54 protein-coding genes, 1 pseudogene and 1 riboswitch (1 of these 56 running past the window's edge) are annotated in these 55,331 nt (G+C 72.8%); of the genes and pseudogenes, 32 read left to right on the forward strand and 23 right to left on the reverse strand.

Features of this window, described 5'->3' with window-relative positions; translation table 11 throughout:
* From JHAT_RS34975 to JHAT_RS11305, 3 genes and pseudogenes are all read right to left on the reverse strand, one after another.
* Positions 1-215, reverse strand: a pseudogene (locus tag JHAT_RS34975) (hypothetical protein); the annotation flags it as partial.
* Between the two features lie 155 nt (positions 216-370).
* Entirely contained in the window at positions 371-1,873 is a 1,503-nt protein-coding gene (locus JHAT_RS11300) for an MFS transporter (protein ID WP_077797966.1), read from the reverse strand.
* A 175-nt stretch (positions 1,874-2,048) separates the two neighbouring features.
* Positions 2,049-2,549, reverse strand: coding sequence for a hypothetical protein (locus JHAT_RS11305; RefSeq protein ID WP_077797967.1), 501 nt, complete (start codon positions 2,547-2,549; stop codon positions 2,049-2,051).
* Positions 2,550-2,607: 58 nt separating this feature from the next.
* Between JHAT_RS11305 and JHAT_RS11310 the strand changes: the two genes are divergently transcribed.
* Positions 2,608-3,573, forward strand: coding sequence for a bifunctional GNAT family N-acetyltransferase/NUDIX hydrolase (locus tag JHAT_RS11310; RefSeq protein ID WP_077797968.1), 966 nt, complete (start codon positions 2,608-2,610; stop codon positions 3,571-3,573).
* Positions 3,574-3,594: 21 nt separating this feature from the next.
* On the opposite strand, the gene JHAT_RS11315 is transcribed toward JHAT_RS11310, so the two are convergent.
* Complete coding sequence (locus JHAT_RS11315) at positions 3,595-5,001, reverse strand: M1 family metallopeptidase (RefSeq protein WP_077797969.1); 1,407 nt, start codon at positions 4,999-5,001, stop codon at positions 3,595-3,597.
* Positions 5,002-5,217: 216 nt separating this feature from the next.
* Positions 5,218-5,793, reverse strand: coding sequence for a TerD family protein (locus tag JHAT_RS11320; RefSeq protein ID WP_077797970.1), 576 nt, complete (start codon positions 5,791-5,793; stop codon positions 5,218-5,220).
* A gap of 195 nt (positions 5,794-5,988) precedes the next feature.
* Between JHAT_RS11320 and arfB the strand changes: the two genes are divergently transcribed.
* A complete protein-coding gene (gene arfB, locus JHAT_RS11325; RefSeq protein ID WP_077798084.1) occupies positions 5,989-6,426 on the forward strand; it encodes an alternative ribosome rescue aminoacyl-tRNA hydrolase ArfB in 438 nt (145 codons plus the stop codon).
* Between the two features lie 17 nt (positions 6,427-6,443).
* Here the strand turns inward: arfB and JHAT_RS11330 are convergent, their stop codons facing one another.
* The gene (locus JHAT_RS11330) at positions 6,444-6,914 is read right to left on the reverse strand and encodes a GNAT family N-acetyltransferase (protein ID WP_077797971.1); all 471 of its coding nucleotides are present in this window, start codon (positions 6,912-6,914) and stop codon (positions 6,444-6,446) included.
* 48 nt (positions 6,915-6,962) lie between these two features.
* On the reverse strand, positions 6,963-7,562 hold the full coding sequence (locus JHAT_RS11335) for a flavin reductase family protein (protein ID WP_077797972.1): 600 nt from the start codon (positions 7,560-7,562) through the stop codon (positions 6,963-6,965).
* A gap of 326 nt (positions 7,563-7,888) precedes the next feature.
* On the opposite strand from JHAT_RS11335, the gene cdgB reads away from it, so the two are divergent.
* Positions 7,889-9,550: a diguanylate cyclase CdgB gene (cdgB, locus tag JHAT_RS11340; RefSeq protein ID WP_077797973.1), complete on the forward strand. Its 1,662-nt coding sequence runs from the start codon at positions 7,889-7,891 to the stop codon at positions 9,548-9,550.
* A gap of 119 nt (positions 9,551-9,669) precedes the next feature.
* Positions 9,670-10,644 (forward strand): carbohydrate-binding protein, encoded by a 975-nt coding sequence (locus JHAT_RS11345; protein ID WP_077797974.1) that lies wholly within the window; start codon positions 9,670-9,672, stop codon positions 10,642-10,644.
* 44 nt (positions 10,645-10,688) lie between these two features.
* Here JHAT_RS11345 and JHAT_RS11350 read toward each other — a convergent pair whose 3' ends face one another.
* The 3 genes from JHAT_RS11350 to JHAT_RS11360 all read right to left on the reverse strand — a co-directional run bounded on the left by JHAT_RS11350 (position 10,689) and on the right by JHAT_RS11360 (position 13,878).
* Positions 10,689-11,621, reverse strand: a complete 933-nt coding sequence (locus JHAT_RS11350; RefSeq protein WP_077797975.1) for a 1-phosphofructokinase family hexose kinase — start codon at positions 11,619-11,621, stop codon at positions 10,689-10,691.
* 156 nt (positions 11,622-11,777) lie between these two features.
* Positions 11,778-12,923, reverse strand: a complete 1,146-nt coding sequence (gene nagA / locus JHAT_RS11355; RefSeq protein WP_077797976.1) for an N-acetylglucosamine-6-phosphate deacetylase — start codon at positions 12,921-12,923, stop codon at positions 11,778-11,780.
* A gap of 7 nt (positions 12,924-12,930) precedes the next feature.
* On the reverse strand, positions 12,931-13,878 hold the full coding sequence (locus JHAT_RS11360) for an ROK family protein (RefSeq protein ID WP_077797977.1): 948 nt from the start codon (positions 13,876-13,878) through the stop codon (positions 12,931-12,933).
* Positions 13,879-13,995: 117 nt separating this feature from the next.
* Between JHAT_RS11360 and JHAT_RS11365 the strand changes: the two genes are divergently transcribed.
* The 3 genes from JHAT_RS11365 to otsB are packed head-to-tail and all read left to right on the forward strand — an operon-like array spanning position 13,996 to position 16,432.
* Positions 13,996-15,261 carry an ABC transporter substrate-binding protein gene (locus JHAT_RS11365; RefSeq protein WP_077797978.1) on the forward strand — a complete coding sequence of 422 codons (1,266 nt, stop codon included), beginning with the start codon at positions 13,996-13,998 and terminating at the stop codon, positions 15,259-15,261.
* A 35-nt stretch (positions 15,262-15,296) separates the two neighbouring features.
* The gene (locus JHAT_RS11370) at positions 15,297-15,521 is read left to right on the forward strand and encodes a DUF3263 domain-containing protein (protein WP_077797979.1); all 225 of its coding nucleotides are present in this window, start codon (positions 15,297-15,299) and stop codon (positions 15,519-15,521) included.
* 35 nt (positions 15,522-15,556) lie between these two features.
* On the forward strand, positions 15,557-16,432 hold the full coding sequence (gene otsB, locus JHAT_RS11375) for a trehalose-phosphatase (protein ID WP_077797980.1): 876 nt from the start codon (positions 15,557-15,559) through the stop codon (positions 16,430-16,432).
* Positions 16,433-16,590: 158 nt separating this feature from the next.
* Here the strand turns inward: otsB and JHAT_RS11380 are convergent, their stop codons facing one another.
* On the reverse strand, positions 16,591-17,979 hold the full coding sequence (locus JHAT_RS11380) for a trehalose-6-phosphate synthase (RefSeq protein ID WP_077797981.1): 1,389 nt from the start codon (positions 17,977-17,979) through the stop codon (positions 16,591-16,593).
* A 143-nt stretch (positions 17,980-18,122) separates the two neighbouring features.
* Between JHAT_RS11380 and JHAT_RS11385 the strand changes: the two genes are divergently transcribed.
* A complete protein-coding gene (locus tag JHAT_RS11385; protein ID WP_077797982.1) occupies positions 18,123-18,833 on the forward strand; it encodes a hypothetical protein in 711 nt (236 codons plus the stop codon).
* 36 nt (positions 18,834-18,869) lie between these two features.
* Here the strand turns inward: JHAT_RS11385 and JHAT_RS11390 are convergent, their stop codons facing one another.
* Positions 18,870-19,841, reverse strand: a complete 972-nt coding sequence (locus JHAT_RS11390; protein ID WP_077797983.1) for a glucosyl-3-phosphoglycerate synthase — start codon at positions 19,839-19,841, stop codon at positions 18,870-18,872.
* Between the two features lie 141 nt (positions 19,842-19,982).
* A riboswitch (SAM riboswitch) is annotated at positions 19,983-20,138 on the forward strand.
* 18 nt (positions 20,139-20,156) lie between these two features.
* Between JHAT_RS11390 and thrC the strand changes: the two genes are divergently transcribed.
* The 7 genes from thrC (at position 20,157) to JHAT_RS11425 (ending at position 27,859) form a co-directional block, all read left to right on the forward strand.
* Positions 20,157-21,458, forward strand: coding sequence for a threonine synthase (gene thrC, locus JHAT_RS11395; protein ID WP_171990842.1), 1,302 nt, complete (start codon positions 20,157-20,159; stop codon positions 21,456-21,458).
* Entirely contained in the window at positions 21,455-21,730 is a 276-nt protein-coding gene (locus JHAT_RS11400) for a MoaD/ThiS family protein (protein ID WP_055625113.1), read from the forward strand. The genes thrC and JHAT_RS11400 overlap by 4 nt, the downstream gene beginning before the upstream one ends.
* 440 nt (positions 21,731-22,170) lie before the next feature.
* On the forward strand, positions 22,171-22,374 hold the full coding sequence (locus JHAT_RS11405) for a cold-shock protein (RefSeq protein WP_004929928.1): 204 nt from the start codon (positions 22,171-22,173) through the stop codon (positions 22,372-22,374).
* Between the two features lie 326 nt (positions 22,375-22,700).
* Positions 22,701-24,323 carry a chaperonin GroEL gene (gene groL, locus JHAT_RS11410; RefSeq protein WP_077797985.1) on the forward strand — a complete coding sequence of 541 codons (1,623 nt, stop codon included), beginning with the start codon at positions 22,701-22,703 and terminating at the stop codon, positions 24,321-24,323.
* Positions 24,324-24,558: 235 nt separating this feature from the next.
* Positions 24,559-25,689 (forward strand): NADH:flavin oxidoreductase, encoded by a 1,131-nt coding sequence (locus JHAT_RS11415; RefSeq protein ID WP_077798085.1) that lies wholly within the window; start codon positions 24,559-24,561, stop codon positions 25,687-25,689.
* Between the two features lie 33 nt (positions 25,690-25,722).
* Positions 25,723-27,264 (forward strand): carboxylesterase/lipase family protein, encoded by a 1,542-nt coding sequence (locus JHAT_RS11420; RefSeq protein ID WP_077797986.1) that lies wholly within the window; start codon positions 25,723-25,725, stop codon positions 27,262-27,264.
* A 58-nt stretch (positions 27,265-27,322) separates the two neighbouring features.
* Positions 27,323-27,859: a hypothetical protein gene (locus tag JHAT_RS11425; protein ID WP_077797987.1), complete on the forward strand. Its 537-nt coding sequence runs from the start codon at positions 27,323-27,325 to the stop codon at positions 27,857-27,859.
* A 62-nt stretch (positions 27,860-27,921) separates the two neighbouring features.
* Here the strand turns inward: JHAT_RS11425 and JHAT_RS11430 are convergent, their stop codons facing one another.
* From JHAT_RS11430 to JHAT_RS11440, 3 genes are all read right to left on the reverse strand, one after another.
* Positions 27,922-28,491 carry a hypothetical protein gene (locus JHAT_RS11430; protein ID WP_077797988.1) on the reverse strand — a complete coding sequence of 190 codons (570 nt, stop codon included), beginning with the start codon at positions 28,489-28,491 and terminating at the stop codon, positions 27,922-27,924.
* 174 nt (positions 28,492-28,665) lie between these two features.
* Positions 28,666-29,601, reverse strand: a complete 936-nt coding sequence (gene murQ, locus JHAT_RS11435; protein WP_077797989.1) for an N-acetylmuramic acid 6-phosphate etherase — start codon at positions 29,599-29,601, stop codon at positions 28,666-28,668.
* 98 nt (positions 29,602-29,699) lie between these two features.
* Complete coding sequence (locus tag JHAT_RS11440; protein ID WP_077797990.1) at positions 29,700-30,716, reverse strand: MurR/RpiR family transcriptional regulator; 1,017 nt, start codon at positions 30,714-30,716, stop codon at positions 29,700-29,702.
* A gap of 55 nt (positions 30,717-30,771) precedes the next feature.
* Between JHAT_RS11440 and JHAT_RS11445 the strand changes: the two genes are divergently transcribed.
* Positions 30,772-31,155, forward strand: coding sequence for a hypothetical protein (locus JHAT_RS11445; protein ID WP_077797991.1), 384 nt, complete (start codon positions 30,772-30,774; stop codon positions 31,153-31,155).
* 10 nt (positions 31,156-31,165) lie between these two features.
* Entirely contained in the window at positions 31,166-31,447 is a 282-nt protein-coding gene (locus JHAT_RS11450) for a DUF4031 domain-containing protein (protein ID WP_077797992.1), read from the forward strand.
* On the opposite strand, the gene JHAT_RS11455 is transcribed toward JHAT_RS11450, so the two are convergent.
* Positions 31,429-32,517: a GNAT family N-acetyltransferase gene (locus tag JHAT_RS11455; RefSeq protein WP_077797993.1), complete on the reverse strand. Its 1,089-nt coding sequence runs from the start codon at positions 32,515-32,517 to the stop codon at positions 31,429-31,431. The two genes, JHAT_RS11450 and JHAT_RS11455, sit on opposite strands and share 19 nt — an antisense overlap.
* A gap of 10 nt (positions 32,518-32,527) precedes the next feature.
* Entirely contained in the window at positions 32,528-33,190 is a 663-nt protein-coding gene (locus JHAT_RS11460) for a hypothetical protein (RefSeq protein WP_107481901.1), read from the reverse strand.
* A 157-nt stretch (positions 33,191-33,347) separates the two neighbouring features.
* Between JHAT_RS11460 and JHAT_RS11465 the strand changes: the two genes are divergently transcribed.
* The 4 genes from JHAT_RS11465 (at position 33,348) to JHAT_RS11480 (ending at position 35,656) form a co-directional block, all read left to right on the forward strand.
* Positions 33,348-33,860, forward strand: a complete 513-nt coding sequence (locus JHAT_RS11465) for a Scr1 family TA system antitoxin-like transcriptional regulator (protein ID WP_253195462.1) — start codon at positions 33,348-33,350, stop codon at positions 33,858-33,860.
* Positions 33,853-34,185 (forward strand): hypothetical protein, encoded by a 333-nt coding sequence (locus JHAT_RS35945; RefSeq protein ID WP_375603560.1) that lies wholly within the window; start codon positions 33,853-33,855, stop codon positions 34,183-34,185. Before JHAT_RS11465 ends, JHAT_RS35945 begins: the two co-directional genes overlap by 8 nt.
* On the forward strand, positions 34,182-34,865 hold the full coding sequence (locus JHAT_RS11475; protein WP_077797995.1) for a maleylpyruvate isomerase family mycothiol-dependent enzyme: 684 nt from the start codon (positions 34,182-34,184) through the stop codon (positions 34,863-34,865). Before JHAT_RS35945 ends, JHAT_RS11475 begins: the two co-directional genes overlap by 4 nt.
* A gap of 101 nt (positions 34,866-34,966) precedes the next feature.
* Complete coding sequence (locus JHAT_RS11480; protein ID WP_077797996.1) at positions 34,967-35,656, forward strand: copper homeostasis protein CutC; 690 nt, start codon at positions 34,967-34,969, stop codon at positions 35,654-35,656.
* A gap of 205 nt (positions 35,657-35,861) precedes the next feature.
* On the opposite strand, the gene JHAT_RS11485 is transcribed toward JHAT_RS11480, so the two are convergent.
* Together JHAT_RS11485 and JHAT_RS11490 are read right to left on the reverse strand one after the other, a co-directional pair.
* Complete coding sequence (locus JHAT_RS11485) at positions 35,862-37,922, reverse strand: AAA family ATPase (RefSeq protein WP_077797997.1); 2,061 nt, start codon at positions 37,920-37,922, stop codon at positions 35,862-35,864.
* A 269-nt stretch (positions 37,923-38,191) separates the two neighbouring features.
* Positions 38,192-39,079, reverse strand: coding sequence for a helix-turn-helix domain-containing protein (locus JHAT_RS11490; RefSeq protein WP_077797998.1), 888 nt, complete (start codon positions 39,077-39,079; stop codon positions 38,192-38,194).
* A gap of 93 nt (positions 39,080-39,172) precedes the next feature.
* Here JHAT_RS11490 and JHAT_RS11495 point away from each other — a divergent pair, with 93 nt between their 5' ends.
* Together JHAT_RS11495 and JHAT_RS11500 are read left to right on the forward strand one after the other, a co-directional pair.
* The gene (locus JHAT_RS11495) at positions 39,173-40,069 is read left to right on the forward strand and encodes an aldo/keto reductase family oxidoreductase (RefSeq protein ID WP_077797999.1); all 897 of its coding nucleotides are present in this window, start codon (positions 39,173-39,175) and stop codon (positions 40,067-40,069) included.
* Between the two features lie 116 nt (positions 40,070-40,185).
* The gene (locus tag JHAT_RS11500) at positions 40,186-40,371 is read left to right on the forward strand and encodes a hypothetical protein (RefSeq protein WP_077798000.1); all 186 of its coding nucleotides are present in this window, start codon (positions 40,186-40,188) and stop codon (positions 40,369-40,371) included.
* A gap of 85 nt (positions 40,372-40,456) precedes the next feature.
* Here JHAT_RS11500 and JHAT_RS11505 read toward each other — a convergent pair whose 3' ends face one another.
* Positions 40,457-41,212, reverse strand: coding sequence for a helix-turn-helix domain-containing protein (locus JHAT_RS11505; RefSeq protein WP_077798086.1), 756 nt, complete (start codon positions 41,210-41,212; stop codon positions 40,457-40,459).
* Between the two features lie 221 nt (positions 41,213-41,433).
* Between JHAT_RS11505 and JHAT_RS11510 the strand changes: the two genes are divergently transcribed.
* From JHAT_RS11510 to JHAT_RS11525, 4 genes are all read left to right on the forward strand, one after another.
* Positions 41,434-42,102, forward strand: coding sequence for a DUF4097 family beta strand repeat-containing protein (locus tag JHAT_RS11510; RefSeq protein WP_077798001.1), 669 nt, complete (start codon positions 41,434-41,436; stop codon positions 42,100-42,102).
* A gap of 29 nt (positions 42,103-42,131) precedes the next feature.
* Positions 42,132-43,088: an ATP-binding cassette domain-containing protein gene (locus JHAT_RS11515; RefSeq protein ID WP_077798002.1), complete on the forward strand. Its 957-nt coding sequence runs from the start codon at positions 42,132-42,134 to the stop codon at positions 43,086-43,088.
* Positions 43,085-43,885, forward strand: a complete 801-nt coding sequence (locus JHAT_RS11520; protein WP_077798003.1) for an ABC transporter permease — start codon at positions 43,085-43,087, stop codon at positions 43,883-43,885. The genes JHAT_RS11515 and JHAT_RS11520 overlap by 4 nt, the downstream gene beginning before the upstream one ends.
* Positions 43,886-44,041: 156 nt before the next feature.
* Positions 44,042-44,428, forward strand: a complete 387-nt coding sequence (locus JHAT_RS11525) for a hypothetical protein (protein ID WP_077798004.1) — start codon at positions 44,042-44,044, stop codon at positions 44,426-44,428.
* Positions 44,429-44,432: 4 nt separating this feature from the next.
* Here JHAT_RS11525 and JHAT_RS11530 read toward each other — a convergent pair whose 3' ends face one another.
* The 3 genes from JHAT_RS11530 to JHAT_RS11540 all read right to left on the reverse strand — a co-directional run bounded on the left by JHAT_RS11530 (position 44,433) and on the right by JHAT_RS11540 (position 50,852).
* Positions 44,433-46,073 carry a DNA repair helicase XPB gene (locus JHAT_RS11530; protein WP_077798005.1) on the reverse strand — a complete coding sequence of 547 codons (1,641 nt, stop codon included), beginning with the start codon at positions 46,071-46,073 and terminating at the stop codon, positions 44,433-44,435.
* Between the two features lie 73 nt (positions 46,074-46,146).
* Positions 46,147-46,335: a hypothetical protein gene (locus JHAT_RS11535; RefSeq protein ID WP_077798006.1), complete on the reverse strand. Its 189-nt coding sequence runs from the start codon at positions 46,333-46,335 to the stop codon at positions 46,147-46,149.
* Positions 46,336-46,433: 98 nt separating this feature from the next.
* Complete coding sequence (locus JHAT_RS11540; RefSeq protein ID WP_375603559.1) at positions 46,434-50,852, reverse strand: Tat pathway signal protein; 4,419 nt, start codon at positions 50,850-50,852, stop codon at positions 46,434-46,436.
* Between the two features lie 264 nt (positions 50,853-51,116).
* Between JHAT_RS11540 and JHAT_RS11545 the strand changes: the two genes are divergently transcribed.
* The 5 genes in view from JHAT_RS11545 to JHAT_RS11570 are tightly spaced (each overlapping or abutting the next) and all read left to right on the forward strand, a layout consistent with a single transcriptional unit that may run on beyond the window.
* Positions 51,117-51,623 (forward strand): hypothetical protein, encoded by a 507-nt coding sequence (locus JHAT_RS11545; RefSeq protein WP_077798008.1) that lies wholly within the window; start codon positions 51,117-51,119, stop codon positions 51,621-51,623.
* Positions 51,601-52,575, forward strand: coding sequence for a hypothetical protein (locus JHAT_RS11555; RefSeq protein ID WP_143660407.1), 975 nt, complete (start codon positions 51,601-51,603; stop codon positions 52,573-52,575). Before JHAT_RS11545 ends, JHAT_RS11555 begins: the two co-directional genes overlap by 23 nt.
* Positions 52,568-54,061 (forward strand): peptidoglycan-binding protein, encoded by a 1,494-nt coding sequence (locus JHAT_RS11560; RefSeq protein WP_253195463.1) that lies wholly within the window; start codon positions 52,568-52,570, stop codon positions 54,059-54,061. Before JHAT_RS11555 ends, JHAT_RS11560 begins: the two co-directional genes overlap by 8 nt.
* Positions 54,058-54,753, forward strand: a complete 696-nt coding sequence (locus JHAT_RS11565) for an ABC transporter ATP-binding protein (protein ID WP_107481902.1) — start codon at positions 54,058-54,060, stop codon at positions 54,751-54,753. The genes JHAT_RS11560 and JHAT_RS11565 overlap by 4 nt, the downstream gene beginning before the upstream one ends.
* On the forward strand, positions 54,750-55,331 hold the 5' end (the start) of the coding sequence (locus tag JHAT_RS11570; protein WP_253195464.1) for an ABC transporter permease. The gene runs 726 nt beyond the window's last position; 582 of the gene's 1,308 nt are visible here — the first part of the coding sequence; the start codon lies at positions 54,750-54,752; its stop codon lies beyond the right edge, outside the window. Before JHAT_RS11565 ends, JHAT_RS11570 begins: the two co-directional genes overlap by 4 nt.

Below are 55,331 nucleotides of genomic sequence, written 5' to 3' on the forward strand. Positions count from 1 at the left end.
GCCGGGCCCGGCCGCATCGCCCGGGCGGTCGCCGCGTTGCCGGCGCTCTGCTGGAGGGCGAGCAGGGAGTGCGGTCCGGGGGCGCCGTCCGGACCCCGGCCGGGCGCGCGTCCCGCGCCGGGCGCCGGGGGCGTCCGTCCGCGGGCGCCGCTCCCGCGTTCGTCCGTCTGTCCCTGTCCCTGTCCCTGCCGCTGCCCCTGCCGGTGTCCTCGCACGCGCGTCAGCGTAGGGACGCGGAAGCGGCCGTACGGGGCGCGTGGCCGGGTTCGGGCAGGTCGTCGACGAGTGCTCTTCGGCCGTTCGACCGCCGTTCGACCGAAGGACGCCGGCGGTTCACGCCGCCCGCGGGCGGCGCCCGCTCGGCGGTGCCTCAGCCCACCGGTTCCGGTACGGGTCGGTCGGCCGGGGTGCCGTGTTTGGGGGCCTTGGCCGTGACCATCAGGCCGGCGACGACGCCCGCCAGCAGCATGATGCCCGCGGCCAGCCAGATGGCGACCGTATAGCCGTGGACGACGCCCTCCCTGATGATCTCCTGCCGCCGGGCGGGGTCGGTGAGGTGGGAGGTGATCCAGGAGGCGCTGGTGCTGGTGGCGACGGTGTTGAGCAGCGCCGTGCCGATCGATCCGCCCACCTGCTGCGAGGTGTTGACCGTCGCCGAGGTGACGCCGGAGTCCCGCGGGGCGACGCCGGCGGTGGCGGTGGAGAAGACCGGCATGAAGGTCAGGCCCATGCCGAGGCCCATCAGGATCAGGGAGGGCAGGATCTCCGAGGCGTACTGCGAGTGCACGGTCATCCGGGTGAGGACCACCATGCCGCCGGAGGCGAGGAGCATGCCGGGGGCCATCAGCATGCGCGGGCCCACGTGGCGCAGCAGCCGCGCGGAGATCTGGGTGGAGCCGATGAGGATCGAGGCGGTCATCGGCAGGAACGCCAGGCCGGTCTGCACGGGGGAGTAATCGAGGATGACCTGGAGGTAGTAGGTCATGAACAGGAACATCCCGAACATGCCGATGACGGCCAGCATCATCGTCAGGAAGCAGCCGGCGCGGTTGCGGTCGCGGACGATGTGCAGCGGCAGCAGGGGCACCGGCGCCCGGGTCTGCCACCACACGAAGGCCGTGAGGAGGACGGCGCCCGTGGCGAACAGCGCCAGGACGAACGGGTCGCCCCAGCCGCGCGGCTGCGCCTCGCTGAAGCCGTAGACGAGGGCGACCAGGCCGCCGCAGCCGAGGAGCACGCCGGGGATGTCGAGGCGGACGTCGGTGTGGCCGGGCCGGTCGTGCAGGAGGACCAGGGCGCCGGTCACGGCGGCGACGGCGACGGGGATGTTGACGTACAGGCACCAGCGCCAGTTCAGGTACTCGGTGAGCACGCCGCCGACGATGAAGCCGATGGCGGAGCCGCTGCCGGCCAGCGCGCCGTAGATGCCGAAGGCCTTCCCGCGTTCTTCGGGGTCGGTGAAGGTGGTCGTCAGCAGGGACAGCGCGGAGGGCGCGAGGACGGCGGCGAAGACGCCCTGGAGCGCGCGGGCGCCGAAGAGCATCGCGGGGCCGACGGCGGCGCCGCCGATCGCGGAGGCGCCGGCGAAGCCGATCAGCCCGATGACGAAGGTGCGTTTGCGTCCCACGAGGTCGGCGATGCGTCCGCCGAGCAGCAGCAGACCGCCGAAGGCGAGGGTGTAGGCGGTGATCACCCACTGGCGGTTGCCGTCGGACATGCCCAGGTCGCGCTGCGCGGACGGCAGCGCGATGTTCACGATGGTCGCGTCGAGGACGACCATCAGCTGGGCGAGGGCGATCACCATCAGCCCCCACCAGCGGCGGGGGTCGGCGTCCGCGGGGGCGGTTCCCTCACCTGTCCGGGCGGCACTCATTTGGCCAGAAGACCATGAATCGGGATGTATCGCATCCCTTTCCGGTGGTCCGCGGGGCGTGTCGGCCGTCAGGGCCCCGGAACCGCTCTCCCGGCCGGGCCGAAGGCGTGCGGACGGACGGCGCGCAGGGCGGCCGGCCGGGTGGGGCTCGTGGCCGGGCGTGCGGGGCGGGGGCTCAGGAGACGCGGGGGAAGCGGGTCTGGAGGGTCCAGATCGCCGGGTTCTCCGCCAGGTCCTCGTGCATGTCCGTGAGGTCGGCGATCAGGTCGTGCAAGAAGTCCCGGGCCTCCCGGCGCAGTGCGCCGTGCGAGAAGGACAGCGGCGGTTCGGACGCCGGCAGCCACTCCGCCTCGATGTCGACCCAGCCGAAACGGCGCTCGAACAGCAGGCGGTCGGTGGACTCGGTGAAGTCCAGCTCGGCGTGTTGCGGCCGGGCGGCCCGGGAGCCCGCCGGGTCCCGGTCGATGCGCTCCACGATGTCGCACAGCGCCCACGCGAAGTCCAGCACCGGCACCCATCCCCAGGCCGTGGAGATCTCCTGGTCCTTTCGGGTGTCGGCCAGGTACACGTCCCCGCAGAACAGGTCGTGCCGCAGGGCGTGGACGTCCGCGCGGCGGTAGTCGGTCTGCGGAGGGTCGGGGAATCGGGTGGAGAGGGCGTAGCCGATGTCGAGCACGCAGGTGATGGTGTCATGCCCTCGCCCCCGGGCCACCGTGCCGGGTAGGTTGCCCGGCGTGATCATCACCCCACTCACGCTCGCTCCCGACCACGGCGTCCCGGGCCCGCTCCTCACCGAGCTGACCGCCCTCTACGCCTCCCACCGCGCCTTCCACGCCCTCAGCGGCGACTTCCCCGACCCCGACGACATCCGTCCGGAACAGGTGGCGGCGGCGCTGGCCGAGGAGTCGGCGCTCCCCGGCGCGGAGATCCTGCTCGCCAGGGACGCGGGCCGGCTGGTCGGGATCGCGATCACCCTCGCCCGGCACCCCGACCCGGCCGACCCGGACCCGTGGATCGGCCTGCTGATGGTGGACGCGCACCTGCGCCGGAAGGGCCACGGCAGGCGGCTGGCGTCCCTCGTCGAGGACCGTTTCCGGGCCGCGGGCCACACCGGCCTGCGGCTCGCCGTCCTCGACGGCAACGGCGACGCCCTCGCCTTCTGGGCCGCCCTCGGCTACGAGACCCTCGGTCACCGCCGGGACCTGCGCGCCGGCCGCCCCTGCACGGTGCTGCGCAAGCCGCTGCGCGTCCCGCGCCGCGCCGCACGCGTCGCCGTGCTCGACCCGGACGGCGCGGTCTTCCTGCTGCGGTACGACAACGTCGAGGTCGGCGTGCACTGGGCGATGCCCGGCGGCGGCCTCGACGCGGACGAGAGCCCCCGCGAGGGCGCCCTGCGCGAACTGCGCGAGGAGACCGGCTGGACGGACCTGGAGCCCGGCCCGCTGCTGTGCACGTGGGAGCACGACTTCACCCACCTGGACGTGGGCCCGGTCCGCCAGCACGAGCACATCTACGTCGCCCGCGGCCCCCGGCGCGAGCCCACCGGCCCGCACCTCGCCGCCGCGCACGCCGCGGACGGCATCCTCACCTGGCGGTGGTGGAGCCGCGCGGAACTCGCCGAGGCCCCCGAGGCCCTGTGGCCGCCGGACCTGCCCCGGCTGCTCGACGCGTTCGAGGGGTCCGACGCGGCCGAGCGGTGAGGCGGCGGCCGGCGCCCCGCCTCAGGGGCGTTCCGGCTTCCCGTCCCCGTACAGCCAGTCGTCCCAGATCTCCGTGAAGTCCTCGTCGGGGGCCGACTTCTCCACGAACGCCGTGAAGTCGCCGGTGTCCGCGTTGCCGTGGCGGTGGGCGGCGGCCCAGTCGCGCAGCAGGGCGCGGAAGGCGTCGTCGCCGACCGTCTGCCGGATGCGGTGCAGCACCATCGCGCCGCGCTGGTAGACCGGGCTGTCAGAGAGGTGGGCGGCACCGGACGGCGTGCCGGGCGGGAACGCCCAGACGGCCTCGCTCTCCTCCTCGTCGCCGAAGTAGGTGCCGGCGTAGAGCGCGTCGAAGGTCTCCTGGGCGGTGTCGCCGCCGTGGTCCTCCGTCCACAGCCACTGGGCGTAGGTGGCGAAGCCCTCGTTGAGCCACATGTCGCGCCAGGTCTTCGGCGTGACGGAGTCGCCGTACCACTGGTGGGCCAGCTCGTGGACGAGGGTCCCGGTGTCCGGGGCGCCGGGGAAGTAGGGGCGGGTCTGGGTCTCCAGGGCGTAGCCGGCGTCCTGCGGGCGGTCGACGATCGCGCCGGTGGAGGAGAAGGGGTAGGGGCCGAAGACGTCCTGCTCCCACTTCACGATCTCGGGGATCTGTGCGAGGACCGCGCGGCTCGCGCCGGCCTGCTCCGGGTCGACGGCCGTGTACACCGGCAGGCCGTCCTCGGTGGCCGAGCGGCTGATCCGCCAGTCGCCGACGGCGACCGTGGCGACGTAGCTCGCCATCGGCTCGCCGGTGTGCCAGCGGAACGTGGTACGGCCGCCCTCGGTCGTCTCACCGGTCAACTGCCCGTTGGAGACGGCCCCGTAGTCCTCGGGGACGGTCACCGCGAGGTCGTACGTCGCCTTGTCGGAGGGGTGGTGGTTGCCGGGGAACCAGGCCATCGAGCCGACCGGTTCACCGAGTCCGACCGCGCCGTCCTCGGTGGGCAGCCAGCCCTCCTCGGAGTCGTCCGGGTCGGTCACGGTCTCGGGCTCGCCGGAGTACCGGACCCGCACGCGGAACGTCTCGCCGTCGCCCAGTTCGTCGGGCGGACGGACGGTCAGCTCCTGCCCGGCCCGGTTGAAGCGGGCGTCCCGGCCCCCGACGGTGACCTTCTCGACGTCCAGACCCTCGAGGTCCAGGTTGAAGGCGGACAGGTCCCGGGTGGCGCGTGCCGTGATCGTCGCCGTGCCGGTGAGGCGCCCGGCGTCGGGGTCGTAGTCGAGGACCAGGTCGTAGTGGCCGACGTCGTAGCCGCCGTTGCCCGCCTTCGGGAAGTACGGGTCGCGCACGCCCGAACCGCCGGGGGTGCCGACGACACCGCCACCTCCACCGCTGCACGCCGCGAGAGCGGTGACGGTGGCGGCGGCTACGAGCAGACGGGTGAGGCGCACCCCGTGATCCTATGGGGCGTTTCACGTGGAACGCCCGCCGGAAGCGGCCACCGGCCCCGCGGTGCCCAGGGGGGCGATGTGGGGATCGGGCGCGGGGGCGCGGGGGCCGACGGACGCGTCCGCGGTGGTGAGGGAACGGCGCCTGCCGCCGTGACGCCGAAGGCCCACCGGCGCACGGCCGGGGGGCCTTCGTACGGGAGAACGGGCGGGTGGACGTCAGACGTTCACGCCGAAGTCCTGGGCGATGCCCACCAGGCCCGAGGCGTAGCCCTGGCCGACGGCGCGGAACTTCCACTCGGCGCCGTTGCGGTACAGCTCGCCGAAGACCATGGCGGTCTCGGTGGCCGCGTCCTCGGACAGGTCGTAGCGGGCGATCTCGGCGCCGCCGGCCTGGTTGATGATGCGGATGTAGGCGTTGCGGACCTGGCCGAAGTTCTGCGAGCGGTTCTCCGCGTCGTAGATCGAGACCGGGAAGACGATCTTGTCGATGTCGGCCGGCAGGGCGGCCAGGTTGACGTTGATCGCCTCGTCGTCGCCGGCGCCCTCGCCGGTGCGGTTGTCACCGGTGTGGACGATCGTGTTGTCCGGGGTCTGCTTGTTGTTGAAGAACACGAAGTGGGCGTCGGAGTAGACCTTGCCCTGCGTGTTGACCGCGATCGCGGAGGCGTCGAGGTCGAAGTCGGTGCCGGTGGTGGTACGGACGTCCCAGCCGAGGCCCACGGTGACTTCGGTCAGGCCCGGAGCCTCCTTGGTGAGCGAGACGTTGCCACCCTTGGACAGGCTTACAGCCATTGTTGGGAGTCCCTTCCTTCGTTTACGTACGGCAAGAAAGCTACAGCTACCACCATGAACGACGAGAGGGGTCCACAAGGTTCCGCCCCTCTTTACTTTCTTTACCGAGGCCGGGGCCGAGGACCGGGACCGGGGGCAGGGGCCGGAGACCGGGACCGGATATTCGGGTGACGCGTGCCGCCCGCGGACGGGAACATGGAAGGCATGTCCGGTCCCCATGTCATCCGCGGCTCCGTCTCCCTGCCCGAGGCCGAGCTCGTCTGGCGTTTCTCGCGTTCCTCGGGGCCGGGCGGACAGCACGTCAACACCACGGACACGGCGGTGGAGCTCCGCTTCGACCTGGCGCGGACCGAGGCCCTGCCCGAGGTGTGGAAGCGGCGGGCGCTGGAGCGGCTGGCCGGGCGCCTGTCCGACGGGGTCGTCACCGTCCGCGCCTCCGAGCACCGCTCCCAGTGGCGCAACCGCGAGGCGGCCGCCGTGCGCCTGGCCGCCCTCCTCGCGGAGGCCACCGCACCGCCGCCCAGGCCCCGCAGGCCGACCCGCATCCCGCGCGGCATCAACGAACGCCGGCTGCGGGAGAAGAAGCAGCGCTCGGAGACCAAGCGGGGGCGTTCCGCGCGGGGCTGGGACTGACCGGGAGGGCCCGCGGCTCAGTCCAGCGCCAGCACGCCGACCGTCTCCTCCTCGGCCTTCTCGCCGTTCGGGCGGAAGCCGAGGCGCAGGTAGAAGTCCTCGGGGCCGTGCTCGCCGGGGTGCCAGGTGACGAAGCACTCCGTGCCGCCGCGGCGGCGGATCTCGGCGGCCACCGACTCCACGGCGAAGCGGCCGTAGCCCCGGCCCTGTTCGTCGGCGGCGATGTTCAGGCGCCACAGGCCGGAGCGCAGCGCGCTGCCGTCGTCGTACCAGTCGATGTCGAAGAAGCCCATGAGGAAGCCGACGGGGCGGTCGCCGTCGACGATCAGGCGCGGCCAGGCCTTGCCGGGGTGGACGTAGGCCTCGGCGAGGGACTTCACCACCGGGGTGACGGCGAACTCCTGCTCGGGGCGCACGCGTACGGCGAGGGCGGCCTCGATGTTCGCGGGGGTGATCTCTTCCAGGCGGAGCGCGGTGCCGGTCGTCATGCGCGCACCCTAGGCGGGATCGCGCGTGCCGGGCGAGGGGATTACCGCTCAGCCCAACTGCCGGTACCGCCCCCGGAAGTACGTCAGCGGACCGCCGTCCGCGCTCGCCACCGAGGCGGTCAGGACGCGGCCGATCACCAGGGTGTGGTCCCCGGCCGGCACGCGCTGCTCGGTGCGGCACTCCAGGGTCGCCAGGGCGCCGCCCACCAGCGGTGCCCCCGAGGCCTCGCCCCGTGTGCGGGGGAGGTCCTCGAACAGGAGCCGGTCGCTGACGCGGCCCTTCATCGCGAAGCGCCCCGCGATGTGCCGCTGGTTCTCGGACAGGACGGAGACCGCCCACAGGGGCTGTTCGTCGAGCAGGTCGTCCATGCGGGACCCCTCGCGCAGGCTGACCAGGACGAGCGGCGGGTCCAGGGACACGGACATGAAGGCCGTGGCCGTCATGCCCGCGTCCTCGCCGCGCGGTGCCCCGGGGTCGTCGGGGTCGAGCGGCGGCTCCTGCGCGGTCACCAGGACCACGCCCGAGGCCAGCCGGGACATGGCGGCGCGGAACTCGTCGTTGCTCACCCCCTCAGGATGCCCGGAGACCGGTGACGGCAACGGGGACGCGGGGGGCGCGGGGGACGTGAGCGGGGGAGTGTTCGACACTCCGCCACGCTAGTCGCCGGGCCTCCGGCGCGGCATCGGCCCCCGGTCCGAACCGGGGCCCGGGACCGGCCTAGGTCCCGGGGCGGAGGGCCCCCGGAGGAGTCGTGCGCATACCTACAAACTTTGCGTTCGGTAAACGCACGCGGAAAACACAGAATCACCACGCAATTGTTCATCTTTGGTTGTGACTTGAGTCACAAGAGACAGTAATTGTTGACCCTGTGTACCGAGTGAGCAGCGCGCTGTGATTCAGTGGCGGGAGTTGGTAGGACGATACGCCGAAGAGAACCCTTGATTCGCTGCGAGGTCTCGGGGGGAGGGCGAGCATGGAGACCGAGTCGGAGCCCTACGTCCGTCTTGCGTCCCTGCGGCAGCTGCACCAGGTCATGGCCGAGGTGAACAAGGCCCGCAGCCTGGCCGACACCCTGCAGGCCGTCGCGGACGGCGTCGTCCAGGCCCTCGGGTACGAGCTGGCGTGCGTCAACCTGGTCCGCCCCGACGGCGACCTCGTCGTCGCGGCCTTCTCCGGCAACCAGGCCGCCGAGGCGCTGATCACCGGCCGGGTCGGTTCCCGCGAGTCCTGGGACCGCCGCCTGGCCATGGGCGAGCAGTGGGGCGACCTGATCTTCATACCCCACACCGAGGGCTGGATCCTCGACGACGACGACGTCCCGCAGTGGTACACCGACGGACCCGCGCCCCGCTTCGAGGACGAGTGGCACCCCTCGGACCGGCTCTTCGCCCCCATGTACGCGCCCGGCCCGCAGCGCGGGGACGCCAGCGGCGAACTGATCGGCGTCCTGTCCGTGGACCGCCCGCGCAACGGCCGCCGGCCCGGCGCCTGGGGCCGCGAAGCCCTGCAGATGTACGCCTTCCAGGCCGCCATCGCCATCAGCAACGCCCGCCTGCGCTCCAACATGCAGCGCGCCCTGGTCCGCCTCGAACGCGACCAGCAGGCCCTCAGGGCGAGCGAGGAGAGCTTCCGGCAGGCCTTCGAGTACGCCCCCTCCGGCATGGCCATCGCCGAGATGGGCGGCGACCAGCACGGCCGCATCCTGCGCACCAACGACGCCCTGTGCCGCCTGCTGGGCCGCCCCGCCTCCGCGATGCGCCGCTACGCCTTCTCCGACCTCGTCCACCCCGAGGACATCGGCACCCTGCTGCGCACCTCCGCCGAGGGCGGCCGGGCCGAGCTGCGCCTGGGCCGCCGCGACGGCACCTACGTCTGGGTCTCCCTGCGCAACAGCGTCGTCGCCGACGCCGCCGACGGGCCCCGCTTCCTGCTCACCCACGTCGAGGACATAGAGGAGCGCAAGCGCCGCGAGCTCCAGCTCGCCCACCGCGCCTCCCACGACTCCCTCACCGGCCTGCCGAACTCCGCCGAGCTGCGCGCCCGGCTCGCCGCCCGGCTGTGCCGGCGCCCGCAGTCCCCGCACGCGGCGGCGGCCGACGTGATGGACGCGGCCTACGGGCACCCCGTCACCGACTCCGGGGGCCACACCTTCGACTTCAGCTCCGGCACCGATCCCTACGGGGCCTTCGACCACCACGTGCACACCGTCGCCCCCGGCGACGGACCGGACGACGGCGCCAAGGGACTCGCGGTCCTCTTCTGCGACCTGGACGGCTTCAAGTCGATCAACGACCGGTTCGGGCACAACGCGGGCGACGCCGTCCTCATCGAGGTCGCCCGCCGGCTCGGCGGCGGGGTGCGCGACGGCGACACGGTGGCCCGGCTCGGCGGCGACGAGTTCGTGATCCTCGCCGACGGCCTCGGCCGGGCCGACGCCCAGGACCTCGCCGTGCGGCTGCGCAACGAGATCGTCCAGCCGATCCGCGCCGAGGGACGGGCCGTCCGCGTCGGCGCCAGCTTCGGCATCGGATGGGCCCACTGCGGCATGACGGCGGACGAGGTCCTGAAGTCCGCCGACGAGCGGATGTACGTAGAGAAACGATCTCGTCCCAAACAGCACCGCCGTGCGGGATGAGCCCCAGGTCAGCGCGTTGAGCCCGACCGAGTCACCCGTTCGGGTCAGTGGGAGCAGGTAGGCTCGCCCTCTCACCACCTGTACCGCAAACGCACCGCACCTGGTTAGGAGACCTAGGGATGACGCCCGGCGACAACGGCGCGAGCACGCCCGAGGACGACGACCCGTTCGGCTACCTGTACGCCGACGGGCAGGCCAACGGAGCCCAGCCGCCGTCCGGTGGCTACGGCTACCCGAACTCCGTCAACCGCGTGCGTCCCGTCGGCACCCGGCAGTACGGGGCGCAGCAGGCCCCGACCGCCGCCTACGGCCAGGCGGCCCCGCAGCAGCAGGGCGCCTTCGGTCCGCAGCAGGGCGCCTACGGCAGGCCGAACGCGCACTACGCCGCCCCGGAGACGCTCCCCGGCGGCGGCGCCCCCACCGCCCCGCAGCAGCCCCGCGGCGCCGGTGGCGGCGGACGCCGCGGGCCCAACACCAAGGGCCTGCTGATCGGCGCGGTCGCGGTGGTCGCCGCGGTCGTCATCGGCATCGCCGTGGCGATGACCAGCAGCGACGCGGACGACGACAAGGGCGGCAACGAGGCGGGCGGCAGCCCCTCCCCCACCCAGACCCAGAGCACCGACCCGAGCCCGACGGCGAGCAGCAGCGCCGACGAGGAGGTGAAGCTGCCGTCGGCCCAGGCGGGCGAGCTGCAGCTGTCGCCCGGCGTGGCCACGGCCTCGGACGTCCAGGGCGCCGAGTCGGACGGCGGCGCCTACGTGACCGGCCTCGACCAGCCCGGCGCCTCGGTCACCTGGACCGTCAACGGCATCCCCGAGGACGGCGTCTACACCCTCTTCGCCCGCTTCAGCGCGGCCGGCGAGGACCAGTCGATGACGCTCACGGTCAACGGCAAGCCGTTCGGCAGCAAGATGAACCTGGGCAACTTCGCGCACGCCGCGAGCGGCGACTTCGCCAAGGGCTGGACCAAGACCTACGCCTGGCCCACGCTCAACAAGGGCACGAACACGATCTCGCTGTCCTGCGGGGACGGCGACAAGTGCAACATCCTGCTGGACCGGCTCTCCCTGAAGAAGGGCCAGGTCAAGGACTAGCGGCTCACGCCCCCTGAAGAAGGGCCGGGTCAAGGACCAGCGGCTCACGCCGCGTCGGCCTCCGCCGTCACCGCGACCCCCCGGCCGAGCAGCTCCTCGTACGCCGCCCGGTCGAACTCGCCCGCCACCGGCGACAGCACCGTCGCCGCCGACAGGGCCACCGCGCGGGTCAGGCGGTCCGGCCAGGGCAGGTGCTCCACCAGGCCCGACAGCAGGCCCGCGACCGCGGAGTCGCCCGCGCCGGTCGGGTTGCCGGGGACGCGCGCGGGCGGGGCCGCCCGCCACCTGCCCTCGGGGGTCACCGCGAGCAGGCCGTCGGCGCCCAGGGAGGCCACCACGGACCGGGCGCCGCGGCGCCGGGCGGCCTGGGTGGCCCGCAGCGGCTCGTGCGAACCGGTCAGTTCGGCCAGTTCGCCGGCGTTCGGCTTGATCATGTCCGGGCGGGCGGCGACGCCCCGGCGCAGCGGCTCCCCGCTGGTGTCCAGCAGCACCGGCACGCCCGCCGCGCGCGCGGTGCGCACCAGCCCGGCGTAGGCGCCCACCGGTACGCCCGGCGGCAGGCTGCCGCACAGGGCGACCGCCGAGGCGCCGGCGAGCAGGTCCTCGTAGACCTCCTGGAAGGCGTGCCACTCGGCGGGGGTGACGGCCGGGCCCGGCTCGTTGAGCTGGGTGGTGTCGCCGGTGCGCTCGTCGACGACGGCGACGGTGCGGCGGGTCGCCCCGGTGACCGGCACGAGCGCGTCGGTGATCCCCCGCACACCGGTCAGCCCGTCCCGTACGACGCGTCCGGTGGTGCCGCCCGCGAAGCCGGTCACGGTGGCCTCGTGTCCGAGGGCCGCGAGCACCCGGGCCACGTTCAGCCCCTTGCCGCCCGGGCGTTCCGTCACGTCGGTGACCCGGTGGGAGGTGTGGGGCCGCAGGTCCCGGACGCGGTAGGTGATGTCCAGAGCGGTGTTCAGCGTGACCGTGAGTATCACCCGTGTCGACCTCCCCCGATGGTCCGTGTCCGCCCTGTGCGCCGAAGACGTTGTCCGGAGTCACGATCATGCCAAACGGACGGCCGTCGGCCCAGTCCCCGGTGCGGTCGCGGCCGACGACCCGGAGGCGGACCCGGGGACGGACCCGGGGACGGATCAGCCCAGGTGGGGACCGACCACCCATTCACCCCGGCGCATCACGCCCACCAGGTCGAACCCGGCGTCGAGGACCACCAGGTCGGCGTCCTTGCCGGGCTCCAGCGAACCGATCCGGTCGTCGAGGCCGAGCAGCCGCGCCGGGTTGGCGGAGATCGCGGCGACGACGTCCTCGACGGGCAGCCCGTCCACCGTCACCGCCCGCTTGAAGGCGCGGTCCAGGGTGAGCGTGGAGCCGGCGATCGAGCCGCCCTCCACCAGCCGGGCCACGCCGTCGGCGACCTCGACCTCCATCGGGCCGAGCATGTAGCGGCCGTCGCCGAAGCCTGCGGCGTCCATCGCGTCGGTGATGAAGGCGACCCGGGACGCGCCCGCGTGGTGGAAGGCCAGCTGGAGCGCGGCCGGGTGCAGGTGGGTGCCGTCGTTGATCAGCTCGACGGTGATCCGCTCGTCCTCCAGCAGGGCGGTGATGGGACCCGGGGCGCGGTGACCGACCGGGGGCATCGCGTTGAACAGGTGCGTGGCGACGGTGGCGCCCGCGTCGATCGCCTGCACCGTCTGCTCGTACGTCGCGTCGGTGTGCCCGACGGCCGCGATCACGCCGTGCTCGGTGAGCAGCCGCACGGAGTCCAGGCCGCCCGGCAGCTCGGTGGCCAGCGTCATCATCCTCGCGTGGCCGTGCGCGGCGTCGATCAGCTTGCGGACCTCGGCCGGGTCGGGGTCGCGCAGCAGCTCCTCGTCGTGCGCGCCCTTGCGGCACGGGGAGATGAACGGCCCCTCGAAGTGGATGCCGGCGATGTCGCCCTGCTGGGCCAGCTCGGCGAGCATCCCGGCGTGCCGGGCGAGGAAGTCCAGGTCGCCGGTGACGGCGGAGGCGACCACCGTGGTGGTGCCGTGCAGGCGGTGGGTGTGGACGCCCCTGAGGACGTCCTCGGCGGTGCCGCCGGCGAAGGAGGCGCCGCCGCCGCCGTGGTTGTGCAGGTCGACGAAGCCGGGGACCACCCAGTGGCCGGCGAGGTCGAGCACCTCCGCGTCCGGGGGCGCCGTGTCCGCGATCCGCGTGCCGTCGACGATCACGCGGCCGCCGTCCACGGTGCCGGTGGGCAGTACCACCCGGGCACCGGCGAGAACCTTGCTTGGGGCCATCAGGTGGTTACCTCCGGGGAGTCGCGGTCGTGTCAGGGGTGTCGAGCAGGTCCCAGGCCAGCAGGCCGGCACCGAGGCAGCCGGCGGTGTCCCCCAGGGCCGCGGGGACGATCTCCGGCGGCTTCTGGAAGGTGACGCGCCGCCGGACGGCGTCCCGCAGCGGTGTGAACAAGGTTTCCCCGGCCTCCGCGAGACCGCCACCGATGATCAGGACGCGCGGGTCCAGCAGGGTGAGCGCGGTGACCAGGCCGTCGGCGAGCGCGTCCACGGCGTCCTGCCACACGCGGGCCGCGCGGGCGTCGCCCGACTCGACGGCCTCGGCACAGTCGGCGGCGTCCGCCTCCGGGTCGCCGCACGCCTCGGCCCAGGCCTGGCTGACGGCCGACGCGGACGCGTACCGCTCCAGGCAGCCGCGCTGCCCGCACGGGCACGGGGTGCCGCCGGGGCGCACGACGACGTGGCCGATCTCGCCCGCGAAGCCGTGGGCGCCCGCCTCCACCCGGCCGTCGATGCCGATGGCGCCCGCGATGCCGGTGCCCAGCGGCACGAACAGGAACCGGTCGGCGCCCCGCCCGGCCCCGACGCGGCCCTCGGCGAGCCCGCCGGTGCGCACGTCGTGGCCGAGGGCGACCGGGATGCCGCCGAGCCGCTCGCCGAGCAGCGCGCGCAGGGGCACGTCGCGCCAGCCGAGGTTGGCGGCGTACACGGCGGTGCCGCGCTCCTCGTCGAGGATGCCGGGCACGGCGACACCGGCCGCGACGGCGCCCTCGCCGAACCGTTCGGCGCCCAGGGCGCGCAGTTCGGCGGCGAAGTCCAGGATCCCCGCGACGACGGCCTCGGGGCCGCGGTCGCGTCCGGTGGCGCGGCGGGCCCGGTGCAGCAGCTCGCCCCCCGGCCCCGCCAGAGCGGCCTTCATCCCGGTGCCGCCCACATCGAGGGCGATGACGTGTCTCACGGGGACAGTGTGGCCCGTACACCCGGGAGAGGTCTAGTCCATTGGGGTGGTGTAGACCTTAGTCCGGTAAGCGGACGAACGAACCGGTGAACACGGAAGCAGGGGCGGGACAGGAACGTGCGGCGGCGCAGGACAGGAACGATCGCGGCGGTGGCGGCCCTCGGGCTGACGGCGGTCCTCGGCGGCTGCGGGATCACCGGCGGCTCCGACGAGGTGACGCTGAAGCTGGTCGCCGCCGACTACGGCGACAGCAAGGACAACGGCTCCCAGGAGTACTGGGACGAGCTGGCCAAGTCCTTCGAGGCCAAGCACCCCGACGTGCACGTGGACGTCACCGTCTACTCCTGGAACGACGTCGACCGCAAGGTCCGCGAGATGGTCGAGGCCGGCGAGGCCCCCGACATGGCGCAGATCGGCGCCTACGCCGACTACGCGGCCGAGGACCTGCTCTACCGGGCCGACGACGTGCTCTCCATCCCCGTCCAGGCCGACTTCGTCTCCCAGCTGGCCACCGCCGGTCAGGTGCACGGCGTCCAGTACGGCCTGCCGTTCGCCGCCTCCACGCGGGTGCTCTTCTACAACAAGACCCTCTTCGCCAAGGCCGGCGTCACCCCGCCCAGGACCTGGGACGACCTCGCCGAGGCGGCCGAGGCGCTCAAGGACGAGGGCGTGAAGTACCCGTACGCGCTGCCGCTGGGCCCCGAGGAGGCGCCGGCCGAGACCATGCAGTGGATGCTGAGCGGCGGGGGCGGCTACACCGACGACGTCGGCACCTACTCCGTCGACTCCCCCCAGAACGTCACCACCTTCACCTGGCTCAGGGACGAACTGGTCGGCAAGGGACTCACCGGCCCCGTCGCCCCCGGCAAGCTCAACCGCGCCGCCGCCTTCGCCGCCTTCGCGAACGGCGAGGTCGGCATGCTCAACGGGCACCCGACGCTGATGAAAGCGGCCTCCGCCAAGGGCGTGAAGTTCGGCATGGTGCCCACCCCCGGCGCCGACGGCGAGAGCAAGAACACGCTCGGCGTCACCGACTGGATGACGGCCTTCAAGAAGAACGGCCACCAGGAGGAGATCGGCGACTTCCTCGACTTCGTCTACAGCGACGAGAACGTCCTCGACTTCTCCCGCCGGTACGACCTGCTGCCGGTCACCACCTCCGCGTCCGAGGTGATGAGCACGGCGGCCGAGGACAAGGACCTACGGCCCTTCCTGGACGAGCTGCTGCTCTCCGAGCTCTACCCGGTCGGCAAGACGTCCTGGGCGGCGGTCAGCGCGGACGTGAAGAAGCGCATCGGCCAGGCGGTCGCCCCCGGCGGCAGCCCCGCCGAGGTGCTCAGCCAGATCCAGGCGACGGCGAACCTGTCCGACAGCGCCGAGTAGCGCCGCTGTCGGTGGCGGGCGTTACGGTGCCCTACATGGACCTCGGAGCAAGGGAGCGCGGCATCCTCGCGCTGGAGCGCCGCGGCTTCGCGGGCCCCGGCGCGAAGGAACGCGCGATCCGCGAGGAACTGGGCCTGGCGCCCGTCCGCTACTACCAGCTCCTCAACGCCCTCCTGGACGACCCGCGCGCCCTGGCCCTCGACCCGGTGACGGTCAACCGGCTGCGCCGGGTGCGGGAGTCGCGGCGCGGCGAACGCTGAGGTTGGTTCCCGCGCCCGCGGGATAGGTTCGCCGTATGGGCAGCCACAAGGAATCCACCCCCGACTCCCGGGCCACCGCGGACCACCTGCCGACACCCGCGACCGAGGCCGGCCGCGAGGGGCTCGACGCCCTCCTCGCGCGCCCCGGCCGTGCGGTGATCGCGCTCGACTTCGACGGCACGCTCGCCCCGATCGTGCCGGACCCCGACCGGGCCCGCGCCCACCCGGACGCGGTGCCCGCGCTCGCGGCCCTCGCCCCGAAGGTCGCCTCCGTCGCGGTGATCACCGGCCGTCCGGCCGAGGTCGCCGTCCACCACGGAGGCTTCGCGGACGTCCCCGGCCTGGACCACCTCGTCGTCCTCGGCCACTACGGCGCCGAGCGCTGGGACGCCGCCACCGGCACCGTCACCGCCCCGCCGCCCCACCCGGGGGTGGCCGCCGTCCGGGCCGAGCTGCCGGGGCTGCTGGACGCCACCGGTGCCGGGCAGGGCACCTGGATCGAGGAGAAGGGCCGGGCGGTCGCGGTGCACACCCGCCGCGCGGCCGATCCGCAGGCCGCGTTCGAGGCCCTGCGGGCGCCCCTGGCCGACCTGGCGGCCCGTCACGGGCTCGTCGTCGAACCGGGGCGCATGGTGCTGGAGCTGCGGCCGCCCGGCATGGACAAGGGGGTCGCGCTGCGGGAGTACGCACGGGAGACGGGCGCCGGATCGGTCCTGTTCGCCGGGGACGACCTCGGCGACCTGCCGGCCTTCGCGGCGGTCACCGCCCTGCGCGCCGAGGGCACCCCCGGCCTCCTGGTGTGCAGCGGCAGCGACGAGGTGACGGAACTGAGGCGACGCGCGGACCTGGAGGTGGACGGCCCGGCCGGAGTGGTGGCCCTCCTGGGCGCCCTCGCGGACCGCCTGGCCTGAGAGACGGCGCCACGGGGGCGGCCGCCGCCCGTCACGGCCCCGCCCCGCCGCCCCGCCGACACGGGCGGGACGGCCGGGGCCCGGGCCGCACGCCCTCCGGGGACGTGCGGCCCGCCCGGCGCGGCCCCGACCGCGGAGGACGGCACCGGTGACCCCGGTCAGCCCCGCAACGCCTCCAGCTGGTCCAGGAACCAGCGGGCCGGGGGCAGGGCCGTCCCCGCCGCGGCCAGCCGCTTCGACCGTTCCGCCCGCTCCCCGGGCGGGACGGACAGCGCCTCGTGCAGCGCCCGTGCCGTTCCGGCGATGTCGTACGGGTTCACCACCACCGCGTCGTCGCCCAGCTCCTCGTACGCACCCGCCTCCCGCGACAGCACCAGCACGCACCCGCCGTCGGAGACGACCGGCACCTCCTTCGCCACCAGGTTCATCCCGTCCCGGATGGGGTTGACCAGCGCCACGTCCGCCAGCCGGTACGCCGCCAGGGACCGCGCGAAGTCGTCCTTCACGTGCAGCACGACCGGCGTCCACCCGGGCGTGGCGAACTCCGCGTTGATCTCCTCGGCGACCCGCTGCACCTCGGCCGTGTAGTCCCGGTACACGGCGAGGTCCTGCCGCGACGGGTAGGCGAAGGCGACGTGCACGACCCGCTCCCGCCACTCGGGCCGGTCGGCGAGCAGCTGCCGGTACGCCAGCAGGCCCCGCACGATGTTCTTGGACAGCTCGGTCCGGTCCACCCGGACGATGGTCCGGCGCCCCTCGCCGATCTCCTCGCGCAGCGCCGCCATCCGTTCGTCCACGTCGGCCTCGTGCGACCGCTTCCGCAGGAAGTCCGCGTCCGCGCCCAGCCCGTGCACGCCGATCTCGGTGCCCCCGGTCCCGCCCACCAGCGCGTCGCAGCAGGCGGTGAACGCGTCGGCCCACCGGCGGGTGAGGAACCCGAGCCGGTCGGCGCCGAGCATCCCGCGCAGCACCCGCTCGGCGATGTCGTCCGGCAGCATCCGGAAGTAGTCCACCGGCGCCCACGGCGTGTGCGAGAAGTGGCCGATCCTGAGGTCGGGCCGCAGCTCGCGCAGCATCCCCGGCACCAGCGTCAGGTGGTAGTCCTGCACGATCGCGACCGCGCCCTCGGCGGCCTCCTCGGCCAGCGCCTCGGCGAAGGCCCGGTTGTACGCCTCGTAGGACGCCCACTGCCGCCGGAACTCCGCGTCGAAGACGGGCTCCAGGGGCGTCTGGTACAGCATGTGGTGCACGAACCACAGCACCGAGTTGGCGATCCCGTTGTACGCGTCCGCGTGCACGTCGGCCGGCACGTCCAGCATCCGCACGCCGTCCTCGCCGACCCCGCGCCGCACCGCCTCGCGGTCGCCGTCGCCCAGGGCGGAGCAGACCCACAACGCGCCCGCGTCCGGCCCGATGGCCGACAGTCCGGAGACCAGCCCGCCGCCGCCCCGTCTGGCGTGCAGCGAACCGTCCTCCCGCACCTCGTACGAGACGGGCCCCCGGTTGGAGGCGACCAGGACCTGAGCAGCACCGAAGGTTGAAGCCATACGCCTCAACCTAGCCCGGCCCCGAAATCCTCAAACGTGCCCGCACGGCACCCGGACGGTGATGTGGTCACACCACTTGTGTGAAAGATGTGAACATCCGAGGATGTGCGTGCACATTTCAACCATGAGGGGGGTGGGCGCACATGCCCATACGCACGCGCAGGAACAGACTCGCCGGTGCCGCGGCGCTGGTCGCGGCCTCCGCGCTGGCACTGGCCGGCTGCGGCGACTCGAGCGCGGACACGAAGGCGGACGAGCGGCCGGCCGCGGCCACCGCGGCGCCGAGCAGCAGCAGCCCCGCACCCGAGGCGCCCCCCACCCCGACCCCGACCTCGACCCCGTCCCCCACGCCCACCCCGACCGCCGTCACGCTGGCGGACTTCACCGGCCGCAGCGTCGGGTCGGCCGTCATCGCGGCGAAGAAGGCCGGCCTCGACCTCACCGTCCGGCTCCAGGGCACCGGGCGGCAGGCCTCCTCCTGGGGCACGGGCGAGAAGGTCTGCGAGCAGAGCGGCGGACCGGGCACCGTGACGTTCACCGTCGCCCGCGACGGCCACGACTGCGCCGGGCGCCCGCTGTACACCCCGAAGCCGACCCCGACCCCCGAACCGGCGAGGACGCGGGACGCGGGCGGTTCCGGCGGGGGCACCGGCACGGGCGGCACGGGCGATACGGGCAGCACGGGCACCGGCGCCTGCGAACTCACCAGCCCGGCGGGCAACTGCTACGCCGACGGCCAGTTCTGCGCCAAGAAGCACCGCGGACTGAGCACCCACGGCCGCGGCGGCGAGTACCTGACCTGCTCGCAGGACTCCGGCGGCCGCTGGCGCTGGTCGGACGGCGCCGCCGGCTGACGCGGTCGGATCCGTCCCGGAGCGGTCCCGGAGGGGTCACGCCACCTTCCGGGCCGCGTACTCCGCGATCTGCGCCATCGGCGGCCGTTCCTCGGTGTCCACCGCGTAGGTGCGCGGCTCGAAACCGTCCGCGCCCCGCTCGAACTGGGTCAGGGACGGCCGGACCAGGTGGCCGCGGGCCAGCCGGAGCTGGGCGGTGCGGTAGATCGCGGCGGACATCCGGCCCAGGGCCTGCCCGTCCTGGTGCCGGTGTTTGCGGACGCCGACGTCGACCTGGGCGAGGGCGTCCAGGCCCACCAGGTGCAGGGAGTCGACCAGCATGCCCAGTTCCACCCCGTAGCCGACGGGGAAGGGGAGCTGTTCGAGGAGCGAGCGGCGGGCCGCGTACTCGCCGCCGAGCGGCTGGACGAAGCCGGCCAGCAGCGGCCAGTGCATGTTGAGCAGCGGCCGGGCCATGAGTTCCGTGACCCGCCCGCCCTGGCCGGCCCCCGCCGCCCCGGCGGTGCCCGCGCCGGACGGCGTGAGCGGGCGGTCGTACATGGCCTTGACGAGGTGGACCTCCGGGTCGGTGAGCAGCGGGCCCACGATGCCGGAGACGAAGTCGGCGGAGAACTCGCGCAGGTCGGCGTCGACGAAGCAGACGATGTCCCCGCCGGTGACCAGCAGCGAGCGCCACAGCACCTCGCCCTTGCCGGGCACGGCCGGGATGCGGGGGAGTATCCCGTCGCGGTGGACGACGCGCGCCCCCGCCGCCGCGGCCACCGCCGCCGTGCGGTCGGTCGAACCGGAGTCCACGACCACGAGCTCGTCGACGAGCGGGACCCGCCGCATCAGCTCGCGGCGGATCACCGCGACGATGTCGCCGACGGTCGCCTCCTCGTCGAGCGCGGGCAGCACCACGCTGACCGACTGACCCGTGGCGCGCTTGGCGGCCATGATCTGGGGAAGCGTGCGGTCTGCCACGGACCAGGAGCGTGCGCCCAGCCAGCGCTCGACTTCTTCCAGCACGGTCGGTGGGCTCCTTCGTGATCCATCTCGCGTTACGGACGACTGTCTCGACCGTCGGGGGCTTCGGTTACAGTCTTGAACAACGCGGAGGACCGGCGCATGCCGGGGTCGCCGCGTGACATGCGAAAAACAACCACATACCGCTCATCCAGAGGGGCAGAGGGACACGGCCCGATGAAGCCCCGGCAACCCTCCAGTCGGTTCTCGTGGATCACCGTCGATCACAGCGCGAGGCTCCCGGCTAGGGAAGGTGCCAAATCCGTCTCACGGCGAGATGCGTCGTGAGGAAGATGAGGAGAAAGGGCCTCGCCTCACATGGCTGTGCAGACCGTCGCAAGCACCACCGACACCACCGCTTCCTCCGCCTCCTCCGTGGACCTGGGTCCCGCCGCGGCGCTCTCCTGCCGCGAATGCGGTCACCGCGTGCCCCTCGGCCCGGTCTTCGCCTGCGAGGAGTGTTTCGGCCCGCTGGAGATCGCCTACGACTTCTCGGCCCACGACACCGAGGAACTGCGCAGGCGCATCGAAGCGGGCCCCGCGAACATCTGGCGCTACGCGCCCCTGCTGCCCGTCCCGGCCGACGTCGCGACCAAGCCGAACATGAACCCGGGCTGGACCAAGCTCGTCAAGGCCGACAACCTGGCCCGCGAGCTCGGCGTCACCGGCGGTCTGTACGTCAAGGACGACTCCGGCAACCCGACGCACTCCTTCAAGGACCGCGTCGTCGCCCAGGCCCTGGAGGCCGCCCGCGCCTTCGGCTTCACGACCCTGTCCTGCTCCTCCACCGGCAACCTCGCCGGTGCCGTCGGCGCCGCCGCCGCCCGGGCCGGCTTCCGCTCCTGCGTGTTCATCCCGCACGACCTGGAGCAGGGCAAGGTCGTCATGGCCGCCGTCTACGGCGGTGAACTGGTCGGCATCGAGGGCAACTACGACGACGTGAACCGCTTCTGCTCCGAGCTGATCGGCGACCCGGCCGGCGAGGGCTGGGGCTTCGTCAACGTCAACCTGCGGCCCTACTACGCCGAGGGTTCCAAGACCCTCGCGTACGAGATCTGCGAGCAGCTCGGCTGGCGGCTGCCCGACCAGCTCGTCGTGCCGATCGCGTCCGGCTCCCAGCTGACGAAGATCGACAAGGGGCTGAAGGAGCTGATCGAGCTCGGTCTGGTCGAGGACAGGCCGTACAAGATCTTCGGCGCGCAGGCCGAGGGCTGCTCGCCGGTGTCCACCGCCTACAAGGCCGGCCACGACGTGGTCCGCCCGCAGAAGCCGAACACCATCGCGAAGTCGCTGGCCATCGGCAACCCGGCCGACGGCCCCTACGTCCTCGACATCGCCCGCCGCACCGGCGGCGCGGTGGAGGACGTGACCGACGAGCAGGTCGTCGACGCGATCAAGCTGCTGGCCCGCACCGAGGGGATCTTCGCGGAGACCGCCGGCGGCGTGACGGTCGGCGTCACGAAGAAGCTGATCGAGAGCGGCGTCCTGGACCCGTCGCTCACCACGGTCGTCCTCAACACCGGTGACGGCCTCAAGACCCTCGACGCGGTGGCCGGCACCGGCCTGACCGCGACGATCCGCCCCAACCTGGACTCCTTCCGAGAGGCTGGCCTCGCATGAGCGTGACCGTTCGCATCCCCACCATCCTGCGCACCTACACCGGCGGGCAGGCCGAGGTCGCCGCCGAGGGCGCCACCCTCGCCGAGGTCATCTCCGACCTGGAGAAGAACCACACCGGCATCGCCGCCCGCGTCCTGGACGACCAGGGCAAGCTGCGCCGCTTCGTCAACGTCTACGTCAACGACGACGACGTCCGCTTCGAGCAGGGCCTCGAGACGGCGACGCCGGACGGTGCCGGCGTGTCCATCATCCCGGCGGTCGCCGGCGGCTGACCCGCCCACCGCGGTCGCCTTCGGTCACCGGTGTCACGCAGGGTTCAGGGAATTGCCCTCTCCGCAAAAGAAGCGGAGGGGGCAATTCCATGTGATTGAGCGCGGTAGAGTTGGGGAACGCGCCGACGCCCTTCGAGCCGGCGCCCCGGAATTCCCGCCGCAGGCCGACAAGATGCAGCCAAAGTGTGGGTGAATTCTGCGGCTTTTGTGTGCTTTGTGTGGCCCGACTTGACCCGGGTCCAGGTGAATTCTCCCCATATTCCGGACCGCTCGCGTCCAGATTTCTCGTCCGATTGACCTGTTGCAGACGGCAGTTGGACAGATACATTCAGCCGCGGTCGACGCGTTCCGGCGCACGCCCCCACCCATCGGGGGGCGAGGTCTGACCCGGATCCGCGAAGTGCGGATCCGCGCAAGGGCCAGTAACAGGGGAGTTAGGCATGGCTCAGGGCACCGTCAAGTGGTTCAACGCGGAGAAGGGGTACGGCTTCATCGCGGTCGACGGTGGTGCGGATGTTTTCGTCCACTACAGCGCGATCCAGATGGACGGTTACCGCACCCTCGAAGAAGGCCAGCGGGTCGAGTTCGAGATCTCGCAGGGTCAGAAGGGCCCGCAGGCCGACATGGTTCGCCTCAGCGCCTGAGACGTGCGGCCGGCGCAAGCCAGCGGTCTTCTCCGAAGGGCCCGTACCCCCTGGGTACGGGCCCTTCGGCCTGCCCGGGCCCGGGGCGCGCAGCCGCCCGGACACCACCCCCCGACGGGCCCGCTTCACGGGCGCACCTTGCACTCGGACGGGTCGAGTGCTAATCATTGCGTTAGCACTCTGAAGGTGAGAGTGACAACGAAGGACCGGGTCGGTGAGGCCCGCGGGCCGGGTGGGGAAGGAACCCACGGGGCCGGCGAGCCGTCCGTCGCGGGCGCGGGCGCGGTCCGAAGGAATCACCCCCAGTCCTGGAGGGACCACTTCACATGGCCAAGATCATCGCGTTCGACGAGGAGGCGCGGCGCGGCCTCGAGCGCGGCATGAACCAGCTCGCGGACGCCGTCAAGGTGACGCTCGGCCCCAAGGGCCGCAACGTCGTCCTCGAGAAGAAGTGGGGCGCGCCCACGATCACCAACGACGGTGTCTCCATCGCCAAGGAGATCGAGCTCGAGGACCCGTACGAGAAGATCGGCGCCGAGCTGGTCAAGGAAGTCGCCAAGAAGACGGACGACGTCGCCGGTGACGGTACGACCACCGCGACCGTCCTCGCCCAGGCCCTGGTGCGCGAGGGTCTGCGCAACGTGGCCGCCGGTGCCAACCCGATGGCCCTGAAGCGCGGTATCGAGAAGGCCGTCGAGGCCGTCTCCGCCGCCCTGCTCGAGCAGGCCAAGGATGTCGAGACCAAGGAGCAGATCGCCTCCACGGCCTCCATCTCCGCCGCCGACACCCAGATCGGCGAGCTCATCGCCGAGGCCATGGACAAGGTGGGCAAGGAAGGCGTCATCACCGTCGAGGAGTCCCAGACCTTCGGTCTGGAGCTGGAGCTCACCGAGGGTATGCGCTTCGACAAGGGCTACATCTCGGCGTACTTCGCCACCGACATGGAGCGTATGGAGGCCGTCCTCGACGACCCGTACATCCTGATCGCCAACTCCAAGATCTCCAACGTCAAGGACCTGCTCCCGCTCCTGGAGAAGGTCATGCAGTCGGGCAAGCCGCTGCTGATCATCGCCGAGGACGTCGAGGGCGAGGCCCTGTCGACCCTGGTCGTCAACAAGATCCGCGGCACCTTCAAGTCCGTCGCCGTCAAGGCCCCGGGCTTCGGCGACCGCCGCAAGGCCATGCTCGGCGACATCGCCATCCTCACGGGCGGCGAGGTCATCTCCGAGGAGGTCGGCCTCAAGCTGGAGAACGCCACGCTCGACCTGCTGGGCAAGGCGCGCAAGGTCGTCATCACCAAGGACGAGACCACGATCGTGGACGGCGCCGGCTCCGCCGAGCAGGTCCAGGGCCGGGTCAACCAGATCCGCGCCGAGATCGAGAACAGCGACTCGGACTACGACCGCGAGAAGCTCCAGGAGCGTCTGGCGAAGCTGGCCGGTGGCGTGGCCGTCATCAAGGCCGGTGCCGCCACCGAGGTCGAGCTCAAGGAGCGCAAGCACCGCATCGAGGACGCCGTCCGCAACGCGAAGGCGGCCGTCGAGGAGGGCATCGTCGCCGGTGGTGGCGTGGCCCTGCTCCAGGCCTCCCAGGTCTTCGAGAAGCTGGAGCTGTCGGGTGACGAGGCGACCGGCGCCAACGCCGTGAAGCTCGCCCTGGAGGCCCCGCTGAAGCAGATCGCCGTCAACGGTGGTCTCGAGGGCGGCGTCGTCGTGGAGAAGGTCCGCAACCTCCAGGTCGGCCACGGCCTGAACGCCGCGACCGGCGAGTACGTCGACATGATCGCCGAGGGCATCATCGACCCGGCGAAGGTGACCCGTTCCGCGCTGCAGAACGCCGCCTCCATCGCCGCGCTGTTCCTCACCACCGAGGCCGTCATCGCCGACAAGCCGGAGAAGGCCGCCGCGGCCGCTCCGGGCGGCATGCCGGGCGGTGACATGGACTTCTGATCGACCGGTTCCGGTTGATCGACCGTCCTTCACGTACCGAGGGCGGCACTCCTGGCCACAGGCCGGGGGTGCCGCCCTCGGGCGCGTCGTGCCCCGTGGGACCGAGAGGCGCCGGGAGGTGTGAGCCGGGTCACGGATGGCGGGCGGCCGGAATGGCGGTGGTGGGCGCACCGGTTGCACGGGGCGTGCATGCATGCGCGTGCACATACTGATCGGTACCCCCGAGGAGCCCTCCATGACCGTCACCGCCTCCGAAGCCGCCTCGCGCGCCGCGCGGATCCTCGCCCGCCCGGCCGTCATCAACGGCCTGACCGTGCCGAACCGCATCGCGATGGCGCCGATGACCCGCATGTTCTCCCCGGGCGGCGTCCCCGGCGACGACGTGGTCTCGTACTACTCCCGTCGCGCCGCCGCCGGTGTCGGCCTGATCGTCACCGAGGGCACCTACGTCGGCCACGCCTCCGCCGGGCAGAGCGACCGCGTCCCGCGCTTCCACGGCGAGGAGCAGCTGGCCGGCTGGGCGAAGGTCGCCGAGGCCGTGCACGCGGCGGGCGGCACGATCGTGCCGCAGCTGTGGCACATCGGCATGGTCCGCAAGGCCGGGGAGCAGCCCTTCCCGGACGCCCCGGCCGTCGGCCCGTCCGGACTGCGCATCGGCGAGGACGAGCCCACCGGAAAGGCGATGACCCAGCGCGACCTGGACGACGTCATCGGCGCCTTCGCCGAGGCCGCCGCGGCCGCCGAGCGCATCGGCTTCGACGGCGTGGAGATCCACGGCGCCCACGGCTACCTCGTCGACCAGTTCCTGTGGTCCGGCACCAACCGCCGCACCGACGCCTACGGCGGCGACCCCGTCTCCCGGACCAGGTTCGCCGCCGAGATCGTGGCCGCCGTGCGGGAGACCGTCTCCGCGGACTTCCCCGTGATCTTCCGCTACTCCCAGTGGAAGCAGGAGGCCTACGACGCCCGCCTCGCCGAGACGCCCGAGGAGCTGGAGGCCATCCTCGCCCCGCTCGCCTCGGCCGGAGTCGACGCCTTCCACGCCTCCACCCGCCGCTACTGGCTCCCCGAGTTCGAGGACTCGGACCTCAACCTGGCCGGCTGGACCAAGAAGCTCACCGGCAAGACCGCCATCACCGTCGGCTCGGTCGGCCTCGACGGCGACTTCACCAAGGCCTTCCAGGGCGAGGGCGCCCCCGTCGGCAGCCTCGACAACCTCCTCGACCGCATGGAGCGCGACGAGTTCGACCTCGTCGCCGTCGGCCGCGCGCTGCTCCAGGACCCGCAGTGGGCCGAGAAGGTCCTCTCCGGCCGCTTCGACGCACTCGCCCCGTACGACGCGGCGTCGCTGAAGACCCTCAGCTGAGCGCGGTGCGCACCACGGCGTAGGGTCCGAAGGATGACGATCCCTGGACCCGCCGAGTCGGTGGAACCCGTGGTGCGCACCTCCTCCGGCGCGGTGCGCGGCCGGAGGGAGGGCGGCCTGGCCGTCTTCCGCGGCATCCCGTTCGCCCAGCCCCCGGTGGGGAACGCCCGGTTCGCCGCCCCGCGCCGCCCCCGCCCCTGGGACGGGGTGCGCGACGCGTACGCCTTCGGCCCGCCGCCCCCGCAGGACCCGGGCGCCGCGGGCACCGCCGGCCCCCCGGACGTCCCCGGGGGCGACGACTGGATGACGGTCAACGTCTGGACGCCCGACCCCGACCCGGCCGCCCACCGTCCGGTCATGGTCTGGATCCACGGCGGCTCCTACAAACTCGGCCACTCCGGCAACCCGGCCTACGACGCCCGCCGCATCGCCGCCGACGGCGACCTCGTCGTCGTCACCCTCAACTACCGCCTCGGCATGGAGGGCTTCGCCCACATCGAGGGCGCCCCCGCCAACCGGGGCCTGCTCGACCAGGTGGCCGCGCTGGTCTGGGTCCAGGAGAACATCGCCGCGTTCGGCGGCGACCCCGAGCAGGTCACCGTCTTCGGCGAGTCGGCCGGCGCCGGGTCCGTGGCCTCGCTGCTGGCGATGCCCCGCGCGGCCGGGCTCTTCCGGCGGGCCGTCGCCCAGAGCGTGCCGGGCACGTTCCTCTCCGCCGAGCTCGCCGCCGACCTCGGTACCGCCCTCGCCGCCGAGGTGGGCCTGCGCCCGACCGTCGCCGACCTCTCGGGCCTCGCCCCGGACCGGCTCGTCGAGGCCGGGCAGGCCCTCGCCCCGAAGATGCCGGGCGACGTCGCCCGTTGGGGCCGGCTGGCGCCCACGGGCAACCCGTTCGCGCCCGTCGTGGACGGCGAGATCCTGCCGGTCGCGCCCTGGCAGGCGCTGGCGTCCGGCGCGGCCCGCGACGTCGAGCTGCTCGTCGGCCACAACCGGGACGAGAACCGCCTGTTCACGTTGATGGCGGGCGAGCTCGGCGAGATCGGCGAGGACCGCGCGAGCGCCGCCCTGCGCCTGTACGCCCCGGGCGGCGAGGCGGCCTACCGCGCCGCGTTCCCGGACGCGTCGGCCAACGACCTCTACGAACGCGTCCAGACCGACTGGCTGTTCGCGATGCCGTCCCTCCACCTGGCCGAGGCCCACCTCGCGGCCGGCGGCCGGGCCCACGTCTACGAACTGACCTGGCCCGCCCCGGCCCACGGCGGCGCCCTGGGCGCCTGTCACGTCCTGGACGTCCCCCTCCTCTTCGGCACCTTCCGGGCGGGCCTGGCGCTGCTCCAGTTCGGCGGCGCGGAGCCGTCCGAGGAGGCGCTGGCCCTGTCGTCCGGCTTCCGCACCGCCTGGACGGCGTTCGCCCGCACCGGCGACCCCGGCTGGCCCGCGTACGACACGCGGCAGCGCCTGGTACGGGTCTTCGACGCCGACCCGACCGTCGCGCCGTACCCGGAGGAGGCCTCCCGGCGCCTGTGGGAGGGGCACGAGTTCACGGCGCTGCCCCCGGTGGGCCGGGAGGTGTGAGCCGCAGGGCGAACCAGGAGGGCGTACGGCCCCGGGGAGCAGGTGCTTCAATGACCGCATGGGGGAGGACCGTATGTCTCTGGGACCGCTGGAACTGACCGACGGCCGATGGGGAGTCGGGGACGCCACACGGTCTGACACCCACTGGGTGGAGTTCCGCCCGGACGGGCTCTACCAGCACGGGCCGGACTCCGAGGGGTACCTGGTGCCGTGGTCCAGGGTCATGGACGGCATCCGGATCACCTGGGGCAAGCACTCCTGGAGCACGAACAGCAGAGGCATGTACACGTTCAAGGGGAGGGTCGCCACGCGCGGCGGCGGCTGGTTGCACATGACGCTGCGCCACCCCTACGAGGACCACCAGCTGCGCTTCGATCAGCACACGCGCTCGTACCGGGCGGTCGACGCGCTCCGGCTGGAGTCCCTGTTGCGGCTGCTCGTCACCGAGGGGAAGCTCCCCCTCCTCGGCGACGTGGAGCGGGTGCGTCGTGCCGCGGCGTACCTGGCCGACGGGAAGAACCGCTGGATCACCGGCCGTTCACTGCGGCAGGCGGCGGCGGAGGCCCTGGCGGCAGCCGGCCCCGACGGCCCCTGACAGCCGCCGTCGCCGCGGCGGCGACGGGAGCCGCCCGGCGCCGGCCGTCCCGCCGCACCACGTCACAGGCCGCCCATCGGCTCGATGTCCACCCGCACCGGCGTCCCCCACACCCGCAGCACCTCGTAGTCCGTGAACTCGTGCACCAGCCGGTACGCCATGGCCGCGCGCGGGGCGCGCAGCTGGGCGGCGATGTACAGCTCGGCCTCGCGGCGGTCGCGGCGCGGGGTGCCGCACAGCTGCCACGCCTGGCCGTTCCACAGTTCCGGCAGCCAGCGCTGCTGGGGTTGCGGGCGGTCGCCGCGCACCCCGTAGCGGGACGGGGCCGGATCGGCGGGCCGGGCCGGCAGGGGGCCGCCGCCGTACTCGGCGCGGCGGGCGGCGCGGCGGCGGGTCTCGCACAGCAGGCACAGGTCGGGGGCGGCCTCGTCGACCGGTCCGTTGGGGTGCTCGGGGCAGCGGGTGCTGGGGGCCGTCGTGGTGACGCTCTCCTCCAGTCGGTCCAGCGCGCGCTTCAGGTCGGCGCGGATCTCGTGCAGCTTGGCGTCCGGCGTGTCGGAGGTCAGGGCCTCGCCGTGCTCACCGAGGAGACGCAGGGCGCGGCCCAGGGCGGTCAGCTGGGCGTGGTTCATGCTCCTCAGGGTCGCACACGGTGCCGACGGGACCGCCCGCCGTCGCCCCGCGCGGCACCGGGCGCCGCGGACGGGCCGGCACAGGAACCGCCCGCGGGGCCGTCGGCCGGGAGGAGGGCGACGGCCGTGGCGCGGGGGCCCGGCGGGGGCGTCGTGCGTCCGCCGGGGGCGCGGTCAGCCCGTCGCCGCCGCCAGCGCGGCGCGCAGATGACCGTCGGAGCCCTCCAGGAGGCGGGCGGCCGTCGGGCCGTCGACGTCGGCCAGCAGGGTCAGGATGGCGGGCTTGACCTCGCCGTCGGTGGCGGCCAGGGCGCGTTCGACCTCCTCGTCCCCGGCGCCGGTGGCGAGCGCGACGATACGGCGGGAGCGGGCGCGCAGCTTCTCGTTGGAGGCGCGGACGTCGACCATCAGGTTCCCGTACGTCTTGCCGAGCCGGATCATCGTGATCGTCGACAGCATGTTCAGGACCAGCTTCTGCGCCGTGCCGGCCTTCAGCCGCGTGGAGCCGGTGATCAGCTCGGGGCCGGTGACGACCTCGATGCCGTGCTCGGCGGCGGCCGCCAGCGCACTGCCCGCGTTGCAGGACAGGCCGACGGTCAGCGCGCCGAGCGCGCGGGCGTGCTCGACGGCGCCGACGGCGTACGGGGTGCGGCCGGAGGCGGACACGCCGACCACCGTGTCGTCGGCGGTCAGGGCGAGGGCGTCCAGGTCGGCGCGGGCCAGCTCGGCGGAGTCCTCGGCGCCCTCGACGGAGGTGACCATGGCCTCCGGGCCGCCCGCGATCAGGCCGACGACCTGTCCGGGCCCGGTGTTGAAGGTGGGCGGGCACTCCGAGGCGTCCAGCACGCCGAGCCGGCCGGCCGTGCCGGCGCCCGCGTAGACCAGCCGGCCGCCGCGGCTCATCCGGGCGGCGACGGCGTCGACGGCGGCGGCGATCTCGGGCAGCCGGGCGGCGACGGCGGCGGGCACGGCGGTGTCCTCGCCGTTCATCAGCCGTGCGATGTCGAGGGTGGACATCCGGTCGATCTCGGCCAGCTCGGGCCGGAACGCCTCGGTGGCGAGGGTCTCCAACTGGGAGCGCAGGTCGGGGTGGTGGGGGGTGGAAGTCATGAAGATGCGGCCCTTTTCAACATCCGGTGTCTGTACATACCTAGGGGCGCGGGGAACTGCGCGATCAACCACAACGGACCCGCAGTCGCCCACGGCGATTACCTGCCGCGATCCGCGCGGAGCGCCCCGTGCCGGTGGGCCAACGCCTCGTAGGACGCCGCCAGAGCCGGCGCGGCCGACTCGTACGTCCGCTGCGCCACACCCACGAACAGGCAGTCCACCACCAGCAGTTGACTGGTCCGCGACGACATCGCCGCCGGCCGCAGCTCGCTCTCCCGCGCCGTGGACGTGGTCAGCACGTGGTCGGCGTACTGCGTGACGGGGCTGTCGGGGCGGCCGGTGACCGCGATGGTCGTCGCCCCGTGTTCGAAGGCGACCCGCAGCGGCTCGATGACGTCCCAGGTCGACCCGGAGTGGGTGATGGCGAGGGCGACGTCCCCGGCGCGCAGCTGCACCGCGTTGGTGACGGCGAGGTGCGGATCGCTCGGCGCGTGGGCTATCAGCCCTATGCGCAGGAGCTTCTGGGTGAGGTCCTGGGCGACCAGCCCGGAGGCGCCGATGCCGTACACGTCGGTGCGGCCGGCGGCGGCGAGGGCGGCGACGGCCGCACCGAGCTGGACGGTGTCCAGTCCCGCGGCGGTGTCGGCGAGGGTCTGCTGCTCGTCGTAGGCCAGCTTGGCGACCACGTCGGCGATCGGGTCGTCGACCGCGATGTCGGTCGTGATGGCGGGTGCGCGCCCCGACTGCTGCTGCGCGGCGAGCCCGGCCAGCGCGAGGCGCAGATCGCGGTAGCCGGGGTAGCCGAGCAGGCGGGCGGTGCGTACGACGGTGGCCTCGCTGGTGCCGGTGAGCTCGGCGAGGCCGGTGACCGTGAGGGCCGCGCAGCCGGCCGGGTCGCCCGCGACGGCCTCGGCGACCCGCTGCATGGAGCGGGTCATCGACGGCGCCAGCGTGCGCACCTTGGCCGCGAGGGCGGCGGGCGCGGGCGGCGCGCTCCCGCCACCGGTGGCACGGCGGCCACCGGACGCGCCCGAGGCGCTCGCGACACCCGAGGTACTCGTGACACTCGAGGTGCTCGAGGTGCTCGCGAAAGTTTCCTTCACGTCATCGGTCACGTATGAAAGATATTTTCGTTTCGGTCCGCGGGTCAAGAGTGCGCACAATGGGTGCATGGACCCCATCAGCCCCCTGGAGCAGGCCCTGCACGCCGCACGCGCCCTCGTGCTCGCCGACCTGGTGGCGGGCCAGGTGGCGGAGGCGGACGTCGTGTCGCTCGTCGAGGAGTCCGTCGTGCAGCGGCGCTGGTGGGTCGAGCAGTGGCCCGAGGGCGCGGAGTTCGTGGCCGGACTGGTCGCGCAGGACGTCCAGGACGCCCTGCTGGAGCGGTACGGCCGCTGGCCGCTGTGCCCGGTGTGCGGCTCCGGCGACCCGCACGCGCTGGACGTCGAACCGGAACTCGGCCCGGACCCGCACTGGGTGTGCGGCAAGGCCGGGGTGAAGGTCGCGCCGGTCGGCTCGCTGGACGCCGCCACGGGCGGCATGCAGTCGTCGTGAGGGCGCCCCGGTGACCGTCTACATCGACCCGCCGACCTGGCCGGGCCACGGCCGCCTGTGGTCGCACCTCGTCAGCGACGTCTCCTACGCCGAACTGCACGCGTTCGCCGAGGCCCTGGGCGTGCCGCGCCGCGCCTTCGAACGCGACCACTACGACCTCCCCGCCCACCGGTACGCCGACGCCGTGTCCGCCGGCGCCCTGGAGGTCAGCAGCCGCGAGGTGGTGCGACTGCTGCACGGGGCGGGGCTGCGGCGGCGCAAGGGCGGCGACCGTCAGCGGCGCAGCTCGTAGGCGAACTGCCCGGCGTCCTCCTCGTCGGCCCGGGTGAAACCGGCACGCGTGATGACGGCCTGGGACGCGGTGTTGCCCGGATCGGTCGTCGCGAAGACGCTCGTCACCTCCTCGCGGTCCAGCGCCCACGCCGACAGGGCGCGCAGGGCCTCGGTGGCGTAGCCGTGGCCCCGGGCGGCCTCGACGAGGTCGTAACCGATCTCCACCCGGCCGTTCTCGTCGGGCGCGCCGTGGAACCCCATGCCGCCGACGGCCCGTCCGTCCTCCGTGCGCACGAGCGTGAACATGCCCCACTGCGGCCGGTGCACGCCCGCCTCGTACGCCTTCAGCAGCATCCCGGCGGCGTCCTTCGTGCCCTGGTACGGCCCGCCGTCGACCCATGCGAAGCCGCCGTCGCCGCCCACGGCCAGGTCGGCGGCGGCCGCCGGCGTGACGCCCTGGAGGGTGAGGCGTTCGGCGGGGATCACGAGGGTGTTGTTCCAGCGCCACTCGGCGAGCGGGGCGCGTCCTGGCAACTCGCCGCGGCCGGTGGCCCACAGCAGGGTGCGCCAGGGGTCGGCGCCGGGCTGGACGTGCGGGAAGATCCGGGTCAGCACGTCCTCGCACAGCCCGGCGGACGGCTCGTACGCCAGGCCCAGGCCCTCGGCGATGTCGTGCGTGTGCACCAGCACCTCGGTGACCCCCATCGCGGCGAAGCCCTCGCGGTCCGCGCTGCGGAAGGGGTACGGGTGGAAGGCGCGGACCTCGCGCGGGGTGGTGCGGACGGCGGCGGCGAGCAGGGCGCCGGTCGTCTCGATCACGTGGAGGACGCCCTCGTTGTCGGCGGGGTCCAAGCCGTCGTCGCTGCCGTCGAAGGTGATCTCGAAGGGGACGTAGGCGTCGGTGGCCCGCCCGGCGAGCTGGCCCGCGTAGGCGATCAGGTCGCCCGCGACGTGCTCCGCCGTCTCCCGGCAGCTCCACTCCAGCCGCCCGGCCCGGGGCTCCGCCCAGTCCCGGTCCGTCACCGTCCGCAGCAGCGCCACCGCGCCCGCCACGGCCTCTTCCACTTGGTCCCCGCCCATGGTTCGCATGCCGGGCAGGTTACGGCGCCGGGCTCTCCCCGGGCGAGAGCATTTCCAGCTCGGCACCCAGGTTGTACCGGGCCGTCGCCTCCCACTCCCGCTGCCCGTACGGGGTGCGGAACAGCCGCGGGAGGCCCAGCAGTTGACGGAGCACCGCGGAACGGCCCTCGCGGAAGGCGTCGTTCGGCACGAAGTGGTACTCCTCGCGGACGGCGGCCGTGTAGGCGGCGTACGCCGACGGGGGCGAGGCGAGGACCGCCAGGTCGGCGTCGCACAGCACCTGGCCGTCCCGGTCGTCGTCGGCGGGGTCGTGGGAGACGGTGAGCCGCACCAGCCGGGCCACCTCGGCGGCCTTGTCCGCGGGCACCCCGGCCTCGGGCAGCGCGCGCTCGGCCAGCCGTGCCGACCGCTCCTCGTTCTCGGACCGCTCGGGCAGGTACACGGCGTCGTGGAACCAGGCGGCCAGCCGTACGACGTCCGGGTCGTCCGCGTACCGCTCCAGCTCGTCGACGCGGTCGAGGACCGCGGTGAGGTGGGCGAGCGTGTGGTAGCGGCGGTGGGGCTCCCGCCAGCGGGCCAGCAGGTTGTCGGCGTACGGCACCGGGTCCGGCCCGGTGCCGGGGCCCCGGGCTCCGTCCAGGGCGCGGACGAAGCGGGCGCGGAGGGCGTCGAGATCGGCCATGCCCTCATTCTCCCCGGCGCGCTCGATGGGGGGAGTTTCGGTCGTCATGAGGGCGAGCCTTGTGTGGTGTACGTACGGTGACCAGCAACCGCGCCCTTACACAGTGTGGCTGTAAGGGCGCCGAATGTGTCTGTAAGGGCAGGAACAGGGGTGGCCCATGGTGCAGGTTCCGGAACAGGCGGTTGCGGCGCGCGGTCAGGATCCTGCCGATGAGCTTCTGCGGTGCTTCGGCAGGCAGATCAAGCTCTTTCGGGAGCGTGCCGGTCTCACCCAGGCCGCCCTCGGTCCGCTCCTCGGGTACAGCGAGGCGCAGATTGCCGCGATCGAGCAGGGTCGGCGTATCGCCAGGCCGGACACCATCGAGAAACTGGACACGCTGCTTGAGGCGGACGGGGTTCTCCTCGCGATGAAGCGAGCGGTCGCCCTGACGCGGTACCCGGCCTTCTTCCGGGATGCTGCGCGGATCGAGGAGACCGCAGTCGAGTTCCATCAGTACGCGCCGTTGATCGTGCCAGGCATGCTTCAGACCGAGGCCTACGCCAGGACGATGTTCACGGTGTGGCGTCCACGCCGGAACGAGGCGGAGGCTGCACCAGGTCCTGGGGCCGCTCCTTCGGGAGCGGCCCGAGTGTTTCCGGGAGGGATCGTCGCACCTGTGCTACATCGATGAGGCGGGCAACGGCCAGACGCTCGACCCCGCCGGACCGGACGCCCCGCCGGTCCTCGTCGTCGGTGGCTTCACCGTTCACGACTCTCACATCAAGCAGCTCACCTGGGACTTTCTCAACATCAAGAAGACGTACCGGCCGCAGTTGCGCCGTGCCCTGCACCTCTCCGAAGTGATCACACGGAGATCAAGGGTTCCGACGTCCGCAAGGACGTCCGTGTCGGGAACCGGGACCAGCGTCGGGCGGCGATGCTCCTCGTCGACTCGATGGTCGACCGTGCATAGTCCGACCGGCGAAGCGAGTCCGGCCCTAGCGTGGAGCCCATGACCACTCCTGCCGATGTGCACGACGTACGCGACCCCGAGCTGCCCGGGCGGCTGCTGGCCGTCGAACGGGACGAACTGGTGCCGCTGCTGCGGTCCCGGGCGGACGGCGACTTCGCGCTGCCCGTGGTGGCGTGTCCGGGCTGGACCGTGCGGGACGTGCTGGCGCACTGCTCCTCCGCGTTGATGCGGGTGGTGGAGCGGCGCTTCGAGAAGGGCGTCTTCTCGCCCGCGTCCAACGCCCGGGACATCGCCGAGCGCGCCGACTGGCCGAACGCCCGCATCGTCGACGAGCTGGAACGCGGCATGACCGAGGCCGGGCCCGTGATCGGCCGCGCCGGCGGGGTCCTGGACCGGGTCGCGCTGGGCGAGTGGGTGCACGCCGGCGACGTGCGGGTCGCCTTCGGCGAGCCGGGGGCCTACGCGGGGCGCGGGCTGCCGGACGCGCTCGCGCTGCTGACCACCGTCACGCGGGACCTCGGACACGTCCCCCTGCACGCCGACCTCGACGACGTGGACGAACCGCTGAAGCTGGGGGAGGCGAGCGGTGAGCGCACGCCGGGGCGGTTCATCGGTGACGCGGCGACGCTGGTGCGGCTGTACGCGGGGCGGCCGGTGGACGACGGGGCCCGGTACGAGCTGGCCGGGGTCGAGGCGGCGGAGCTGAACATCTTCGGGGGCTGATCGCAGGGCGGGGGCGTCTCGCGGCGGTGACGGGCGTAGGCTTGGATTGGACTAGACCTGTAGTGGTCCGAGAAGCCCGACGAGCCGACGAATGGGGCCCCATGAGCAAGCGTGCAGTCCTGGAGGTGATCGCCCTCGACGTCGAGGACGCGGTCGCCGCCCAGGCCGGAGGCGCGGATCGCCTCGAACTGGTCACCGACATGGCGGCCGACGGACTCACCCCGTCGGTCCCGACCGTCGCCGCGATCCGCGCCGCCGTCGACATCGACGTACGGGTGATGCTGCGGCTCGCGGACGGGTTCGCCGCCGGGGACGTCGAGCGGCTGGTGGACGTCGCCGGGGAGATGCGGGGGGTCGGCGCGGACCAGTTCGTGCTCGGGTTCCTCGACGCGGACGGGGACGTGGACCTGGCGGCCGTGGAGCGGGTCGCCGGGGCGCTGGAGGGGTGCCGGTGGACGTTCCACCGCGCCATCGACCGGGCCGCGGACCGTGGCGCGGTGCGCAAGCGGCTCGCCGACTTCCCCGGCCTGGACACGTACCTGACCGCCGGGGCGGCCGGGGGCGTGGACGAGGGCCTGGGCGTGCTGCTCGCCGAGGCGCGGCGGCGGGGCGAACCGGGGTACGAGCAGCAGCTGCTGGTCGGCGGCGGCCTGCGGCTGGAGCACGTGCCGGGACTGCTGGACGCGGGGATCGACGGTTTCCACATCGGCGGCGCCGCACGGCCCGCCGGGTGGGACGGGCCGGTGTCGGCGGAGGCGGTCGCGGAGTGGCGGCGGATGCTGAGCGCGTAGTGGCCCCGCCGGGCGGCCGCGTGGCGGCGTAGCCGGGGGCCGGCGGTGCTCGCGGGTGCCCCGCGCCGGTGCCGGCCTGGGGTGGGGTGCGTGGCTTGGCGCTGCGGGGTGCCTCTCCCGGAGGGGGTACCCCCAGCGCCCCCCTGTGCCACCCCGGGGTACCTCCCGGGCCGTTCGGGTACGGGGGGAGGCACGCTGCCCGCAGCTACGCCGGCACGGGTGCCTGCAGCTGGGGTGGTAGTGCCGTCGCGTGCGTCACGAGCAGGCCCGAGACCGCTCGGGTCAGGCAGACGTACAGGCGGCGCAGGCCCGTCCGCTCGTCGGGCTCGCCGTCGACCACGGCCTGCGGCTCGTCCAGGACGACGTAGTCGTACTCCAGGCCCTTGGCCAGCGAGGCCGGGACCAGGGTGAGACGGGTGGCCCGCGTCGTCTCCTCGCCCGGGCCGACGAAGCCGATCCCCGCCGCCCCCAGGGCCTCCGCCAGCTCCGGCACCCGCGCGTCCGCGGCGATCAGGCCGACCGAGCCCTCCCGGTCCAGCAGCTCGCGGCAGGCCGCCACCGCGTCGGCCGTGCCGTCCGCGGCCGGGCGGATCTCGAAGAAGCCCGGGTTCTCGCGGATCGACGCCACCGGCGTCAGACCGGGCGCGATGTGCGGCAGCAGCCGGGAGGCGTACGAGATGACGTCCGTCGGCACGCGGAAACCGGCCGTCAGCTCCTCGATCACCGCCTCGCCCTTGCCCAGGTGGGCCAGCGCCTCCTCCCAGCTGCGCGTCGCCCAGGGCGTGGTGCCCTGCGCCAGGTCGCCGAGGACGGTCGCCGAGCCGGTGGTGCAGCGCCGGCCCACCGCCCGGTACTGCATGGGGGAGAGGTCCTGCGCCTCGTCGAGGACCACGTGTCCCAGGGAGTGGGTGCGCTCGATCAGGTCGGTCGCCTCGTCGACCAGCACGGCGTCGGCGGGCGACCACCTGGCGGACTTCACCGAGCGGGCCGGCCTCGCCCACAGGATCGCCTTCCGCTCGTCCTCGGTGAGGACGCCCTCGGAGTGCTCGGCGAGGAAGTCCGCGTCCGTGAGGAGACGCAGGACGAGCCTGGCCGGATCCACCTGCGGCCAGATCGCCTTCACCGCCGCCTTCACCGCGGCGTTGCGCGCCACCGCGTTCTGCACCCGGTCGTCCGGTGCCTCGCCCGCCCGTTCCATCTGCACCAGCACCGCGTGCGCGATCCGCTGCGGGAGGGCCTCGCGGGCGGCGCCGTAGCGGATGTCGCGGTCGAGCAGCTCGCGGACGATCTCCTCCAGCTCGTACACCGCCACCCGCCAGCGGCGCGAGCCGCGCACGACCACGATCCCCTCGGTGGGCGGCGTGACGTGCGCGTACAGGGCCCTGCGCAGCACCTCCGCCATCCGCGCGTCGCCCTTGATCACCGCCGCCGCGGCGTCGTCCGCGCCGCGCACCTCGACGTGCGCGACCAGGTCGTCGACGGTGGCCTGCCGGACCGTCAGCTCGCCGAGTGCGGGCAGCACCTGCTCGATGTAGTGCAGGAAGGACCTGTTCGGCCCGATGACGAGGGTGCCGGTGCGGGCGAGCCGCTCGCGGTGGGCGTACAGGAGGTAGGCGACCCGGTGCAGGCCGACGGCGGTCTTGCCGGTGCCGGGGCCGCCCTGCACGCAGACCGATCCGGCGAGTCCGGCGCGCACGATCTCGTCCTGTTCGGGCTGGATCGTCGCCACGATGTCGCGCATCGGGCCGACGCGGGGCCGCTCGATCTCCTGCTGGAGCAGCTTGCTGGTGGCCTCGGCCTCGGCCGGGTCCGACAGGTGCTCGTCCTCGTACGCCGTGAGGTCCCCGCCGGTGTACCCGAAGCGGCGGCGCAGCCCGACGTCCATCGGGTCCTTCTTCGACGCCCGGTAGAACGGCTGCGACACCGGCGCACGCCAGTCGATCACCATCGGGTCGCCGTCCGCGTCGTGCACGTGCCGGCGCCCGATGTAGAACCGTTCGCCCTCCGCTCCCTCCGCGTCCTCCGCCCCCGGGGCGTGCAGGTAGTCGAGGCGGCCGAAGAACAGCGGGGTGTCGCTGAGGTCGGCCAGCGCCTTGATGCGCTCCTCGATCTGGTTCTCCAGGACGGCGGCGTTGACCCAGTTCGCGGTGACGTCGGTGATGTCGAGGGACTCGACGTCCTCCCGCATGCCGCGCAGCGCGGCACGGGACGCGGCGAGGTGGGCGCGCTCGCGGGACAGGGGGTCGTCGTGGACGGGCGTGGACAAGAGCGTGCCTCCGGATGACCTGCGGTTCGGTGGGCGCGGGCTGCGCGGTGGGCCGGCCGGTTTCCGTCCGGACGGCGGCGCTCCGTGAGGGGAGGCGGGCAAGAGCGGAGATTCTAGGGCGCGGGGCCGGTGCGGGCCAAACGGTTTTGCGCGCCGGGCGGGACGGCGGACGGAACACCGGGCGGGACGCCGGACGGAGCGCCAGGTAGGACGCCGGACGGAGCACCGGGCGGGACGGCGGGGCCGGCACGCCCCCGTGGCCGCCCCGGTCAGCTCGTACGCGCCGACCCGTCCGTTTCCCGTACGCCGGGCACGCCGACCGGCCGCCGCCCCGGACCCGTGGTCAGCGAGGCGAGCAGGGCGAGCCGCTCGGCGTCCTCGGTCCCCGGCGCGGCGTGGTAGAGCGCGAGCGTCATCCCGTCGGCGCCGTCGACGTCCAGTTTCGACATGGTGAGGTTCAGCCGGCCGACCTGCGGATGGTTCATCCCGATCGTCCCGTTGCCCGGCGGCCGCACGTCGTGGCGTGCCCACACCCGTCGGAACTCCTCGCTGGCCAGGGACAGTTCGCCGACGAGCTGGACGACCCGCGGGTCGTCGACGTCCGACCCGAGCCGTCGGCGGAACGCGGCGACGCACCGGGCCGCCGTGTGCGTCCAGTCCGTGTGCAGCGCCTGCTCGGAGGGGTCGAGGAAGAACGACCGGAGCCGGTTCTCCCCCACCCGTGCGCTCGGGACCAGCGCGGTGGCGAGCGCGTTGGCCGCGATCACGTCGAGGGTCCGGTCCGTCACGAAGGCCGGCAGCCCGATCGCCCCGAGCAGCTGTGCGGTGGCCGGCGGAACGGTCCGTCGCCGGGGCCGGCGGCGGGTGCGGGGGCGTGGCGCGGCGAGCTGGTGGAGGTAGCCCGTGGCGGTGTCGTCGAGCCGGAACACCCGGGCCAGCGCGTCGAGGACCTGCGCCGACGGGTTGCGGTCGCGGCCCTGCTCGAGCCGCAGGTAGTAGTCGGAGCTGATCCCGGCGAGCATGGCCACCTCCTCACGGCGCAGCCCCGGCACCCGGCGCATCCCGTGCACCGGCAGGCCGATGTCCTCGGGCGTCACCAGCTCCCGGCGCGCCCGGAGGTAGTCACCGAGCAGGTTCTCCTCAGGCATGTCCTTCATGCTAGGCGCGCGGTGCCGCCCGTCCCTGTCCCTGTCACTCCCAGGATCGGCAGGAACCTGGGCGGGCCGGCCGGGGGCGTGGACGGTGGGGGCATGAGCACTCCGACCACATCCACCCCCTCCCTCCCCGGCGGCACCTGGACGATGGGCGACCTGACCGTCACCCGGTTCGGCTACGGGGCCATGCAGCTGACCGGCCCCGGCGTGATGGGGCCGCCGGCCGACCACGACGGCGCGCTCGCGGTGCTGCGCGAGGCCGTACGCCTCGGCATCACCCACATCGACACCGCCGACGCCTACGGGCCGCACGTCACCAACCGGCTGATCCGCGAGGCGCTGCACCCCTACCCCGACTCGCTGCACCTCGTGACCAAGGTCGGCGCGGTCCGCGACGCGCAGGGCGGCTGGCCCCCGGCCCGTGAGCCGGACGATCTGCGCCGGGCCGTCCACAGCAACCTCGAAGCCCTCGGCGTCGAGACGCTGGACCTCGTCAACCTCCGCCTCGGCGACGCCACGGGCCCGCGGCCCGGCTCGCTCGCCGAGGCCTACGGGACCCTCGTCGACCTCCAGCGGCAGGGCCTGATCCGCCACCTCGGCCTGAGCAACGCCACCGCCGACCAGATCGCCGAGGCGCGGACCATCGCCCCGTTCGTCTGCGTGCAGAACCTCTACAACCTCGCCCACCGCCAGGACGACGACCTCGTCGACCGGCTCGCCGAGCAGGGCGTCGCCTACGTGCCGTTCTTCCCGCTGGGCGGCTTCAGCCCCCTGCAGTCCTCGGTGCTCTCGGCCGTGGCCGCCCGGCTCGGCGCCCGCCCGATGTCGGTCGCCCTGGCCTGGCTGCTGCACCGGTCGCCCAACATCCTGCTCATCCCCGGGACCTCGTCGGTGGCGCACCTGCGGGAGAACATCACCGGCGCGGGCCTGGCCCTGTCCGAGGAGGACCTCGCCGAGCTGGACACGATCGGCCGCCGACCCGCCGTCCCCTAGGGGATGCCCCGTCCCGCCCGAGGGGGACGGGTCGCCCCGGAGGCGTACGCGGAGGGCCCGCGGGCCGGTCCCTCCGGCCGATGCCCGTGCCGGGGGCGGAGGGCAACCATGGAGGCATGAGCGCAGCGACCCTCCACCCCACCACACCGCCGTTGCGGCCGACCGGCGCGACCTCGCTCCGGAGCGGTCACCCGCACCGCCTCGGCGACGCCCTGCGCGCCGCGAGGGTGTTCCTCGGCGCCGCCTTCGACGTGGTGATCCTCGGTGAGTACGGCGAGGAGGCGGGCGTCCGCCGCAGGTAGGCGGCGCCCCCTTCGACCGGCCCGGGCCGGACCGGGCCGGACCGGGCCGGCCCGCGCGGCGGCCGTCGCGCCCGTGGCCGGCCGGCTACCCGTGATCCGGGCGCGGCCCGGTGGTGCCGTCCGAGGCTCCTTCGGGTTTCGTGTGGAGGACCTCGCGGGCCTGCTCGGCGGCGCGGGTGATCGCCTCCGAGATGAAGTCGAGGTAGCGGGCGATGTTCTCCAGGCGTGTGGCGGCCGGCGTGCCGCGTCCCATGACGCCGACGCCCTGCCGTGAGGTCTCGGCGACCTGGGCGGTGGACCGGGCGCTGGCCACCATCGACTGGTGCCAGATGTCGTCGTCGACGACGTAGCGCTCACGGCGGCCTTCTTCGCGTTCCCGGCGGACGAGCCCCTGGTCCTCCAGGAACGTGACCGCCTTGGAGATGGACGCCGGGGAGACCTCGAGGCGCCGGGCGAGTTCGGCGGCGGTGAGGCTGCCGCTGTCGGTGAGGGTCAGGCAGGCCATGACCCTGGCCATCATCTTGGGCGTGCCCGACGCTATGAAGACGGTGGTGAGCGTCTCCTCGTACGCGCGCACGGCCTCCGCGTCGCGTCCGTGCTCCTCCTGGAGCGCCTTCGGTCCCCGGGGTGCGGTCTGTCTGCGCCGGTGGGCGCGGTGCTCGGTGGCGCGGTGGGCCAGGTCCGCGCGGTAGGAGGTGGGGCCGCCGTTGCGCATCACCTCGCGCGTGATCGTCGAGGTGGGACGGTCCAGACGCCGGGCGATCTCCGCGTAGGCGAGCCCGTCGGCCAGTCCCGTCGCGATCTGCTGGCGTTCCTGCTGGGTGAGCCTGCCTCCTGGCAACGCGGCCTCCTTCGTGGTCCGTGGTGGCTCCAGCATAGCGTTCACTCTCAATTCATTGCAACGGAACGGGTTCTTCTGTTGCGTTAGATTTCAATCCGTTGCAACGATATTGCAGCTCTGAGCTGTGTAAACAATCTTCTTATGCAACGAATCTGTTGCCGCAAACATGAATGCAACGTAGCGTTTCCGGTGTCAGAAACAACGACCCGAAGGAGCGCACCATGCGGTTCGACACCCCCGCCCCCATCTCCGTCGCCCTCGACGTCCCCGCCGGCCGCATCCGGTTCATCGCCGCCGACCGGGCCGACACCGTGGTCGAGGTCCTGCCCGCGGACGCCGGGAAGAGCCGCGACGCGAAGGCGGCGGAGCAGACCAGGGTCGAGTACGGCGACGGCGTCCTGCGGATCGACGGCCCGCCGGCGAAGAACCAGATCCTCGGTCCGTCCGGATCCGTCGAGATCACCGTCCAGCTGCCCACCGGCTCCCACGTCGAGGCGAAGGCCGCCGCCGCGGAGCTGCGGGGCGTCGGACGGCTCGGCGACGTCGTCTTCGAGGGCGCGCAGGGCCCGGTCAAGCTCGACGAGACCGCGAGCGCCCGCCTCACCGTCCTCGCCGGCGACATCTCGGTCGGCCGTCTGGGCGGCCCCGCCGAGATCAGCACCCAGAAGGGCGACGTCCTGGTCACCGAGGCCGTGCGCGGCACGGTCACGCTGCGCACCGAGCACGGCGACATCTCCGTCGGCGCCGCCCGCGGGGTCTCCGCCTCCCTGGACGCCGGCACCGGCTACGGCCGGATCCGCAACACGCTCGACAACGCCGCCGGCGCCGCCGCCGGCCTGGCCGTCCACGCGACCACCGCCTACGGCGACATCACCGCCCGCAGCCTGTGACCCCCACGGCACCCGAAGGAGAACCCCTCATGACCGGCTTGGCCATCGCGGCGCACGGGCTGCGCAAGTCCTACGGCGACAAGACCGTCCTCGACGGCGTCGACCTGACCGTCCCGGAAGGCACGATCTTCTCCCTGCTCGGCCCGAACGGCGCCGGCAAGACCACCGCCGTCAAGATCCTCTCCACCCTCGTCGCCGCGGACGCGGGCGACCTGCGCGTCGCCGGCCACGACCTCGCCACCGGCGCGCAGGCCGTGCGCGCCGCGATCGGCGTCACCGGCCAGTTCTCCGCCGTCGACGGCCTGATCACCGGCGAGGAGAACATGCTCCTGATGGCCGACCTGCACCACCTCTCCCGCGCGGAGGGCCGACGGGTCACCGCCGAACTGCTCGAGCGGTTCGACCTCACCGAAGCCGCGAAGAAGCCCGCCTCCACCTACTCCGGCGGCATGAAGCGGCGCCTCGACATCGCGATGACCCTGGTCGGCGACCCGCGGATCATCTTCCTCGACGAGCCGACCACCGGCCTCGACCCGCGCAGCCGCCACACCATGTGGCAGATCATCCGCGAGCTCGTCACCGGCGGGGTGACCGTCTTCCTCACCACCCAGTACCTGGAGGAGGCCGACCAGCTCGCCGACCGCATCGCGGTGCTGCACGACGGCAGGATCGCCGCCGAGGGCACCGCCGAGGAACTCAAGCGGCTCGTCCCCGGCGGCCACGTCCGGCTCCGCTTCACCGACCCGGCCGCCTACCGCACCGCCGCCACCACGCTGACCGAGGCCGCCCGGGACGACGACGCCCTCGCCCTCCAGCTCCCCAGCGACGGCAGCCAGCGCGCCCTGCGCGCCGTCCTCGACCACCTGGACGCCGCCGGCATCGAAGCCGACGAACTCACCGTCCACACCCCCGACCTCGACGACGTGTTCTTCGCCCTCACCGGTCCCACCGCCGTCCCCGCCCCGTCCAAGGAGGCCGTCCGATGAGCACCCTCGCCCTCGCCGTGCGCGACTCGTCCACCATGCTGCGCCGCAACCTCCTGCACGCCCGGCGCTACCCCTCCCTCACCCTGAACCTGCTGCTCACGCCGGTCATGCTGCTCCTGCTCTTCGTCTACGTCTTCGGTGACGTGATGAGCGCCGGCATCGGGGACGGCGGAGCCGACCGCTCCGCGTACCTCGCCTACCTCATGCCCGGTCTGCTGCTGATGACCGTCGGCTCCACCACGATCGGCACCGCGGTCTCCGTCGCCATGGACATGACCGAGGGGATCATCGCCCGCTTCCGCACCATGGCCATCCACCGGGGCTCCGTGCTCATCGGGCACGTCATCGGCAGCGTGCTGCAGTCGGTCGCCAGCGTGGTCCTCGTCGGCGCCGTCGGCGTGGCCATCGGCTTCCGCTCCACGGACGCCACGGCCCTGGAGTGGCTGGCCGCGCTCGGACTGCTGGTGCTCTTCACCCTGGCGCTCACCTGGATCGCGGTCGGCATGGGCCTGGTCAGCCCGAACGCCGAGGCGGCCGGCAACAACGCGATGCCGCTGATCCTGCTGCCGCTGCTGTCCAGCGCCTTCGTGCCGGTCGACGGAATGCCGGGCTGGTTCCAGCCGATCGCCGAGTACCAGCCCTTCACCCCGGCCATCGAGACCCTGCGCGGCCTGCTGCTCGGCACGGAGATCGGCCACCACGGATGGCTGGCGGTGGCCTGGTGCCTGGGCCTGGCGGTCCTCGGCTACTTCTGGTCGGCCGCCAGGTTCGCCCAGGACCCGAAGCAGCCCTCATGAGGGGACGCGTCATGCCCCGCGCTCCGGCTCCAGGGGCGGCGTACTCCGACACCACGTCGGCGCACGCCGCCCCTTCGGCGTCTGAGTACGCCGACGCGTCCCGGCTGAGTACCCGCGCCGGTGCGTCGGCCACCGCCCGGCCGCTTCACTGGCCGTATGAGCCACCACCACCACGCCGCCGCCCCCGTCCCGTCCGCCTGGCGGGACCGGGCCGAGCGGGACCCCCGCGCCTGGGTGGCGCCCACCGTCGCGACCGTGCTCGGGGCGCTGCTGGCACCCGTGGCGTTCCTGTTCGGCGGACTGTCCGTGATGGCGACCGACAGCTGCGGACCCGACGACTGCTCGCGGGCGCTGACGACCACCCTGGACATGATCTTCGGAACCCTGTCCTACGGCGGCCTTCTCGCGTGCGGCGCCTGGCTGGCCTCCTGGCTGCTGCCCTGGACCCGCCGCTGGTCGGTGCCGCGGGCCTGGCTGGCGGGCCTGTCGCTGCTGCCCTGGCTGTTCGTCCTGGCGCTGGTGTTCAACCTGCCCGAGGGGTGACCGGTCAGCCCTCGGTGAGCAGCTCGTCCGCGTCCATGATCCGGTACGCGTACCCCTGCTCCGCCAGGAACCGCTGGCGGTGCGCCGCGAAGTCCTGGTCGATGGTGTCCCGGGCGACCACGGAGTAGAAGTGGGCCTGGTGCCCGTCCGCCTTGGGCCGCAGCACCCGGCCGAGCCGCTGCGCCTCCTCCTGCCGTGAGCCGAAGGTGCCCGACACCTGGATGGCGACCGTGGCCTCCGGCAGGTCGATCGAGAAGTTCGCGACCTTGGACACCACCAGGACGTTGATCTCGCCCTCCCGGAACGCGTCGAACAGCTTCTCCCGCTGGGCGTTCGACGTCTCGCCCTTGATCACCGGCGCGCCCAGGTGCTCGCCCAGCTCGTCCAGCTGGTCGATGTACTGCCCGATGACGAGGATCTGCTGCCCGGCGAACCGCCGGACGATCGCCTCCGTCACCTTCTGCTTGGTCGCCGTCGTCGAGCAGAAGCGGTACTTCTCCTCCTGCTCCGCCGTCGCGTACGCCAGCCGCTCGGAGTCGGTGAGGTTGACCCGGACCTCGACGCAGTCGGCCGGGGCGATGTAGCCCTGCGCCTCGATCTCCTTCCACGGCGCGTCGAACCGCTTCGGGCCGATCAGCGAGAACACGTCCGACTCGCGGCCGTCCTCGCGGACGAGGGTCGCGGTGAGACCGAGGCGGCGGCGCGCCTGGAGGTCGGCGGTGAACTTGAAGACCGGCGCCGGCAGCAGGTGCACCTCGTCGTAGACGATCAGACCCCAGTCCCGGGAGTCGAACAGCTCCAGGTGCGGGTAGACGCCCTTGCGGCGCGTCGTCAGCACCTGGTACGTGGCGATGGTGACGGGCCGGATCTCCTTCCTCGTCCCGCTGTACTCGCCGATCTCGTCCTCGGTCAGCGACGTCCGCTTCACCAGCTCGTGCTTCCACTGCCGGGCCGAGACGGTGTTGGTGACGAGGATCAGCGTCGTGGACTTCGCCTGCGCCATCGCCCCGGCGCCCACCAGCGTCTTGCCCGCGCCGCACGGCAGGACGACGACCCCGCTGCCGCCGTGCCAGAAGTTCTCCACGGCCTGCTTCTGGTACGGGCGCAGCGCCCACCCGTCCTCGGCCAGCTCGATCGGGTGCGCCTCGCCGTCGACGTACCCGGCGAGGTCCTCGGCGGGCCAGCCCAGCTTCAGCAGCGTCTGCTTGATCTGCCCCCGCTCGGAGGGGTGCACCACCACCGTGTCGGCGTCGATGCGGGCGCCGACCAGCGGGGCGATCCGCTTCGACTTCAGCACCTCCTCCAGCACCGGCCGGTCGGTGGTCGTCAGGACCAGTCCGTGCGCCGGGTGCTTGGAGAGGGTGAGGCGGCCGTAGCGGTCCATCGTCTCGGCGATGTCGACGAGCAGCGCGTGCGGCACCGGGTAGCGGCTGTACTGCACGAGCGCGTCCACGACCTGCTCGGCGTCGTGCCCCGCCGCCCGCGCGTTCCACAGCCCCAGCGGGGTCACCCGGTAGGTGTGGATGTGCTCCGGGGCCCGCTCCAGCTCGGCGAAGGGAGCGATGGCACGGCGGCAGTCGTCGGCCTGCTCGTGATCGACCTCGAGCAGCAGGGTCTTGTCGGACTGGACGATCAGGCAGGACATGCATACCTCCGCGGGATGGGCGCCACCCTCCATGGTCGCCCATGGCGCGGATTGCGGGACCGGGTGACCGGGGTCACGACGCGGCCCGCCGGGCGTCGATCACTCCCCCGACGGTGAGGACGACGGCGGGCAGGACGATCAGCGCGAAGGCCATCAGCCAGCCCATGCGCTTCGTCGTGCGCCGCGCGACCTTCACGCAGAGGAGGATCGCGGGGCCCAGGTAGAGGAGGATGCCGAAGAAGATCAGGTACAAGAAGCCCACGAGAAACGCTCCCTTGCTCGGACGGGAAAGAGGGGGCTGGTCCGTGCAGACCGGCCCCCTCCCGTCTCACCGCATTAAAACACCGGTGCGCTCAGCCCCTAGGGGGTGAGGTTGACGGTGAACCTGTTCTCGGGCTCGTCGCAGTGGACCACCCAGTCGGGCCGGTTCCCCGGCTCGTCACCGAAGACGGGGACCGGGGCGTCCACGCCCCACGGGTTGCCCCCGCTGCCGCGGATGTACGACTCGCACGTGCCGTATGCGTTGCCGTTGGGAGCGGTGGCAGGGAAGTTGGAGAAGTTCCTCCAGTCACCGCCGCTCACCTTGTGGCTCGACGGGCGGCCGAGGTTGTCGGTCATGTGGTCGTCGACGTACACGTACAGGTCGGGCATGTAGGACTGGTAGACCATCCCGTTCGACGGGTTCGCGTCCCCGTTCTCCTCCCTGTGCGTCGGCTTCACGGACCCGTCGGCGCAGAACGCGGCCGAGATGTCGTGCCAGATCGGCGGGGCGTTGCCGATCATGGAGCCCCACATGTTGCTGTTCCACGAACCGCTGTTCTTGAAGAACATCGAGTAGACGTCCCCGGCGAAGTTCTTCACCGCGTAGTTCGTCTCGAGGTTCGAGTTGATCTCGTCGACCCACGCCTTGACGTTGTCGTTGATGTACTTGTGGCCGATCATCGCGCGGTAGCCGTGGACGCCGCCGCCGACGGCGCGGAAGTCCACGCACTCCTTGGCGTCGTCCAGACGCGCGCCGCGGAAGTGCGGGAAGTACGCCTGACCCGGCGTGTCCCCGTCCGCGTACGGACGCGACGAGCGGACGTCGCCGTACTCCAGCGCGTCCTGCGTGGTGTAGTCGATGTCCGGCGCGGGGATCCCGTAGTCCGCCTCGATCGTCTTCATGATCTTCGTGACGAAGGTGGGGAGGTGGGCGTTGCCGACGCGGGCGCGGTAGTCCGAGCCCACGCTGCCCTCGACGATCTTCCCGTCCTCGCCGACCACGAAGGTCACGTGCACATCGGACTTGATCTTGTAGCTGTTGGGGTCCTTGAACGCCTCGGACGCCGGCTCGGACGTGTCCGGGCGCTGGTTGGACATGGCCATCCAGACCGGGATCGACATCGCGGGCGCCGAGCCGTCGGCGCGCGGCACCCAGCCGCCGGCCTTGATGTCCGCGGCCCAGGCGTCGGCCGCGTCCCACGTCTTCTGCCCGGTGCACTCACCGACGGCCTGCGCCGTCGGGCAGCGTGCCTCGGAGGTCAGGCCGTACGCGTCCGCCTCGGTGTTGTTCCACAGCGGACCCTGGTAGGCGAGCCCCATGCCCCAGTCGTAGAGGGACTTCATCGACCGCACCGGGGAGTTGATCTCGGTGGAGATCGGCCAGTTGGAGTTCAGCTCCTGGTTCGGGTCGAAGACCGAGACGGCCGACAGGGAGCGCTGCACGAAGCTGCCCTTGATCGGCTTGAACGCCACGGAGTTCCAGGCGACGTCGCGGTCGGCCGTGCCCGTCTTGGTGAAGTTGGTCAGCGTGACCTTCGGCGTGGACGTGAACTTGTAGGCGCCCAGCGACACCCACTTGCCGTTGTTCGCGTTCTGGTCGACGTACCGCTCGTACGGCCCGCCCGAGGCGCCGGTGATGACGTACCGGGCGTGCCGGGTCTGCGCGCCGGTGTCGGGGATGTACGCGTAGACGGCCGCCAGGTCGTAGGACTTGCCCGCCGTCCAGGTGCCGTCGATCGTCATCCGGTTGCCGTCGCCGCCGAGGTGGTCCTCGTTACGGGTGTGGGTGTACCAGAAGTGGCCGCCCTGACCGCCGCCGATGGAGTGCAGATCGGCCTTGGCCTCGTAGTTGCCGTCCCAGTCCGGATAGAACGTGAACTGGAAACTGCCCGTGGACGAGGCCGCCCCGCACGACGACCAGGTCTGCGTGCCGGTCGGTATGGACGTCACGACGTCCGAGCCCGAGGGGGCGGTGCCGCACACCGGTGTGCCGTTCTTCAGCCGGTATCCGCGGCCCGGTTCGGAGCGCAGGGTGACGTACTTGATGTTCTCGTTGCCACACGTCTGGTCGCAGTTGGTCTTCCAGGTGGCGTTCTCCTGGTTCCACCAGAACTGCCGGTAGCAGGCCTCGTCCGGGCAGTCGACCGGGCTGGTGGTGCTGCAGTTGTTCTTCGCGTTGCAGAACGTGTCCAGCTGCGGGCTGACGGCACTGCGGTCCTGGACGGTCAGCCACCAGGCCGGCTGGAAACCGGCCGAGGAGAACCCGGACTCCCCCTGCCAGTCCTGCCGGCCGTCGGTGGAGTAGGAGAAACCGGTGTCGATGGACCAGGCGGACCAGCCCATCACCTTCTCCTCGTAGGGCCAGTACTGCGGGTGCGCCGCGTCACGGATGTTGTCGGGGTCGAGGCTGACGTCCATGAACGGGTGGTCCCAGGCGCCCTCCTTGTACATGGGGTTCGCCGGGTTGTTGTACCAGCCCAGACCCCAGTGGCCGCCGTTCTTGCCCGATTCGGACGGCGGGTTGAAGCCGAGGTTGTAGTTCCAGGCGGCGGTGAACCAGTTCTCCACCCGGGCGGGGTCGTCGTTGTTGACCGTGATCCGCTGCCCGTCGGTGTGCACCTCGTTCCACTTGTCCGCGAGGATCTTCATGGAGGCGGCGATGTTGGCGGCGTAGTCGACCGCGATGATCTTCTGGAGCGACGGGTCGAGACTCGTCTCCCCGGTCTTCTCGTGGCCCGCCAGCCGCATGCCGTCCGTGACCTGTCCGACGCCGTAACCGCAGTCGGAGTCGTCCCAGTTGATGCGCCAGTAGCCGAGCAGAGTGTCCTTGGCGTCGTGGCCGTAGTAGCCGTCGACGGCCGCCAGTGGGTTGCCCATCTGGCCAGGGATGGCCCCCGACTCGGCCTGCCACAGGTTGGACTCCTGCGCCAGGATGCCGAGCAGCACGTTGGCCGGGATGCGCCCGCCGCCCTTGAGCTCCGGGCGGGGGAACAGGCCCTGCGGGTCGATCGTGCCGAGGCCGGCCTGGTTGCGGTAGTCGCCCTGGCGGAGCCAGTTGCCGCGCAGCTCACCGCGTACGGCCATGTCGACCGCCCACTCCACCTGGTTCGGCGTCGGCTGGAGCGCCTGGAGGCTCATGTCGTTGCGGGAGACGGAGCACCAGCGGTCGGTGTCGCGCGGGTCGTGGGAGACGGTCGCGGCCGCGGTGCGGGACAGCTTCCTCGGCTCGGTGCCGCCGGTCAGAGCGGGGGAGAGACCGTCGTCCAGGCGCGGCTCCGTCGAGACGACCCGCTGCTCGACCTTCTCGCCCGTCGTGGTGGCGGTCGAGGTGATGGTGAGTGTGGTGTCGTCCTTGGTCGCCGCCGCCGGGGGCTCGCCCGAGCGGTCGCGCACGCCGGCCTGGGGCTCGTCCACCTTGTCGAAGCCCTTGCCGACCGCCTTGATGCGGGTCAGCCCGGCGCGGACACCGGGGGTGAGGACGGGCTCGACGGCGAGGCGGCCGTGCGAGGAGACGGACGTGTCGGCCGGGGCGTCCAGCGCGGTGACGCCGGTGCCCGCCACCTTCACGTTCCGGGCCTTGCCGGTGAGGAAGGCGCGGCCGTCAGCTCCGGAGGACAGGTCGAGGTCGCCGAGGGGGCCGGTGGCCACCGTCTTCGGCGTGCCCTTGCCGCCGTACACCTTGGCCTGCGCCGTCTTCGTGCCCTTGCGGTCCACGAAGCCGACCCGGCCGTCCGCCAGGGGGCGGATGTCGAAGGGGATGCTGTCGCCCGTGGCGAGCCGACGGGTCTTCCCCTTCCCGTCGATGTGGACGAGGTCGCGGCCGAGTCCGGCGACGAAGCCGTCCTTCACGGGGGCCGCCGACGACACCTGACCACGCAGCTCACCGGAGGTCAGCACCGTCTTGCCGGCCGTGTCCACGGTGATGACCCGCGTCTTGACCTGTGACGGGTCGTTCATGTCCTGGTACTGGGTGAACGCCGCGGTGTGCGTGGTGGTGTTGCAGGTGGGGTCGAAGTAGGCGAGCGTCGCCGTGAACGGCAGCTTCGTGACGTCGCCCGTGCTGGTGTTCACGATCGCGGTGAACGCGCCGCCCTGCATCAGGTCCGGCTTGTTCGTGAAGGCGCGCGGTGCGTACACGGCGGCGACATGGGTGTCGTCCATGACGCACTGGTTGCCGATCCAGGAGTCGGCGGGCATGCCCGGCTCGTTGAGGACGGCCGCCGTCTGCCACGCGTACGCCGTGCTTGACTCGGCGGTGAGGATGCGCAGGCCGTCGGCGTCGGCGGCGGCGGTGACGGCCCGGTCCTGGGAGGTGTCCCAGCCCTTGCCGAGTTGTTCGTCGGGGTGGGCCACCCGGCCCGAACCCGTGGGCTGGGTAACGGGTTCGGGCGTCGGCTTCGCCGGCGGCGCCTGGGGCGCGGCGGCCTGTGCCGCACCGCTCTGTATCAGCCCGGCGAGGACGGCGGTGGCCGCGAGGACCACCATCCCCGCACGGACCGTTCTGTGGTGTCTCAACACGGCTTCTTTCGTTTGCAGTTGTGAAGTTTCGAGCCCCGGATGAGTGGGACACGTCAACGCCGCGTCACACTAACAACTCAGTCCCTTCACAGGAATTGGTTTGAACCATGTGGTACTTGTCATCTGCATGGATCCTCTTCGGGCTCCCCGAAGGCTCTTGACTGACAAGTTCATGACCGGCCATGATCCCGGTCGGGACGTTGGTCTAGACCGTGGCCGGGGGTCAACCGGGGCTTCCGGAACGGCTTATGGAGGGGAAGACACATGCGCTTGAGACGAGCGGGACTCGCTGTCGTCGCCGCACTGTCCGCAGTCGCGGCCGTCGCGTCCACCGGGGGGTCGGCGAACGCCGCGACGACCACCAAGAAGGTGAGCGACAACTGCGTCCACGCCGGCTGCACCGAGGGCGACCTGATCCTCAACTACCACTCGGTGGCCACGTCGGGCCAGGGCAACCCGTCGGGCAGCTTCGCCAAGTTCTACGGCAACGTCTACGACCTGGCCGGCACCTACGTCTCCTACAACGGCGGCGCCTCGGTGACCCACTACGTCTACGTGTTCTACCCGAACTACGGTGACGGCAGCGGGCAGGCGGTCAAGAACAACGCCGCCTCCGCCAACAACTGCTCCGCCGTGGACGGTTACCGCGTGTACTACAACTCGGGCTACGCGGGCCACTCGCAGTCCATCCCGCACTACTACGGCTGCGCCTCCAGCACCAACCTCGACGCCACGCTGAAGAACAACAATGCCTCAGTCCACTGGGCCTGACCGCAGGCGCGGATTCCGGATCGCGGCGGCAGCCGTCGCCGCCGCGTCCGTCGCCCTCGCGGGGTGCTCCTCGTCGTCGGAGGGGTCCGACGCCGGGGGCACCGCCGCCGCGAGGGCGGCCACGGCGGTCGGCGACACGTCGAAGTGGCCGCAGACCGTGGCGGACCAAGGGCTCGTCAAGGGCCTGACGCTTCCTTTGCAGCCATACATGCAGACGTATCAGGACGCGATGGTGATCGAGCGCGCGGCCCGCACGCTCCAGACGGAGTGCATGGCCGACTACGGCTTCACCGTCGTCTTCCCCCCGGTGGGGGTGAACCCGCCGCCGAACGCGGACGACTCGAACATGCCGCGCCGGTACGGGATCAGCGACCGGGCAGCGGCCGCGAAGTACGGGTACCAGCTGCCCCCGGACGCCGCGGAACATCCCGCTCCGCTGAACCTGTCCCCGGCTGCCACCGCCGTCCTCACCGGACGCAAGGGCACCGATCCGCGGGCCGAGCCCGCACCGCCGACGTACAACGGCCGGAAGATCCCGGAGGGCGGCTGCCAGCAGCAGGCGTTCGACGAGCTCGGTGCGCGCATCGACTTCACCCTGCCCTCCCGGCTCGACCACGACAGCCTGGTGAAATCGCAGGAGGACCCCCGCGTGCGGCCGGTGATCGGTGCCTGGTCCACCTGCATGAAGGGCAAGGGCTACACGGTCGCCGACCCGTTCGCCGCCGTCGACATGGCGTTCCGCAACGGCGCGGGAGCCGCGGACCAGAAGCAGATCACCCTCGCCCTCGCGGACATCGACTGCAAGAAGGAGACGAACCTGATCGCCGTCTGGCACAAGGTGGACGCCGAGATCCAGTCGCGGCAGGTCGAGCAGAACCAGCTCGCCCTGGAGCAGCTGAAGGACAGGAACGTCAAGGCGGTCAAGGCCGCGGAAGCGGCGCTCCGTGGCTGAGCGTGCCGTGACCCTCGTCGGGGACGACGACGCCGAACCCTCCGCGGGCCGGCAGCTGGCCCGGCGCCGGCGCGTGCTCGTCACGGCCCTGATCGGGGCCGTCGCCGTGTCGGGCCTGGGCATCGGCGCGTCGCAGGTCATCAAGTCGCCCGCGCAGGCGGCGGCCGACACCGCGGCCCCGCCGCCCAGCGTGATGACCGCCCCGGTGGAGAAGCGCGTCCTGCGCAACTCCGTGATCGTCCGGGGCATGGTCGCCGCCGAGCAGTCCGTGGACGTCACGCCCTCCGGCTCCGCGCAGGAGGGCGCCGGCGGCACCGTGATCACCGCGGTCGGGGTGCGGGCCGGCGAGAGCGTCCGGCCGGGCGAGGTCCTGCTCGAGGTCTCCGGACGTCCCGTCATCGCGCTGCCGGGCAAGCTGCCGGTCTACCGCGACCTCGAGCCCGGCGTCGAGGGCAAGGACGTCGCCCAGCTCCAGCAGGCGCTCGACGGGACGGGCCACTCGGTGGGCGGCGACCGGAAGGGGTACTTCGGCGCCGGCACCAAGGCGGCCCTGAACGACCTGTACCGCAGCGCCGGCTACGACCCGCTGCCCGCCGACCCGGACGGTGAAGCCACCCTGGCGGGCGCCCGCGACGCGGTGACCGAGGCCCGCCGGCACCTCGAGGACCTCCAGGCCGCCGCCGCGCAGCCGGCCCCCGCGCAGCCGGCCGGCTCCGGCGACGGAAAGGGATCCGACGGGTCCTCGGCGGTGTCCCCCGCCCACCGGTCCGTGGAGATCGACCGCGCCCGCGAGGACCTGGAGCAGGCCCAGGAGGACCTGGCGAAGGCCGAGGCCGGCAACGGCCCGATGCTGCCCGCCTCCGAAGTGGTGTACGTGCAGAGCTTCCCCGCCCGGGTGAGCAGCGTCGGCGCCGTCGTGGGACACCAGGTCCAGGGCAGCGCGATGACGATCTCGGCGGGGCGCCTGGTGGTGACCGGAACGCTCTCCCGCAGTCAGCGCGGCCTGGTCCGGCCGGGACAGCGCGTCGAGATCCTCTCCGAACTCGACGGCACCACGGCCCAGGCCGAGGTCCGTGCCGTGGCGGAGACCGTGGACCCCGTCCGCGGCCAGGGTGACTCCGGCGGCGGCCCCGAGGCGGACGCCGCGCCCGGCGACGGCACCGCCCCCGGCTACGCCGTCACGGTGACGCCGGACAAGCCGCTCGCCGACTCGATGACGGGACAGGACGTACGCCTCACCATCCGCACGGCCGCCACCAAGGGCGAGGTCCTCGTCGTCCCCGTGTCCGCGATCTCCGCGGGAGCGGACGGCGCCACGACGGTGACGGTCGTCGGGCCCGACGGCACCCAGCGGCGCGTCGCGGTGACGACCGGCGCCTCGGGCGACGGATACGTGGAGGTCCGGCCGGTGGCGGGGACCAGGCTCACGGCCGGCGAGAAGGTCGTCACCGGCGCCGCCGCGACCGGGGCGGGGGGCGGCGCGTGACCGTGCCGGTGATCTCGCTGGAGCGGGTCGCGCTCACCTATCCGGGGCCGCCCGCGGTCACGGCCCTGCTCCCGTGCGACCTCACGGTCCACGAGGGGGATTTCGTGACCGTCGTCGGGCCCTCCGGATCCGGCAAGTCGACGTTCCTGAACATCGTCGGCCTGCTGGACTCCCCGACGGAGGGCCGCTACCTGCTGGGCGGCACCGACACCGGCCGGCTCGGCGACGCCGCGCGCTCGGCGCTGCGGGGCCGGCGCATCGGCTTCGTCTTCCAGGCGTTCCACCTGCTTCCCCACCGCACCGCGGCGGAGAACGTGCAGCTCGCCCTCGTGTACCAGCGTGTCCCGCGCCGGGAGCGGACGGCGCGCGCCCGCGAGGTGCTGGCCCGGGTCGGCCTCGGCCACCGGACCGACGCCCTGCCCACCACCCTCTCGGGCGGCGAACGGCAGCGCGTCGCGATCGCCCGGGCCCTGGTGGGCTCCCCGTCGGTGCTGCTCTGCGACGAGCCGACCGGCAACCTCGACTCCGCCACCTCGGAACAGGTCCTCGGCCTGCTCGAGGAACTGAACGCCGACGGAGTGACGATCGTCGTCATCACCCACGACCCCGCGGTCGCCGCGCGCGGCACCCGGACGCTGTCCATCCGCGACGGGGTCCTCGCCGAGCCGCAGCCCCAGGGGGTTCCCGCGTGACGCGCCGCGTCCTGCACCGCCTCCTGCACCGGATGCCGCACGGGCCGTGGTCCGCCCGCCGTACGCGGACGACCGGGTCCGGCCGCGCCGAGGCCACCGTGCTCACGCGCTTCTCCTGGCGGGACGCGCTGGCCGAGGCCACCGTCGGCATCCTCCAGCGTCCGGCCCGGGCCACCCTCACCGCCCTCGGCACCGTCCTGGGCGTCGGCTCGTTCGTCGCCGTGCTCGGTCTCACCGCCACCGCGGCCTCGCAGATCGACAGCCGCTTCACCATGCTCGCCGCCACCGAGGTCACCGTCCACGACATCGCCCGCCAGCACACCGAGTTCGTCCCGCTCGCGTTCCCGGACGACGCCGCCCGACGGGTCGAGCGCCTCAACGGGGTCGAGCACGCGGGGGTGTTGTGGCCCGTGCAGTTCCGCGACGGCCGCCAGGTGAGCTCCTCCCCGGTCGCCGACACCTCCGCCGGCCGGCAGATCCAGGTCGTGGCGGCCTCCTCCGGCGCCGTCCGGGCCGCCGAGCCCGAACTGCGCCAGGGGCGTCTGTTCGACACCTGGCACGACACCACCCGGCAGCGC

The sequence above is a fragment of the Streptomyces sp. JHA26 genome, assembly GCF_002005565.1.
In the GTDB taxonomy this organism is placed as follows: Bacteria; Actinomycetota; Actinomycetes; order Streptomycetales; family Streptomycetaceae; genus Streptomyces.

Excerpts from the sequence above, each read along its gene's own strand:
- JHAT_RS11300 (WP_077797966.1), bottom strand. The coding sequence starts at position 1,873 with ATGAGTGCCGCCCGGACAGGTGAGGGAACCGCCCCCGCGGACGCCGAC.
- JHAT_RS11320 (WP_077797970.1), bottom strand. The coding sequence starts at position 5,793 with ATGGCTGTAAGCCTGTCCAAGGGTGGCAACGTCTCGCTCACCAAGGAG.
- arfB (WP_077798084.1), top strand. The coding sequence starts at position 5,989 with ATGGAAGGCATGTCCGGTCCCCATGTCATCCGCGGCTCCGTCTCCCTG.
- JHAT_RS11330 (WP_077797971.1), bottom strand. The coding sequence starts at position 6,914 with ATGACGACCGGCACCGCGCTCCGCCTGGAAGAGATCACCCCCGCGAAC.
- cdgB (WP_077797973.1), top strand. The coding sequence starts at position 7,889 with ATGGAGACCGAGTCGGAGCCCTACGTCCGTCTTGCGTCCCTGCGGCAG.
- JHAT_RS11345 (WP_077797974.1), top strand. The coding sequence starts at position 9,670 with ATGACGCCCGGCGACAACGGCGCGAGCACGCCCGAGGACGACGACCCG.
- nagA (WP_077797976.1), bottom strand. The coding sequence starts at position 12,923 with ATGGCCCCAAGCAAGGTTCTCGCCGGTGCCCGGGTGGTACTGCCCACC.
- JHAT_RS11370 (WP_077797979.1), top strand. The coding sequence starts at position 15,297 with ATGGACCTCGGAGCAAGGGAGCGCGGCATCCTCGCGCTGGAGCGCCGC.
- otsB (WP_077797980.1), top strand. The coding sequence starts at position 15,557 with ATGGGCAGCCACAAGGAATCCACCCCCGACTCCCGGGCCACCGCGGAC.
- JHAT_RS11380 (WP_077797981.1), bottom strand. The coding sequence starts at position 17,979 with ATGGCTTCAACCTTCGGTGCTGCTCAGGTCCTGGTCGCCTCCAACCGG.
- JHAT_RS11385 (WP_077797982.1), top strand. The coding sequence starts at position 18,123 with ATGCCCATACGCACGCGCAGGAACAGACTCGCCGGTGCCGCGGCGCTG.
- thrC (WP_171990842.1), top strand. The coding sequence starts at position 20,157 with ATGGCTGTGCAGACCGTCGCAAGCACCACCGACACCACCGCTTCCTCC.
- JHAT_RS11400 (WP_055625113.1), top strand. The coding sequence starts at position 21,455 with ATGAGCGTGACCGTTCGCATCCCCACCATCCTGCGCACCTACACCGGC.
- JHAT_RS11405 (WP_004929928.1), top strand. The coding sequence starts at position 22,171 with ATGGCTCAGGGCACCGTCAAGTGGTTCAACGCGGAGAAGGGGTACGGC.
- groL (WP_077797985.1), top strand. The coding sequence starts at position 22,701 with ATGGCCAAGATCATCGCGTTCGACGAGGAGGCGCGGCGCGGCCTCGAG.
- JHAT_RS11415 (WP_077798085.1), top strand. The coding sequence starts at position 24,559 with ATGACCGTCACCGCCTCCGAAGCCGCCTCGCGCGCCGCGCGGATCCTC.
- JHAT_RS11420 (WP_077797986.1), top strand. The coding sequence starts at position 25,723 with ATGACGATCCCTGGACCCGCCGAGTCGGTGGAACCCGTGGTGCGCACC.
- JHAT_RS11425 (WP_077797987.1), top strand. The coding sequence starts at position 27,323 with ATGGGGGAGGACCGTATGTCTCTGGGACCGCTGGAACTGACCGACGGC.
- JHAT_RS11430 (WP_077797988.1), bottom strand. The coding sequence starts at position 28,491 with ATGAACCACGCCCAGCTGACCGCCCTGGGCCGCGCCCTGCGTCTCCTC.
- murQ (WP_077797989.1), bottom strand. The coding sequence starts at position 29,601 with ATGACTTCCACCCCCCACCACCCCGACCTGCGCTCCCAGTTGGAGACC.
- JHAT_RS11445 (WP_077797991.1), top strand. The coding sequence starts at position 30,772 with ATGGACCCCATCAGCCCCCTGGAGCAGGCCCTGCACGCCGCACGCGCC.
- JHAT_RS11455 (WP_077797993.1), bottom strand. The coding sequence starts at position 32,517 with ATGCGAACCATGGGCGGGGACCAAGTGGAAGAGGCCGTGGCGGGCGCG.
- JHAT_RS11460 (WP_107481901.1), bottom strand. The coding sequence starts at position 33,190 with ATGGCCGATCTCGACGCCCTCCGCGCCCGCTTCGTCCGCGCCCTGGAC.
- JHAT_RS11465 (WP_253195462.1), top strand. The coding sequence starts at position 33,348 with ATGGTGCAGGTTCCGGAACAGGCGGTTGCGGCGCGCGGTCAGGATCCT.
- JHAT_RS11475 (WP_077797995.1), top strand. The coding sequence starts at position 34,182 with ATGACCACTCCTGCCGATGTGCACGACGTACGCGACCCCGAGCTGCCC.
- JHAT_RS11480 (WP_077797996.1), top strand. The coding sequence starts at position 34,967 with ATGAGCAAGCGTGCAGTCCTGGAGGTGATCGCCCTCGACGTCGAGGAC.
- JHAT_RS11490 (WP_077797998.1), bottom strand. The coding sequence starts at position 39,079 with ATGAAGGACATGCCTGAGGAGAACCTGCTCGGTGACTACCTCCGGGCG.
- JHAT_RS11495 (WP_077797999.1), top strand. The coding sequence starts at position 39,173 with ATGAGCACTCCGACCACATCCACCCCCTCCCTCCCCGGCGGCACCTGG.
- JHAT_RS11500 (WP_077798000.1), top strand. The coding sequence starts at position 40,186 with ATGAGCGCAGCGACCCTCCACCCCACCACACCGCCGTTGCGGCCGACC.
- JHAT_RS11510 (WP_077798001.1), top strand. The coding sequence starts at position 41,434 with ATGCGGTTCGACACCCCCGCCCCCATCTCCGTCGCCCTCGACGTCCCC.
- JHAT_RS11515 (WP_077798002.1), top strand. The coding sequence starts at position 42,132 with ATGACCGGCTTGGCCATCGCGGCGCACGGGCTGCGCAAGTCCTACGGC.
- JHAT_RS11520 (WP_077798003.1), top strand. The coding sequence starts at position 43,085 with ATGAGCACCCTCGCCCTCGCCGTGCGCGACTCGTCCACCATGCTGCGC.
- JHAT_RS11525 (WP_077798004.1), top strand. The coding sequence starts at position 44,042 with ATGAGCCACCACCACCACGCCGCCGCCCCCGTCCCGTCCGCCTGGCGG.
- JHAT_RS11530 (WP_077798005.1), bottom strand. The coding sequence starts at position 46,073 with ATGTCCTGCCTGATCGTCCAGTCCGACAAGACCCTGCTGCTCGAGGTC.
- JHAT_RS11545 (WP_077798008.1), top strand. The coding sequence starts at position 51,117 with ATGCGCTTGAGACGAGCGGGACTCGCTGTCGTCGCCGCACTGTCCGCA.
- JHAT_RS11555 (WP_143660407.1), top strand. The coding sequence starts at position 51,601 with ATGCCTCAGTCCACTGGGCCTGACCGCAGGCGCGGATTCCGGATCGCG.